The sequence below is a fragment of the Kitasatospora sp. NPDC088346 genome, assembly GCF_044740765.1.
Lineage (GTDB): Bacteria > Actinomycetota > Actinomycetes > Streptomycetales > Streptomycetaceae > Kitasatospora.
Genome location: NZ_JBIURH010000048.1, coordinates 1 through 54,141, shown reverse-complemented (window position 1 = coordinate 54,141; position 54,141 = coordinate 1). Strand labels below are relative to the sequence as shown.

Genomic DNA, 54,141 nt, shown 5'->3' with positions numbered 1-54,141 from the left:
ACCACTGGCGGGTGGTGACGATCTCCAGCGGTTTGTCGCCCTTCTCGTAGAACTTCACCGCGTGGTTGATCTGCCGTGGCTCGCCGACCAGTTCGCCGCTCTCGCGGAGCATCGCGACGATCCGCTCGCGGCCGGTGTGCACGGTGGCGCCGGCCAGCTGCCGGTACGCCGCGCCGGCCCGCTCCGACTCCAGCCCGGCGGGCGGCTCGGCGGCGAACCGGCCCTGCCGGCCGAGCACCGGGCGGGTGTCCAGGCGCAGTTCGCGCCACCAGACCACGTCGGTGGTGTCGCCGAAGGTGCAGACCATCGCCAGGCCGGTCCCCTTCGCCGGGTCGGCCATCCGGTGCGCGAGCACCGGGACCTCGACCCCGAAGACCGGGGTGCGCGCGGTCGAACCGAACAGCTCCCGGTAGCGCGGGTCGTCCGGGTGTGCGACCAGCGCGACGCAGGCCGGCAGCAGTTCGGGCCGGGTGGTGTCGATCTCCAGCGGCCGGCCGTCCGGGCCGGCGAACAGCAACCGGTGGAACGCGCCCGGCCGCTCCCGGTCCTCCAGCTCGGCCTGGGCGACGGCGGTGCGGAAGGTGACGTCCCACAGCGTCGGCGCCTCGGCCAGGTAGGCCTCGCCGCGCGCGAGGTTGCGCAGGAAGGCGCGCTGCGAGGCGGCCCGTGCGGCCGTGCCGATGGTCTGGTAGGTCATCGACCAGTCGACCGACAGCCCGAGGCGCTGCCACAGCTCCTCGAAGACCTTCTCGTCGGTGACGGTGAGCCGCTCGCACAGCTCGATGAAGTTCCGCCGGGAGACCGGGACCTGCTCCCTGCCGGGCCTGGCGGGCGGCTCGAACGAGGGGTCGTACGGCAGGGCGGGATCGCACCGGACGCCGAAGAAGTTCTGCACCCGGCGCTCGGTGGGCAGACCGTTGTCGTCCCACCCCATCGGGTAGAAGACCTCGCGCCCGCGCATCCGCTGGTAGCGGGCGACGGTGTCGGTGTGGGTGTAGGAGAAGACGTGGCCGACGTGCAGCGAGCCGCTGACCGTCGGCGGCGGGGTGTCGATGGAGAAGACCTGGTCCCTGGTCCGGGAGCGGTCGAAGCGGTATACGCCCGACTCGTCCCAGCGCCGCGACCACTTCTCTTCGAGCCCCGCGAGGGAGGGCTTCTCGGGCACGTCGGGAAGACGAGGCGTATGCGTCATGCCTCCGGATGCTAACCCGTCCGGCCCGGCCGTCACCTGGCATTTTCCCGCGGCACCCGGGGCCCGTACCGCCGGGCGACGGCCGGCTGGTAGGCATGACCCGTGCGTTTCGACAGCGTTCCGAAGCCGCCGGCCGTCGAGGCCAGGCCCCGCGACACCCGCGGCTACCCCGTTCCGGCCGTCACCCCGTGGGAGGGCGACCAGCCGCAGTTCGCGCTCACCGACCACGGGCGCAGCGCCGACTGCGCGCGCGGCCGGCTGTGCTCGGTCTGCGACACCCTGATGCCCAGGGGCCCGGTCTGGCGGGTGGTCGGCGCCGCCGAGAGCGCGGCGATCGCCGACGCCCTCGCGGCCGGCCGCCCGTACCGCAACCTCGCGCCGACCCTGGAGGGCCCGGGCCACCGCGCCTGCATGCTGTACGCCTCGATGGTGTGCCCGTACCTGGCCCGCCCGAACGCCCGGCGCGGCCTGTCGGCGGACGGGGCGGACGAGCTGACCTCGCACGTGCGGCGCGGGGTGAGCCGGGGCGGCACCGGCGCGGTGGTCGGGTTCGGCGACTACGAGTACGCGATCACCCCGGCGAAGGTGCTGTTCCGCTTCCTCGACGTGGTGGAGTTCCTGCCGCACGAGTCGGCGGACACCCATCTGGACGAGCTGCGCGCGGAGCTGGCCCGCCCCGGCCGGGAGTAGCCTCGGCGGGGGCGGCGCTCGGGCGGACCGTCCCGGTCCGGACGGACTCCGCTCAGCGGTGGCCGCCGCGGTAGGCCGGCAGGCCCGGGTAGCCGGAGACCTGGGCCGGGGCGGCGGAGGCGTCGGCCGGCAGGGTGGCCACGCCGTTCGGCGTCCGGACGGCCAGGGTGCGGCCGTCGGGGGACCAGGTGGGCTCGGTGTAGTCCGTGGTGGCGTGCGGGGTGAGGTCCTTGACGGCCTTGCTGCCCCGGTGCTGCTCGAAGACGTGGTCGTGCCCGTCGACCGACCGGACGAAGACGATGTCGTCGCCGTCGGGCGAGAGCGCGGGCTGGGACCCCTTGGTGACGGCGCCGCCCTGCTGGCGCAGGTAGTCGTCGCGGATGTAGACGTCGCCGGTGCGGGAGTTGGCGTACACCGCGGAGCCGTGCGCCCCGCCGCCGTTCGGCCAGACGTTGCCGGTCTCCGGCAGCGGAGCCGTGTCGGGGTCGGAGTAGTTCCCGAGCCCCAGGTTGGTCGGAGTGCCGTTGACGGCGGTGGCCGGCACGACCTTGAGCCGGGAGACCCCGCCGTCCGAGGCGGCGAAGAACAGGTTGCGCTTGGCCTCGACGTAGTTCTGCGGGTCGGCGGCCGCCACCTGCCAGGCCGGGTGCGACCAGGTCTGACCGCCGGGGTTCTTGGCGACCACGACCCGGCCGCTGCCGTCCGGGTTCGACACCACCAGGTCGCCCGAGCCGCTGATGAAGGCGGCCTTGGCCCCGTCCGGGGACCAGGCGAGGTCCCGCACGGCGGTGCCGAAGTCCACCGAGGTGCCGTTCATCAGCACGTACCGGGTGCCGTTGCTGATGGTGAGCGCGCTGTGGGCGGTGCCGTTGACCGGCGCCGCGGCGCCCGGAGCGGCCGGTGCGGCGCCCGACGGGGTCGCCGTGGCGGACGGCGTACGGGTGGTGGAGGCGGCCGCCGACGGGGTGGCCGAGGCCGGAGAGGAGGGGGCCGGGGAGGAGGCGGCCGCCGACGGGGTGGCGCCGGTGAGGCCGAGCGGGGCGGCCGGGGCGGCCGGGGCGGCCGGGGCGGCCGAGGCGGCGGCGGTGGAGGTCGTGTCCGTGGTCGGCCCGCAGCCCGTGAGCAGGGCGCCGCCGGTGGTGACGGCGAGGGCGACGGCGACGGCGGTGCGGCGCAGGCGGATGCGAGCGGACATGACTGGTTCCCCCCCAGTGGTGACGAATGGTCGGACGTTCGCGTTCGGTCGAGCCGCGCCGTCCCTCAGGGACCTGATGGTCCGTCTGTTCGACCTGCTGCCGCTCTGTGCGATGAGAGAAGTCTGTCCGTCGAACATCCGTGGAGTGTGTGCCAACCGTCACGGCTGTGCAACGCCCCGCCGGGACCGAAACGGCTCTCCCGCCTCCCCGCCCGCGGGCCCGCTCTGTGGTTCTGTGGAACGGGCAGGTCAGGGCTTCACGACACCGGAGGCAACGCCATCATGACCACTCGTCAGAACTCCGCCGGCACCGAACGCGCCGACCTGCTGGAGACCCTCGCGAAACACCGCGGCTTCCTGCGGCACACCGTCCGCGGACTCAGCGACGAGCAGGCGGCGCAGCGCACCACCGCCAGCGAACTCTGCCTGGGCGGCCTGATCAAGCACGTCGCCGGGGTCGAGGCGCGGTGGATGCGGTTCGCGGTCGGCGGCGCCGAGGCGATGCGCAGCGAACCCGTCGACTGGGAGGGCCAGTTCCGGATGCTCGACGGCGAGACCCTGGACGGCCTGCTGGACGCGTACGAGCGGGTGGCGCGGGACACCGACGGCCTGGTGGCGAACCTGCCCGACCTCGACCTCGCCCACCCGCTGCCGGAAGCACCCTGGTTCGAGCCGGGCGCCAGCTGGTCGGTGCGCCGGGTCCTGCTGCACGTCATCGCGGAGACCGCCCAGCACGCGGGCCACGCCGACATCATCCGGGAGTCCCTGGACGGTGCGAAGACCATGGGCTGACCGTCCGGCGCCGGCGCCGGCGCCGCCCGCGCGCGCGGCGCCGGACCAGTGGTTAGCGTGAGGAACCGGACCGTTCCCGGAGCAGGAGAGAGGTCAGCGCCATGGCCGTGCAGCCCGAAGGCACACCGTGCTGGGCCGACGCGACGTTCACCGACGTGGAGGCCGCGAAGGCCTTCTACGGCGACGTGCTGGGCTGGACCTTCGGCGAGGGCTCGTCGGAGTACGGGAACTACACCCAGGCCTACTCGGACGGGAAGGCCGTGGCCGCCGTCGTCCCGCCGATGCCCGGTCAGGAGGGCCCGCCGGCGTGGTGCCTGTACCTCGCCTCGCCGGACGTCGAGGCCGCCGCGCGGCGGATCCGGGAGGCCGGCGGCGAGGTGGTCATGGAACCGATGCGGGTCGGTGAGTTCGGCTCGATGCTGCTGGCCCGCGACCCGGGCGGGGTCCCGTTCGGGGTCTGGCAGGCCGGCACGCACGAGGGCTTCGAGAAGCGCGGCGAGAGCGGCGCGTACTGCTGGGCCGAGGTGTACACCCGCGACCCCGGGGCCTCGGACGCCTTCTTCCCCGCCGTCTTCCCCTACCGCACCCGGCGGATGGAGGACGGCGCCGTCGACTTCAAGGTCTTCGAGCTCGGCGACGAGCCGGTGCTCGGGCGGATGGCGATGACGCCGGACTTCCCGCACGGCCTGCCCCCGTACGTCGGCGTCTACTTCGCCGTCGAGGACTGCGACGCGGCGGTCGCCGGGACCACCGAGCGCGGCGGCAGCGTGGTCTTCGGCCCGATCGACAGCCCGTTCGGCCGCTTCGCCGCGCTGATCGACCCGCAGGGCGCGCCCTTCGCCGTGCTCGACCTCGCCCGGACGACCGGGGATATGCCCCGGATCTCCGACGTCTGAGGCGTCCGAATCCGGCTCGTCCCCGGCTCGTCCCCGGCTCGTCCTCGGCCTGTCCGTCCTCGGCGCGGCCTGCGCCGTCGTCCCCGCCGCCCGCGAGAGAGGGCCGATGACCACCTGGGAGACGGCGCACCGCGCTGCCGCCGAGCGCCCCCCGCGCGGCCTGCGGGATCCGCGCGGCCTGCGCGGTGTGCGCGCCCTGTGCCGACCGGTGGCCGCCGCGACGCTGCTCGCCGCCGCGCTGCACGCGGTGTGGGCGCTCCTCCTCGCGGCCGACGCCGGGGACCTGGCGGCCCAGTACGCCTGGACCGAGTTCATCCGGCAGCACCCGGAGTCGGCCTACAACCTCTCCTGGTACGGCGGGATGCACCCCGCCTCGTACAGCCTGCTGACGCCCTACCTGATGGGCGTGCTCGGCGTGCGGACCACCGGCGTGCTCGCCGGGACGGCCGCCGCGGCGCTCGCCGCCGGCCTGCTGGTCCGCACCCGGATCGCCCGCCCGCTGGCCCCCGCCCTGTGGACGGCCTTCGCGTTGTGGTGCAACGTCCTCTCCGGCCGGGTGACCTTCGCCGTCGGCATCGCGTTCGGGCTCGCGGCGGTGCTGGTGGCGGTTGCGCCGGACCGGCGGAAGGTCCCCTCGCTGGGCCGTCCGGTGCCGCGGGCCGGCCGCACCGCGGGCGCCTTGGCGCTCGCCGCCCTGGCCACGGCGGGCAGCCCGGTCGCCGGACTGTTCCTGGGCGTGGTCGCGGCCGGGCTCCGGCTGACCGGTGCCCGCCGGAGCGCCGCGGCGCTGGGCGCGGGGCCCGCCCTGGTGGTCGGCGGTACCGCCCTGGCCTTCCCGTTCGAGGGCGTCCAGCCCTTCGACTGGTGGGTGGCGGTGCCGGTCTCGGCCTCGGCCGCCGCGGTCGCCCTGCTGGTGCCGCGCGGCTGGCGCACGGTCCGCGCGGGAGCGGCGGTGTACGCACTCGGGGTGGTCGTCACCTGGGTGGTTCCCTCACCGGTCGGCAGCAACGTCGAGCGGCTGTCCCTGCTGTTCGCAGGGACGGTGCTGCTCGCCGCCGCCCTCCAGCACCGGCGGGCCGGCCGCCGGGCGCTCACCCTGGCGGTGGCGTTCCTCGCCGTCGCCGTCTGGCAGACCGGCAAACCGGTCGGCGACCTGCTCGCCGCGGACCTGCTCGCCGCCGACCCGTCCGTCCGAACGGCCCGCTCCACCCTGCCCCTGCTCGACGAACTGCGCCGGATCGGCGCGGACCGCGGCCGGATCGAGGTGGTGCCGCTGCGCTCGCACCGGGAGGCCTCCGGCCTCGCGCCGCACGTGAACCTGGCGCGCGGATGGAACCGGCAGGTCGACGTGGTGCGCAACCCGCTGTTCTACGACGACTCGCTGACCGCGGACTCGTACCACGCCTGGCTGCGGCACTGGAGCGTCGGCTACGTGGTCCTCCCCGTCGCCCAACTGGACGACGCCGCCGTGCGGGAGGCCGAGATCGTGGCACGGGGCCAGACCTGGCTGGACCCGATCTGGCGGGACGACGGCTGGCGGCTCTACCGGGTCGCCGATCCGCTGCCGCTGGTCGAACCGCCGGCGACCGTCCGCGAGGCCGGGCCGGCCGCCCTGACCCTGGACGTGCCGCGGGCGGGCCCGGTGCTGCTGCGCGTTCCGTGGTCGCCGTGGCTCGGCATCGAGGGCGTCGAGGGCGTCGAGGGGACCGGAGGTGTCGGTGGCCCGGACCGCCCGGACCGTCCGGACCGCTCGGGCCCCGGCGGACCCTCGCCGGGCTGTCTCGCCGAGGCGGGGGAGTGGACCGTGCTGTACGCCCCGGGGCCGGGCACCTACCGGATCGGCGGCCGCTACGGCCTGCCGCGGGGCAACCCGTGCGCGGACGGCGGGAGCACGGTGGACACCCGGGCCGCGGCAGGGCCGGGCCGGGCGCAGCCGGGTTGAGCGGCGCAGTGCGAGCGGAGCCGGGCGAGCGGATCGGGGGTCAGCGGGCGCGCAGGGCCCCGGCGGTGCTGCCGGTCCGCTCCCGCAGCAGGATCCGCAGCGTGTTGGCGTGCTCGTACCCGACCCTGCGGGCTATCGCCTCCAGTGAGAGGTCGGTGGTCCGCAGCAGGTGCGAGGCCTGCTCGACCCGCAGGTCCTGGACGAAGCGGACGGGCGAGGTCCCCAGGGTGCGGCGCACCGTCCGCTGGAGCGTGCGCTCGCTGACCCCCAGGGCGCGGGCGGCCGTGCCCACGCTCACCGGCCCCGCCAGGTGCTGGCGCGCCCACTGCTCGAAGGCCGCGACCAGCGGATCGGCCTGGGCCAGCGCACTCGGGATCGTGTAGGCGGACTGCGACGGCCGCTCGTCGACGACCAGGTATCGGGCGACCAGGTCCGCCAGCGCCGGGCTGCTCATCCGGACGACCGCCAGCGCGAGGTCCACATGGCCGAAGGCCGCGCCCGCGGTGGTCACCCCGTCGGACGTGGTCACCATCCTGGTCTCGTCGACGGTGACCGCCGGGTAGCGCAGCCGGAAGGTCGGGGCCAGCCACCAACTGGTGGTCGCCCGCCGCCCGTCCAGGATCCCGGACTCGGCGAGCAGGAACGTTCCGGTGCAGGCCGACGCGACGGGCGTCCCCCGGTCGCGGGCGGCGGCCACCAGCTCGCGCACGGCCGCCGACTCCGGTCCCGACACGTGCGCGATCAGGGCTTCGGGGCGCCGCTCCGCCAGGGCGGGGACGAGCAGCAGGTCCGCGGTGGCCGCGGCCCGGGCGGCCGGTGCGGTGCTGACCGTGTGCCCCGCGCCGGTGCGCACCGTGCGGCGGAAACCGACTGTGCTCAGCCGCCAGGCGGGCGGCGGCTGCTGCAGCTGATCGCGCATCGCGTTGGCGCCCTCGATGACGTCCAGGACCGCCGCGAGTCCCGAGTCGAAGACACCGTCGTAGGCCAGCACTGCTATCTCCATGGCGGAAACGGTATCCGACGAGTCGTTCGCGACACTGGGCGATCTCCGTCGGCGGGCCTAGGTTGAAGATGTTCCCGGACAACCGGGAACGATCACGACATACGGAGCGAAACGATGAAGATCGGACTTCTGGCCCGGATCGAGGCCAAGCCCGAGTACGCCGACACGGTCGAGGGCCTGCTGCGGGACGCACTGCAGCTCGCCCGGGACGAGGAGCACACCGTCACCTGGTTCGCGTTCCGGGAGAACGCCACCACCTTCGGGATCTTCGACACCTTCGAGGACGAGGCCGGCCGCACCGGACACCTTCAGGGCCGGATCGCCGCGGCCCTGATGGAGGCCGCCCCCACGATGCTGAGCACGCCGCCGGACATCCGTCCGGTCGACCTCCTGGCGGTCAAGCTCCCCTGAGGCCGTCGGGCCTTCGGGTTTCCGGGTCGTCGCGGCCCGGAGACCCGAGGGCCCGGTCGCCGGTGGGTCATTCGCAGTTGGTCCCGCCCGGCCCGCCGAAGAAGAAGTACTCGTTCCACGGGGCCGCCGCGTGGCCGACCGCGGTGGTGAAGCACTTCGGCGACGGCTGCGACGCGGTCAGCGATGCCGACTGGGCGCCCCCGCCCACGCCGAAGTAGTAGACGTCGCGCTGGTAGGCCGCGAACTGCCAGCCGCTGCTGGCGAACGCGCCGCTGCCCATCGGCGGCCATGCCGTGGTGTCCACGACCTCACCGCCGTAGTCGATGTCCGCGGCGTTCCTGGAGAGCTGTCCGCCGCCGAACAGCGAACCCCGGTAGTAACCCACCGCATTGCTCGCCGTGGTGCCACCGAGGTAGAGCCACCAATTCCCGCCGGAGAAGTACCAGGTCACCTCGACCTCGTACTGCGCGCCGCCCCAGACGCTCGACGGGCTCAGTGTCCCGCCGATGGCCCAGGCGGAATTCGTCTGGGTGAAAGCCGAACAGTCGAGGTTGTAACACCCGGTGTTCTGGTAGCCGTCCGCGGTCCAGTAGATGAACAGGACCGGCTGGGTGGTTCCGTATTTGCCCGGATAGATCTGGGAACCGCACTCGACGGTCTGGACCGGCGAACCGCCGGCGTACCACTGCTGGGAGAGCGAGAACACCTGCGACCCGATGTTGGGGTCCCAGATGTTGACGAAGCTGTGGCCGCCGAGATTGTCGATGACCTGGAACGCGTGCGCGTATTTGTGGACATTCGCCTCGATGGCGGCCGGGCTCAGTCGGGGGTGGCGTCCCATTCCCTCGGGGACTTTGTGAAAGAAGTCCCTGAGCGTGCGTCCGCGGGCCAGTTCCTCCAGGGTGACCCGGCGCATGGGGATCGTGCCCGGCGGACACGACATCGGGTTCCCGAACTTGTCCAGCCGGTCCGACCGCAGCTGCGGCTGCACCGGCAGGGCCGGGTCCTCACCGCTTGGGCCGGGTCGGGGTGGCGCGTCGGGTGGGACGGCCGGGCCCTCGTCGCCGTCCCTGAGCGAGGGCTGATCGTCGATGGGGACGCAGTCGAAGATCTGCCCGTTGTCGTCGACGAAGCTGTGCGGGACGTCGACACCTGAATAGAGGCCGAGAATGTGCTGCCGCATCGCGGCGAATTCGTCCGCCCCGGCCGTCGCCGAACGAGACCTGCGGGTGAATTCATCGTGCCTGGCCGATGCGACGTCGTCGATGAACTGGGCGAAGCTCGGGAAATTCGTGCCGTCCTGGGGTGCCATGACCGGATGCTCCTCCGCGGCCGTGCGCGGGTGCCGGTCGCGGCGCGTGGCGCACGGTCGCCACTGGACTCGGTGGTTTTTCGTGACGGTCGGTAGCGGCCGCCGGTGCCGGTGGAAATTCGTTCTTGAGATTCCACGACGGTGATCCCGAATGGTCGCCGGATCACACGTTGGAGGTGCCGGAAGGGACCGTCCCGGCTCCCGCGGCTCTCACCCTCGGCTATACCATAACTCCGGCCCGTACCGCTTTTCCTGTCGGGCCGTCGAATGGTGGAACGTGCAACCGTTTGTCGGGAGGTGGAATGTGGCGGCGGAGTCGATCCTGCCGTCGTTCCGTGGAATCCCGGGGGGCACACGCCGGCGGGCCGGCTCCGCTCCGGTGGGGAGGGAGGCCGGCCCGAGGGGGTCCGTTCAGGCGGTGGCGGTGGGGATCTTGGCGGTGAAGGCGGCCGGGACGCTGACCACGTCGTCGAAGCTGAGCTTGCCGGGGCCGAAGGCGTCGGCGGTCAGGGCCTTCTTGGTGCCGGTGGTGACCTGCCAGACGGTGGTGCTCCCGGGGGAGAGCAGCATGGTCCCGTCCGCGGGGGCGGTCCTGGCCGCGGACGACTTCAGCCACTCGCCGGGGGCGCCCTCCAGCGGGCGCTTGTCGTAGCCGAGGCCGGTGAAGTCGGCGTAGGTCAGCGGTACGGCGACACCGCCCGCCATGACGTACACGCTGGCGTCGGCGCCCGAGGCGTCCTTGACGACGGTGCCGTTCGCCGGCTGGCGAGCAGCGGCGCCGTGCAGCCAGTCGCCCGGGACGCCCATCAGCGAGCGGGTGTCGTAGCCGTTCGCCGCCCACTCGGAGGCCGAGATGTGCAGGGCCGCGCCGTTGAGCATCACGTACCGGGCCGGGTCGTTGCCCGACTGGTCCATCACCACGCGGCCGTTGCCCACGGTGCGCTGGGCGGCCGACTGCAGCCAGGCGGTCGGGACGCCCATGTCGGGGCGGGTGTTGTACCCGTCGGCGGTCCAGTCCGCGGCGGAGATCGACAGCGAGGCACCGTCGATGACGACGTAGCGGCCGGCGCCGCCCGCCTGGTCGTGGACCACGGTGCCGGCCGGGGGCGCGCTCGGCAGGCCGTTGAACGCCGCGTTGTCGACGAGCACGATCCTGCTCAGGTCGTAGTGGTCGGGGGTGACGTCCGAGCCCGCGACCGGGACGCCCGCCCCGGAGATCATCACCTTCACGTCGGGGCCGTTCGGCGACTTCACCAGCGTCCCGGACGACAGCGAGGCCGGGTCGGGGTAGGACGGGCTGACGGGGTACGGGTTGGCGTGGTCGGCGCCGAGGCCGGCGGCGGGTCCGCACGACGGCCAGGCACCCTGCCCCTGACCTGCCAGGATCTTCTCGCCCGTCAGGATCTGCTGCTGCTTGGTCGCCAGGTCGGGGCGGCCGGCGTACGACGTCCCGCCGAAGGCCCGCCAGGTCGACATCGATATCTGCAGGCCGCCGTAGTAGCCGTTGCCGGTGTTGATGCTCCAGTTGCCACTGGCCTCGCACTGGGCGACCTTGTCCCAGGTCGAGACGGAGGCGGCCGAGGCTTCGGTACCGGTGAGCAGCGGGGCGGCGAGCGCGAGCAGGGCGGTGGCGGTCACGGCGAGCGCGGACTTCTGGCGGGCGGAGGAGCGCATGAGGGGGTCCTGTTCGGGGCGCGGTGCGGGCGGAGGGCGGCGGCGGGGGCCAGGGGCGTGAGGGGTTCCGGGCCGCCCGGCCGTGTGGCGGCCGGGCGGCTCGGGAGTGGCAGTCGGTCAGCTGCTACTGAGGTGCGGTGCCGGGGCCGTTCAGGCGGTGGCGGTGGGGATCTTGGCGGTGAAGGCGGCCGGGACGCTGACCACATCGTCGAAGCTGAGCTTGCCGGGGCCGAAGGCGTCGGCGGTCAGGGCCTTCTTGGTGCCGGCGGTGACCTGCCAGACGGTGGTGCTCCCGGGGGAGAGCAGCATGGTCCCGTCCGCGGGGGCGGTCCTGGCCACGGACGACTTCAGCCACTCGCCGGGGGCGCCCTCAAGCGGGCGCTTGTCGTAGCCGAGGCCGGTGAAGTCGGCGTAGGTCAGCGGTACGGCGACGCCGCCCGCCATGACGTACACGCTGGCGTCGGCGCCCGAGGCGTCCTTGACGACGGTGCCGTTGGCGACCTGGTGGACCGTTGCGGTGCCCAGCCACTCACCCGGGACACCCATCAGCGAGCGGGTGTCGTAGCCGTTCGCCGTCCACTCCGAGGCCGAGATGTGCACGGCCGCGCCGTTGAGCATCACGTACCGGGCCGGGTCGTTGCCCGACTGGTCCATCACCACGGTGCCCGTCGGCAGGGCCCGGGCGACGGCGCCCTTCAGCCACTGCCCCGGGACGCCCATCAGCGTCTGGGTGTTGTACTCGTCGGCCGTCCACTCGGAGCCCGAGATGTGCAGCGCCGAGCCGTTCACCATCACATAGCGCGCCGGGTCGGTGCCGGTCTGGTCCATCACGACGGTGCCGGTGGGAACCGTGCGCTGCGCGGCGGCCTTCAGCCAGGCGGACGGAACGCCCATGTCGGCACGGGTGTTGTAGCCCGCCGGGATCCAGTCCTCGCCGCCGATCAGGAGGGCGGCGTTGTCGATGATCACGTAGCGCTCGATGCCGCCGGCCTGGTCGTGGACGACCGTGCCGGCCGCGGGGGCGCTCGGCAGGGAACGGAACGCGGAGTCGTCGATCAGCACGATCCTGCTCAGGTCGTACTTGTCGGGCGTGACGTCCGAGCCCGCGACCGGAACGCCGGAGCCACCGATCATAACCTTCACGTCGGGGCCGTTCGGCGACTTCACCAGCGTCCCGGACGGCAGCGAGGCCGGGTTCGGGAACTGCGGGCTGGTGGTGCCGGCCGGCGAGATGTAACCGCTGATCGTCTGACGCCACGGCGCCTGGCCCACCCGCCACTTGTCGGTGGTGTTGGTGGTCACGTGGCCCGGGGCGCCACCCTGGTTGCCGCCGGTGATGGTGACCGAGTTGCCGTTGACGGCGGTGACGAGGGCGACGTGGTCCGCGTAGTCGCTGCCGTTGTAGTTGTAGACGACCGCGTCACCGACGTGCGGCGTCTGCGACAGCGTGCCGAACTTCTTGCCGTAGTCCATGAAACTGGCCGCCCGGTCGTCCAGCGTGGCGAGCCCCGTGACCCCGTTGCGGGCCCACACCCAGCCGGCGAAGTCGGCACACCAGGCGTGGGTCCGGCTCGTGCCGCCGCTGCAGCTGCTGCTCTGGTTGGGCCCGCCGACGTAACCACCGTGGGCGCAGTAGGAGTTGCCGTCCTCCGCCCGGGCCGTGCCGGCGATCCCGTCGGTGAGCGGCGAGGCGCCGGCCGGAGTGGCGACGACCGCGGTGAGCACGGACACGGCCAGGGCGGACGCGGAGGTGAGGCGGATCGCGGCGGTCTTGAGGGTCTTGGACATGGCGAAGCTCCTGAAGGCGAGGAAGGGGGGCCGGCGTGCTGCCGCCGCGGAGATCACAGGCAGGCAGGCACGGCGAGGCCGAAGAAGGTGGACGCCGCACCGTGACGCGGGATCGGCTGCCCTGCAGGAGCAGTCGGACCGGTGGACACGGGGACTGGTGGTGGTGCTGGAGGTACTGGAGTTGTTCGGGGCCGCCCGGACCGGGACGGCTGGAAAGCTGGACTGGTGATGCCCGGATGCACGTCCCGCGGTGACGTCTCCCCGGTGTCGCCCGCCGGGTCCGTGTGCTGTTCCCTGCTGGCGATCACTAGCTTCGCCGCAGCTCAAGGCCTATGGAAGGCCTTCCGGCTGGACGGAAACGGCCCCGGACCGTTCCGTCCAGTGAGGGCCCGCGGACGGCACGTCCCGCCGCGCGCGGAGCCGCCGAGGCCCACCGCGCGGACGGACCTCATGATCGGGTCGTGACCGGACAGGACCTCGCCGTCCCAGCGGTGCCGGGAGCGGTGAAGCGCGGGGCGAAGCCCCTGAGAGGACCGCAGCGAGCAGCCGGACCACCTCGCCCCGGCAGGGGCCGACTGCGAGGTGAGGCCGGGCTACGCCAAGTGGAGTTCATGACTGGTGGACGTATCCCCACGAATGCAGCCTGGCTTACGCAGCACCCGCACCGACCGTGCAGCGGCGGGCGGAGCCACCCGGCGTCGTACCCCACTGGGCAGCCGGGGACGACGGCGAAAGGGATCACATGGCAGAACAGGGCATCAGTCAGGGTTGCCTGCCCACCGTTCGCGGGATCGGCAGGTCCCTGCGATGGCGGGTGCGGCACAGGTGCGCACGCGGACGTTCCCGGAGCTCGCCCGCCGGGGTGGCGCTCGTCGCGGCCGGGCTGGCCTTCCTGGGGGCGGTCGGCCCGACACCGAGCAACGCCCTGTCAGGACCGGTCCGTGAGCCCCTGTCAGGAGCTCCGGCGCGATTCCTGCCCGGGCCCTGCCCGGAGACGCCCGAGCCGGTCCCCGGGCGGTGCGGGGTGCTGGAAGTACCTGAGAACCGCGCCGCCCACCGGCACGGACGGACCATCCGACTGGCCGTCGCGATCATTCCGGCGGTGTCCGCGACGCCGGCCGGGGACCCGGTGGTGTTCATGGAGGGCGGCCCCGGCGGCGACGCGTTCGGCAGCATCCCCTTCCTGACCGGCGCCGGCGTGAACCAGGACCGCGACCTGATCGTCATGGCCCAGCGCGGCACCCTCCACTCGGAGCCGAACCTCGCCTGCCCGGAGATCGACCGGTTCTACGCGGGCGCCGTGGGACTGCCCTTCAACGCCCCCTCCACCGGGGAACTCCTGGTCCGGGCGACGAAGGAGTGCCGGGACCGCCTGACCGCCGGCGGAGCCGAACTCGCCGCCTACAACACCACCGAGAACGCCGCGGACTTCGCCGACCTCCGTACAGCGCTGGGCATCGACCGGTGGAACGTCTACGGGTACTCCTACGGCACCGGCCTCGCCCTCACCTACCTGCGCCTGCACCCCGAGGGGATCCGTTCGGTGGCCATCGACTCGGTCGCACCCCCGGCGGTCGTGAACCTCCCCTGGACCTGGGACAGCTTCCGGGAAGGGCTCGACGAGGTCTTCGCGGCCTGCGAGGCCCAGCCCGCCTGCAGGAACCGCTACCCCGACCTCTCCCGGACCGTCACCGAGCAGGTCCGGCGGCTGGAGGAACACCCCCTGACACTGACGGCGCAGCCCCCCGGGGGCGGAAACCCGGTGACGGTCGTCCTCGACGGGGGCACGCTGGTGGACCTGCTGGTCGCCAAGGCCGTCCCGTTCGCCGACCTGCCCGCCGCCCTCGACGAACTCGCCCACGGCAATCCCGAGCGCTTCGCGCGCGCCCGCGCCGCGGGCGCGACCCCCGTCGTCGGCGAATTCGCCTACGGGCTCAAGGAGTCGGTGGCCTGCAGCGAGTGGGTGCCGGGCTACTCGCAGGCCGAGGTGCTGGAGGCCGGGCGCCGCAACTTCCCCGGGTGGCCGGAGGCAGTCCTGGCCCAGGCGCCGCAGCTTCCCTTCCAGTACGACGTGTGCCGGGTCTGGAACGTCCCGGACCGCACGGCCGTCCAGCGGGTGGCCACCGTCAGCGACGTGCCCGCGCTCGTCATCTCCGGCACCTTCGACTCCAAGACCGGGGCGAGCTGGGGCCGGTACGCGGCCCGCACGCTGTCCCGCTCGACCGTCGTGCGGATCCCGGGCATCGGCCACTGGGTGGTCCCCCAGTCGTGCTGCGCGCAGAGCGTCCTGACCTCCTTCCTGGTGCATCCGACGGCGCCGGACACCGACTGCGTGGCGGACCTCGCACCCGCACCGTTCACCATCACCCCTGAATCGGAAAGCGCATGATGTCGATTCCCGTACCCCACCGCCGTCGCACCGCGCGACGGCTCCGGTCCACGCTGGCGGTCGCCGCGGCCGGTGTCCTCGCCGTCGGTCTTGCCGCGCTGCCCGCCCGGGCCGAGCCCGCGGCCGGCCCGCCGCTCGGCACGGTCCCCCGGACGGCCGGGCACGCCCACTACGAGCCGGGCCCCTGCCCCAGAACCGCGGACCCGATCCCCGAACTGGAGAAGGCCCGCTGCGGAACCCTCACGGTGCCGGAGAACCGCTCCCGGCACAACGGGCGAACGATCACCCTCGGCGTCGCGATCATCCCGGCGGCCACGAGCCGACCGGCACCCGACCCGATCGTGTGGTTCGCCGGAGGGCCCGGCGACGACGCGGTCTCCGAGATCCCGCTGGCGCTCAAGGGCAGCCTGAACCGCGACCGGGACGTCATCTTCATGTCCCAGCGGGGCACCTACTCGGCTGACCCTGCGCTCACCTGCCCGAACATCGACGAGTTCAACGCGAACTCCCTCGGACTCGTCTACGGCGCGCCGTCCACCGGACGCCTGCACGTCGAGGCGACCCGAGCCTGCCGCGACGAGCTCGCGGGCCGCGGGGCCGACCTCAGCGCGTACGACGGTACCGAGAGCGCCGCCGACTACGCCGATCTGCGCGAAGCACTGTGCATCAAGCAGTGGAACGTGTTCGGCATCTCGTACGGCACCGATCTGGCCCTGCTCTACATGCGCCAGCACCCGCAGGGCATCCGGTCGGTCGGCATCGACGGCATCCTGCCGCCGTCCCTGGCCGGTGGGGCTGTGACCTGGAAGGCGGCACGAGAAGGCTTCGACGGCCTGTTCGACGCCTGCGCGCAGCAGAGCGCCTGCAACGACCGCTACCCCGACCTGAAGGCCACCTTCGAGCGCCTCGTCGGTGAACTCGAAGCCCGACCGGTCACCACCACCGTCAACGTCCCGGGCCGTCCGGAGCCGGTGGACGTCGTGCTGGACGGCGGCGTCCTGGTGAGCTGGCTGGTCTCCGCCACCCACCTGGCGGCCGGAGTGCCCCGCTCCATCGACGAGCTGGCGCACGGCAACCCGCAGCGGATCGCCGAGCAGTGGGCGGGAGGCAGACTCAGCCCACAGGCCATCGGCAGGCTCTCCCACGGGCTCGCCTACGGCGTCTTCTGCCGCGAGTGGACTCCGTTCGAGAGCGAGGCGGACGTGATCGAGGCCGGGCGGCGCGCGTTCCCGTCGTTCCCCGAGTCGGTGCTCGGCAACGCCCCGATGCTCGCCTGGCTCCACGCGGACTGCCGTGCCTGGGACGTCCCCGCTGCACCACGCTCGATCCGAGACGTGACGCGGAGCGACATCCCGACGCTCGTCCTGTCCGGCGGGTTCGACGCCCAGACCGCGCCGAGCAGCGGGCCGTACGCCGCCCGCACACTGAGCCGGGCCACCGAGGTCACGGTCCCCTACGTCGCCCACGTGGTCTTCGCCGACTCGGTGTGTGCGCAGGAGATCACCCGCTCGTTCTTCGACACTCCGACCGCGCCGAACACGGAATGCCTCGCATGTCTCCAGCCGCCTGACTTCGAGATCGGGTAAGGCCGACCGACCCACCGACCGCCGGGCGCTCACGGTGCCGAGCGCCCCGGGTGGCACGGCGTTTCGGCGCACGTTCCGGTCCTGTGACGTGGGCGAAGGCCCGGTACCTTCGTCCCGTGCTGCCGTGGTGCCGTGCGGCGCGACTGCACCGCTCGTCCCGGGTGGGCGACCTCAACGGCAACCAAGACTGCGACCACGGAACGACGAAGGCCCGGACCGCTGAGCGGTCCGGGCCTTCGAGCTGCCATGGCTGGCAGAGGCGGAGGATACGAGATTCGAACTCGACTTTTGCCGAGATTTGACCTGCGGCGATGCGGCAGATTTGGACAAAGGTGGATGATCTGCATGCCGGTCGATGCCCGTTCGTGCTCCTGCATGCGCCGCTGTGCTGACACGTCAGCACAGATGATCATGCTTGCCACGGGTCAGTCTGAACGCTTCTCGCTGCCGATGGCCGTTACAGCTGGTAGCGGTCGGGGGCTTCTCCACGGGGTGCGGGCTCAGAGTCCTTCGGCCTGGATGGCGCGCGTCAGGCTGAGCAGCCACGCGGCGAGCAGGTGCATGGATCGGATTCCATGTGCGGCGGAGTCATGGAACAACGTCCCTAAAGCACTCGGCGCCCCGGCATAGGTTGACCTGCAGGTTTCGGGCAATCGGAATGCCTTGCAGAACGAAACCGCCCACCCTGGCGGCCGACGGTGTCGGTTCAGCAGGCTGGGCGGTCGGCGTTGCGCTGACAGCAAGCTGAGACGGACCCCCGACCGGGTGCGGCAAGCTGCCATGAACCGAGTGGGGCCCAGCTACGACGAGGCCCCGTCACCGCAAGTGCAGGGTGGCGGGGCCTCGGGGCGAGGCGATCACACGTTGCCGAACTCGCCGGACTTAACGGCGGCAAGGAACGCGGCAAAGGAGGAGGCGGGGAAGATCAACGCGGGCCCCTCGGGGTCCTTGCTGTCCCGTACTGGGACAACGCTGGGGAAGTCGGGTGCGATCTCGACGCAGTTCCCGCCGTTCCCGCTGTGCTTTGACTTCACCCACCGGGCGCCGGTCAGGTTGATGTGCGTCATTCAAGGTCCTTCCGAACAGCGCGGATCATGGCGAGCGAAGCCACTGTGGAGAGTGACTCCACCTGGAGCTGATCGTAGTCCTTCTCCCAAGCCGCGACGGTGGCTCGCCCTCGCTCCAGGTATCCCCGAATCTGGGACTCGGAGTATCCGACCACAGTCCGATCCGGCTGTGTCAGCAGGACCACAGGAAGCATGAACGGACGTTGCTCAGCAAGTTCAAAGGGGGCGACCTGCAGGGTGACGTGGGGTTGGCGCGCCAGGGTCTCTAGATGGTCGAGCTGGGCGCGCATCACCTCCCGCCCGCCGATCGGACGCATGAGACAACTTTGATCCATCACCGCATGGATGACAGGTGGCGACTTCTGCTCAAGAAGCCTTTGTCGTTGAGCGAGGAACGTAGCTCGCTCGTCGGCCTGATCCTGGGTGATGCTTCCGCGGCGAACGCTGGCAGCTTCGAGAGCAGCAGCGTACGCCGCAGTCTGAAACAGCCCTGGGATCACCCCTAGCTCGAAGGTTCGCAGCCGGCGGCACCGTGCTTCCGCCTCGGCGAACTCGGGGAAGCCCTCCAACAAGCTCGCGCGCGCGTATCGCCGCCACAGCTCGTAGAACGTACCCCCGGTCTCGAAGGTCTCGTCAGCTTTAACAGCGAAGTTGCTTGTTGGAGGACGCTTCCCCCGTTCGAGGTAGGACACGAGGGTGTTCGAGAATCCCATTCGCCGCCCTAACTCGACCTGTGACCATCCTCTCCCCTTGCGTGACCTGGCAAGTTCTGCGCCGAAGCGCGCTTGTGGAGATGACGCAGGATCAACAGCGTTCGCAAGCACGCCGGTTCGCACCTTTCACATGAGCTTTTAGTCAAAGTTCAAACCCTTCCGATCGTAGCCCTAGCAACCGATCCTTGTAACTAGCCGACTACGGAAGGGAGCGGCGCACCATGGGCGCAGACGCAACCCGCAAGCCCCGCTCGCTGCTCGCCGACATCGTGAGGGAGCAGCGAAGACAGGCGCACAAGGCATGTGCCGAGATCCGCGAGGCGGCCGACAGCGCCGGCTGCCCTCTTCCCTCACTGGCTGTCGAGTCGACGTCAGCCATCACGGGTTCTGTGTTGGTGCAGTTGGGTGGGGCTCCCCCGGACGTGATCACGAAGCTTGCGAAGGTCATCCGGGCCGGCACGATCGCACTCGCGGCCGAGGTGCGCCCTGGCGAACACGCTGACCTCATCAGTGAACCAACTGCAGTTAATGGAACAGGAGTCAGCTAGGTGAGTGTGGGAACGCTGCCAACGCGCGTAGTCGGGCAGCGCCGGATCTTCCGGTTCCTGCGGTGGACCATTGGGCGGGACACGGACCGCGATCCGGTCCACCTGTTCTTCTGCGAGGGTGAGGAAGAGGACGGCACCCGGTGCGGAGCCGATTCGGGAGAGCGCGCCGATGTCGACACCGCTCGCGAGTGGACGTTCACTCATCTTCGGGAGCGCCAAGACCACCGCAGCTTCGGGCAGCTCACGTACGTGCCGCTGGTGATGGTCCCCGAGGAGGAGCCGTCATGACGCCGAAGTGGCCCAGCGTCCTCGCGGCCGTACTGGTACCCCTGGTGGCGTCCGGTGCGGCAACGGGCATGGTTCTCGTGGTTCATCCCGTGGCCGCGGGAGTCCGACAGGCGCTCTGGTGGGCGGTTGCCCTCCCGCTGCTGCTGCTCGGGGTCCCGTATGGCGGCGCCCTGGCGGAGCGATGGCGACACAGCCGCCGGCTACGCATCACGGTGCGACACGTACCTGCCCCGAGCAAGGACCTGCGGTGAGCCCGGGCGGGCTCACCGTCGTTCCGGTGGTCTCGGGTCTCGCGTCCGGTGACCTGCCGCAGCCGGCGCAAGAGATGGACGGGAACCCTTGGTTCCTCGATGACTGCTGGCTCTGGTGTGAGCGCAGGTCCGTACCGGTGCTGTGGCTGGGCCCTGTCACGGCCGTTGGCGGGGTGCACGCCCCCCTGCACGCCTGTGCCCGCTGTATCGAGCGGCTGCACCGCCGTGCCTGGCACTGGGCGCGCCAACGGGATGCCCCCGCGCAGTTCGTACCGGGTGCGGCCCGACACGCGCGCCGACGCGCCCCCTGGGTCCGCTGGTCCCGACTGCCAGCAACGCGGTAGCAATCCGTCCGACTCCCGTCCCGGGCATTGGCTGAGGTCCATTCCCCCGGGACGGGGCACAACCCTGCCTCCCACGGCAGGTACTCGCGGCGCCCCGGGGCGCCGCGGGAGGCAACACGCTGTCCCCCGGCGGGGAGCACGCCACCGGCGCACGGCCGTCCACCAGACGTGAGCGGACGCACCGGCGACGGTCCCGCCCCGCCCGTCCGACGGGATGCCCCTGCCGGGGTGAGGGACAGCACCGGCCGGCCCCGAGCGGCCATGGTCAAGCACCGCTCGGGGCCGGCACCACCACGACCAGACGAAACGAGGGACGAATGAGCGTCACCACGCACAGCCCCCGTACCGCCGGAGCACACAGCCCGCTCCGCAGCCGGCCCGCCGTACGCGCACTCTTGGAGGGCCCGGCCCTGACCCCGGCCGACCTGTCCATGGTGCTGCTGGTCACCGAGGACCAGGTCGCCCGGCCCATGCCGACGGTCACGGTCAACGACATCCCGGCCGTGGTCCGTGAGTGCGCCGCGCTCGGCATCCGGTCCGTGAAGGTGTTCGCCGAGTCGAGCAAGCGGGACGCCACCGGGGAACTCTCGGTCGACCCGGGCTCGCTGATGGCCCGAGCCATCCGAGCTGTGAAGGACACCGAGCCGGCCATCGCGGTCATGACGGAGACGTGCCTGTGCAGCTACACCGACAACGGGCACTGCTACATCACCGACCACCACGCACGGCCGAACCTGGCCGCGACAATCGACGTCACCAGCCGCCAGGCCGTCGCCCACGCCGAAGCCGGCGCGGACATCGTCGGGCCCGCAAGCATGGTCCTCGGAACCACCCGGGGCGCACGTGACGCGCTGGACCAGAGCGGGCACGGCGCGGTGTCCGTCATGCCGCACGTGATCTTCTGGTCGAGCCTCTACGACGGCTTCCGGCGCACCATGGGCGCGAGCCCGAAAGCCGGAGTCAACCGGGAATTCCAGATCAACCCGACCAGGCCCGACCAATTCATAGACACCGCCATGCGGATGGTCGCCGACGGCGCCGACATGCTGCTGCTGGAACCCGGCCTGTTCACCGGGGACATGCTCCGGGACCTCAAGGACCGCACCCTCGCGCCCCTGTTCCCGTTCTCCGTATCCGGGGAGTACACCACCCTGGCGCCCCTCGACCCGGGCACCGGCGAGCGGGACGTGCGCACCCTGGTCGAGTACTGCACCACGCTGCGCCGGGCGGGCGCTGCCGCGACCGTCACGTACGGCGCGGTGGAGATCGCCCGGCAGCTCAGCTAGACCGAAGCGGCGGGCCGAATCCCATCGAGAATGACGCGCGCGCCCTGGTCGACCAGTTCCTCGGCCAGGGCAGCGCCGAGCCTTTCCGGCTCGCCCGCCGGGCCGGCGAGCGTCCCGGATACGCGGCGCCGGCCGTCGAGGGACGTTACCTGAGCAAACAGGGAGAGAGCCCCGTTCGGCAGGGTCTCGGCATAGGCACCCACAGGCACACTGCACCCGCCGTGGAGCTCGGCGAGCAGGGCACGTTCGGCGCGCACCTGAGCGCCCGCGGCCGGATCTCCGACTGTCCCGAGCACGTTCCGCACGGCCGTGTTGTCCTCGCGGACCTGAATCCCGAGAGCACCCTGTCCGGGGCTCGGCGGAAAGAGGTCGAGCGGCAGCAACTCGCCGATGGCGTCATCAAGGCCGAGCCGGCGAAGACCCGCCGCAGCGAGGACCACGGCGTCAAGCCCCATTGTCTTGATCTTCTGCAGGCGAGGCGGAACGTTCCCGCGAATCGGGATCACCTGCAGGTCGGGGCGGACCGCCAGAAGCTGAGCGATCCGGCGAGGGGCGCCCGTCCCGACCTTGGCGCCGCGCCGGAGGCCGGCGAGCGTCGACCCACACAGCGCGTCGCGCACATCCTCGCGGCCCGGCGGCGGAAGCAGCATCAAGCCCTCGGGGTTGGCCGTGGGCAAGTCCTTGAGGGAGTGGATCACCACGTCAACGTCACCGCGGACTAGGGCGGCTTCCTGCTCAGTGCTGAATGCGGACCCACCGCTCACGGCGCTGACGCTCGACAGCAGAGAGCGACGATCCTTGTCCCCACCTTCAAGGATCACCCGGTGCGTGAACGTGTGCTCCGCGAACCGAGTCCGGAGCGGATCAAGATACTCACGCACCTGAGTCCGAGCGAGGGCGCTTGCACGTGAGCCGACCAGAAACGTGGTCATCGGTGACCCCTCTAGAGCTGACTGCTACTCAGATCAGGGTATGGCGGTGGGTCCGGTGCTCTTACAGACAGCTGGTCGGGAAGCAGGAGTGTGCCGCTTGCCCGTCCGGGTTACTCGCCGTCTGGCGTTGGGGCGCCCTGGGGGACGACGAACGACCCTCGGCCGCGCACGGTCTCGACGAGCCCCTGCTCGCGAAGTGTGGCGACGGCGCGCCGTGCGGTCTCCCGGGCGACGCCGAACCGTGTGCACAGTTCGCTCTCGGACGGGATCGGCCCGTCCGCGCCGTACTGTCCGGCGCCGATCTCGCGTCTGATCGCGTCCGCCACCTGCAGGTACGGCGCGACCCGTCCGCGGGGATCAATCGGGGTCTCTGCCATGCGCCGAAGCGTAGACGCCGGCGCCCACCGGCGCCCACTTAGACGTACTTGGGTAGACCTAGACAGGGTTAGACAAGTGGCGCTAGCGTCGTGCCACAACACAAGAGGCCCCGAGACCGTGCGACCGGTCCCGAGGCCAACGCCGACCAGCTAAATCGGAGCTGATCAACATGCGGCACTCTATCGCCCTGGCACTCCTCCGGCTCTTCCGTCTGCTGCTGCCCGCCAATGGGAGGCACCGCAGGCGCCGGCCTGTGGTCGTGATTTGCGGTCCGGTCGAGCCTTTGCAGCTCATCGTGCCAAAGCGCATCATCTGTGCTTCGGTCCGACCGATCTCAGCGCGAGAACTCGCGGCCACTCTTCTCGATCTCCCGTCGCGTCTCGTGCCTCGCTACCTCGTGGCGTTCGAGCGCATGACCCCAGCAGAGCAGGCAGCGGTGCGTCGCCGGCAGGAGGTCGAGTCGGCGAAGCGGTGGGCTCGGGTCGAGCAGTGGGCGCAGGTCTTGCAGGACGAGAAGCGAGAGCAGCAGCGCCGCCGCGCCGCAGCGTTCGCCGCCGCGCTTGACCTGCCCGACCCGCTGCACTGGCTTGACGAGCTGACGAGCAACGCTGTGCCCTCGCTTGCCGTAGCAGTCTGACGCGCGCCACAACGACAAAGGCGCCCCCGTACCGGCCATGTGGCCGGTACGGGGGCGTAGTGCTGTCTACGGGGGGTCGAGGTGGCGGGCGGTGCGCTGGTCGACGCGGTCGACCGCATCGCGCAGTGAGCCGCCGCTGTTGGGGTGCAGCTCGTGCTCGACGGTGCCGAGCTTGTGCTCGATCCGGTCGAGCCGGGCCATGACGCCGGGGTGCTCGTCGGTGCCGGCCCAGCCGTCGATGAAGTCCTCGACGCGGCGGGCGAGCCGGTGCGCGCCGCGGGTGGCGCGCCAGAGCAGGCCGGCCGCGCCAGCGATCGCGACGACCGCGCCGCACCACAGCAGGACGGCGTCGAGGCTGGCGGCGCCGGTCGTCGGGTCGCTCACTCGATGGTGTCCTCGTCGGTCGGGACCGGGGTGCGCAGCCACGCGGGCAGCAGCTGCTCGACGACGGGCAGAGCCATCAGTCGAGTGATCGCGCCGGCGACGGTGAGCGCGACGGCGACGCCGGGCAGGGTCTCGGGGATGCCGGCGGTGGAGATGAGCAGGGGGAGGGCGGCGAGCAGGCCGAGCAGGGTCTGCAGGCCGGTGCGGATGGTGCGCCGGGTGGCGTCGGTCATGGTGAATCGGTCCTCTCGGTTGGTGGTGATCAGGTGCGGGGCGCGGTCCATGCCGCGGCCCAGGAGGCGGGCCCGAGGACCGAGTCGGCGTCGAGCCCCTTCTCGGCCTGGAAGGCGTGCAGGACGCCGGCGGACTGCGGGCCGAACACGCCGTCGACGTCGATCGACCAGCCGCGGTCACGCATGCGCTGCTGCCACTGGCGGACATCCGAGCCGGACATGCGCGGGGAGCGCAGGGAGATGTACCGGCCGGGCCACGACGGGTAGTCCGCGGCCGGCGGGGTCGGCTGCGCGGGGGTGGGCTTGCCGAGCAGCTCGGCGGCGCGGGCAAGGATCGCGCCGCGCTGGGCCTTGCGGATCGGGCCCGGACAGTCCGGGTGCCCGCCCCACGCGGCGCCGCCGGCCCCGTGCCAGGTGAACCCCCGCTCGGTGGTGGAGTCGATGACCTGCAGGGGCCACGCCCACAGGCGGGCGCCCCAGGCGTAGATCTGGGCGACGCCCTCGATCTGCGCGGCGGTGAGCGGCTCGGACGGGTATCCCTCCGTCTCGACGGAGGCGTACGCGCGGTTGCCGGCGCCCTGCGCCCACGCGCGGTCGGACCCGGTGTCGACGTACTGCTCGATGCGGCCGGAGGTGCTCACCCAGAAGTCGGACGAGGCTTCCGAGTCCTCGTCGTCGAACCAGCCGAACGGCGAGTTGCGGCCGTCCTGCACGTGCAGGACGAGGCCGCGCTGCTCGGTGCGGCCGGCGGCGGTGCGGTTGCGGACGGGGCGCCAGACGGCGCCGGGCATGCGTGCCACGGTGGTTGTCTCCAGACATGCGAAAGCCCCCGGGCCGGTCGGCACGGGGGCTGCGGATTTGGTGGTCGGACGGGTGCGGTGGTGCGGGGTGGGTTAGGACTGGGCGCCGTACATGCCGGTGGGGCAGACCCGGACGCGGCCGGTGCCGGAGACGCGCCAGACCTTGATTTCGACCTCGACGCCGGCGAAGAAGTCGCCGGGGACGGGCAGGGCGCCGTCCCCCCACTGGATCCACCCGCCGTTGGTCTCGTGCACGGCGCCCCACGGTTGGCCGTTCATGTAGACCTGGCAGCGGCCGACGGTCCCGGCATCGGCCTGCAGGTAACCGCCGATGCTGGCCTTGGGCTGCTGGCGCAGGTGCGCGCCGGACCACAGCGCATTGGGGTTGCTATCGGTGGTCCAGGCGTAGGCGTCGAGGTCGTTCGTGGGGTAGAGCGGGGTGTGCAGGTAGGGGCGGGCGAGACCGCCGGCGACCCGGTCCTCGGAGATGATCACGTTGCCGCGGGCGTCCCACAGGTCGATGCCCTGCGGCTCGGGCCCGCCGGACCACATCGACAGGGCGAGCGACCCGTCTTCCCGGTTGAGCAGTAGGCCGTACTGCGGGCTGCCGTCCGGGTGGGGGTCGAGCTTGCCCAGGAACAGGAGCTCGGTGCCGTCGGCGTCCTTGACGGTCAGGGTGCCGCCTTCGGCGATGACGACCTGGCCGTGCTGGATCTGGTCGAGGGCTGGCCGGGTCTGCGCGCGGCCGGTGAGCTCGCGCACCTGGCGTTCGAGCGCGCGGATTCGGTCGAGCAAGTCCTGCGGAATCGCAGCCATTCAGGCAGCCTCCAAGGTGAGTTTCGCGGTCTCGGGCCGGCCGCGTTCGGGGGGTGAGGTGGCGAGGCCGACGACGCGGTATCGGGCGGTCATGCCTTCGGGCCACCACAGGTCGGTGATCCGCAGGCGGACCGCGGCGCCGAGCAGGGCCGGGGTGATCTGTCCGTCGAGCCGCACCGTGATCTCTGGGATGGTGAGTGGGCGCAGCCGGGATGCGGCGTCGGCTCGGGCGTGCGCGTCGAGGGTGTCCTGCTGCTCGACGGTCTGATAGTCGGAGCTGCCGTCGAGGCGCGGCCAACCCGCGGCAATGTCCTCGGTGTTGGTGAGGTGCGCGGACATCAGCGGGGTGGTGTCGGCGGTTTGGTTGCGGTTGGTCGAGGACCCGCGCGACTGCCAGGAGTTGGCTTGCCCGGTGGCGTCGACGGGCCATGTGTAGGAGATGACCGGGCCGGGGCGGGTGAGGACGATCTCGCGGGCGCCGGTGGTGATGCGGGGGTGGCCGAGCTGCAGCCGTTTGATCCGCCGGCCGCTGTCGGGGTCGCGGTACGAGCCGATGCGCCACTCGAACCCGTCCTCGACCTTGGCGAGGGCGTCGATGATGTCCCGGACGTACGGCAGGTCGAACCGGGAGTAGAACCGATCGCGGGTGATGCCGGACAGTTCGGTGCCGGCCTCGATCCCGATGTCGCCGCCGGGCTGCGCGGCCAGGTAGGCGAGCAGCCCGCGCACGATGTCGAACTGATCAACGCCGCTCGACTCCGGGCTGTCGTAGAGCATGCGGCGGTTGAGATAGCTGTCCCAGGTCGCGGCCTGCAGGGTGAGCGCGAGGTAGCCGCGGTCATCGCTCGCGAGGCTGGTCGTCCACAGGATCCCGCCCCACCAGATGTCGCCGCCGCGCTCCAACCACAGCGCGGTGCGCCCCGGGATCAGGGACGCGCGGGCCCGGGCGGCGAGATCGGCCGTGACGATCCGCACCGTGCCCTGCAAGCTGCCGGTCTTGCCGATGAAGTCGTCGAGCGAGACGCCCCACAGCGGCAGGACGTCGAGCAGCTGATCGGACCTCAGGTCGCAGACCAGCACGCGGTAGGGCGTCGGGGTGAGCATGCCTGTGCCCACCCCCTCAGATGCACTCGTAGGTGATCGACCAGGTGAGCTGAATCTGCGCGTTGGTGCCCACGGGCACGACGTTCGAGACGTTGTCGAAGCCGCCCGCGCTGGTGGCCGTTTTGACGGTGAAACCCACCGTGGTGCCGCCCGGCGGGATCGCAGCGTTGCCGATCCAGTTGTTGTTGCCGAACTGCGTGTAGCTGCAGGGTCCTTGGACGGTGACACCGTTGTTGGCGGCCTGCACCGGGAGCGTGATGTTCCAGATCCCGGTGCCACCGTTGGTGGTGGAGCCGGCGCGCAGCTGCCCCATGTACGTGATCGTCTTGCCGATCCGGGTGTACCTCGTGACGAGGGTGCCGTTCCCGATGGCGGGGTTGGTGGTGGTGGCGGTCCACGTCGGGGCGTAGGTGGTCCAGCTGCCGAGCGGCACCCACGCGGATCCGGACCAGCGGTCGAGGCCGGCCGCGCCGTCGCGCCACTGCCCGCCGTAGCTGCCGGCCGACAGGCTGCCCGGTGCGATGCCGCCGAGCGCGGCGGGCCACGGCACCCAGGCGGACCCGGACCAGCGTTCGATCCGGCTGCCGGTGTCGCGGTACTGCCCGACGTAGGCGCCCGGGCCGGTGCCGGCGTCCGGCCGGATGCCGCCGGCCGCAACGGTGTAGGTCCGCAGATCGGTCGCCGCCGTGGCCCAGGTGATCCCGCCCGTTCCGGCGGACGCACCGACCGGCACCCGCACCTGCCACAGCGGCAGCGAGCAGGCCGGCGCCGCGGGCGCCACCGGCACCGATGCGGGCGTGCCCGGGACGACCTCGACCGTCGCCAGACTCTGGCCGGACGCATCGAACAACTGGTCATAGACGCGGAGCACGACCAGGTCGAGCCGGTCGTACTGCACATGTCCCGGGGCGACGGTGAGCAGTTCGGGGGCGGTCACCGCGACCGGGTAGGCGCCCTGCAGGGTGCTGCCCTGCACCACCGCCCGGCCGATGCCGAGCTGCGCCTGCATGGCGGCGGTGCCGGTGAGGGTGAGCGGGTCGCCACCGGGGATGACGCCGGGGGCGGTGGTGGTCGGGCCGGCGGGGGTCATGGTGCCGATGGGGGCGGCGCGGGTGTCCGCCCTGGTCTGTCCGGCCGGCGGGAGCCAGGCGGCGCGCACGGTCATGCGGGTGTCTCCTCCTACCAGTAGGCGTGGCGCCAGCGCAGGACGGCGCGGGCGGCGGGGTCGGGCACGGACTCGGCGGCACCGCGGAACACGAACGCGTTCTCGCCGGGCGGGATGACGAGCAGCTGCTCGGGCGCCGAAAGTGGGGTCGCGGTGTAGAGCCGGGAGGCGCCGGCCAGGGTGACCGTGCCGGCCGCGGCGTCGACGAGCAGCTCGTCGCCCGGACCGAGGGTGATGTCGTAGGCCCAGCGCAGCCCAGTTCGGGCGCAGGTAAAGGAGGGGCTCACTACGGGCCCACTGATGGCCAGGACGGCGGGCGCGGGCGCGTCGCCGGCGTTGATGGCGCTCAGGGTGCCGGTTGAGCCGGCCGCGCCGAAGTCGAGTGCGAGCAGGCTCTCGCCAGAGGGCACGTGCCAGTCGAGGCCCACCTCGTCGCGGGGCAGTCCGACCTCGACGGCCTGCTCGGTGAGGGAGTACCGGCGCGGGTCGCTCGCCTCGAACAGCAGGGCGGCGCCCGGCACGGTGCCGGTGCGGTAGCCCTTGCCGACCGGGACCGAGCGGCGCAGGCACCGCGCCCACACCACCAGCGGCCCGCGGTCGTCGAGGTGGACGACGAGCGGCTGCTCGCCATCCATCGACGACGCACCCGCCCCGAACCGCCGTACCGCCTCGCCGAGCTGAGCGACCGGCGCCCGAATGGTGATCCCCTCGACGGTGATCGTCCGAGGCTGCGCCCAGAGCTCACCGGGATAGGCGCCGTGCCCGGCCGGCCGGCTGACCGTGCCGGAGTCGAGCGCAGGCGAGTCCTCCCACCCGGTGAGCGTGCGCCACCGATACGCGGTGCCCGGGCCGATCAGCAGCTGCTCGCCAAACTGGATGTGCCCAGGGAGGGTGACGCGGTCACCGGCAGCCATGGTCACCCCCTGCGCTTGAGCTCCCAGCCGAGTGCCGCGGCCGTCTGGTCCGGCGACATGCCGCCGGCGTGGAAGTTCTCGATCTGCAGCAGCGGCCCGCCGGCGCCGAACTGCCCTGCACCGCCGGGCCCGTAGGCGCCGGCCGCGGCCGGTACGGGCACGGGGGCGACGCGCACCGCGGCAGTCAGGGCGGGGGTGTCGGGGACGTCGACCAGGTCCCGCATGGTGCGGGCGAGCGCGGGCTGCCCACCCTCGATCCCGCTGACGATGCCAGCAGGAATCCAGCGGCCGATATCACGCGCCATGACCCGCGACGGAGAATGAATTCCGAGCGCCTTAGCAATCGGCCCGGGAATCAAATTCTTGGCCCAACCCATCAGGGTGTCACGCAGCCATGACCCCATCGACTGGATGCCTTCCCACAGGCCGCGCACCACGTCGCGTCCCTTGTCGAGCAGCAACGAGCCAAGATCTCCAATTCCGTCCGCGATCCGACCCGGAAGCCCGCGCACAAATTCGATCAAGCCCGCGGCTTTCTCGACGACTCCGGACTTGATCGAATCCCAATGCTTGATGATCAAGCCGACCAGAGTCCAGTTGAGAAAGAAATTGACGAGCTGCTGCGGGATCGCCTTCACGAAATCGACGACCGCATTCCAGGCGGCCACGGCTCCCGATTGGATGGAATCCCAGTGTTTCATCAGGATTCCGGGGAGCGAGAAATTCATAAAGATGTCGACGAGGAATCCGGCCACCGCTTTGATCTTGGACCAGATCCATTCCCAGGCTGCGGCCGTCGCGTCTCGGACGGTGTCCCAGTTGGCCACGACGAGCGCGACCAGGGCGACCACAGCGGCGATGATCCAGCCGACCGGGCCCATCGCGAGCACCCACGCGGCAGCCATGCGGGCGGCCTGCAGCAGGCTCTGTGTGCCCATGAGCACCCACGACGCGACCACCCGCACCGCGGCGGCGCCGGCCGCGACTCCCTGTGACACCCAACCGGCGAGAATGCCCGTGTTGGTGGCAAGGAACGTCACGCCGGAGCGGACTGCAGCAGCAGACTGCGCGGCCCAACCTGCCACCGTTGCAGCGGTGGTGGTGGCGGCCTGCACGGCGAGCGCGACCAGCGTCGGCAGCATGATCGCGGCAATGACCCCGGCCGCGATCGAGAAGGCGATGCCGTGGTCGCGCACGAATCCGGTCGCGGTGCCGACCTCGCCGGCCAGCATGACGACCCAATCCGCCGTGGTGGTGATCGCCGGCACGACCTTCGAGCCGAGCACCTCGACGAGCCCCTGCTGCAGCCCGCGCGTGAACTCCGTGAACCGCGTACTCGCGTTGTCCCGCATCGTGTCGCCAGCCCGGGCGGCGGCGCCATCGACCGCGCCCAGACCGGCAACGGCGGCGGACGGGTCGAGCGAGAAAAGCGCCCCGGACAGGTCCTCGGCCTGCGATCCGAGAAGCGCAAAGGCGAGCCGCGAGCGTTCGCTCGGATCCTCGACCTGCCGCAGCCGATCCATGATCTGATCGAGAGCAGCATTCGCCGCCGGCCCGCCCCTGTTGAAAGCTGCGGCCATCTGGTCGGCATTGAGACCAATGGACTTGAGCCCATCGGCCGCGCTGCCGTCCTTGACGCGAATATTGAGTTCCTTGAAAGCGTCGGCGACGATATCGCTGTCGCGCGCACCGGCCTGCAATCCCTGCTGGATCAGACCGAGTGCCTGTTTGGCGTCGACCCCGAGATCCCGAAATTGCGTGGGATATTCATTGAGCGTGTCGAGCAGGTCCTCGGCAGAATTCGCGCCGACCTGCGAGCCACGCACAAGCACGTCGAACGCCTCGTCGGCATTCGCTGCCATGCCGGTTTTCAGCATCTTGCCGACCGCGATCGAGGTCGGCCCGACATCCTCGCCGAGAATGTCGGCAACCTGCTGCAGCCGGCCACCCACCCTGGCGAGCTGCTCCGACGTGGCGTCCGCCGGCACGAGACCCTGCTGCCACAGCGACTTCAACGTCTCGTTGGCAGCCTCGACGCTCTCCGTGTAGCCCTTCGAGTACAGGGCGCCGGCCGCCTTGCCGAGCTCGGCCGACTGCGCGGGGGACGCGCCCAGCTTGGCGGCGAGCAGGTCGGTTCCCTTGTCCTGGTCGACCGCCTCGTGCAGACCGGCCATGACGGCGGCGCCGATCGCGCCGCCGATCAGCACGCCCTTGACCTTGCCGAGTGCGTCGGTGATCCCCGCGCCGGCCCGCTCGCCGCCGCGCTCGGCCTCGTCGGCGAGCTGCTCGCCGAGCTCGCGCCCGGCACGCTCGCCACCCCGGCCGGCCTCGTTCTCGAACACCTGCGCGGTACGGCGGATGCCCGCCTCGACGCGCCGCAGGCCCTGCTCGGCCCCGGAGTCGTCGACATCGATAACGGCGAGCAGCTCGCCCACGGTGAGCGCCAAGAGAGCTCACCCCCAACACCGGCCGCAACCTGCGCCGGATGACTCGCATCCCGGAAACGGTGGTCTTCGGTCTGATGCAGCCGGCGATCTACGCCTCTGGGGGTAGCCCGGTGATCGCTGCGATGTCCGCGGGGTCCTCGATCCGGCGCGGGGTCCGCGCCCAGAGCTCACGGAACCGCGATCCCTCGCCGAGCCCGCCCAGCAGCACGATGAACCGCCGCTCGCTGAGGGCGGCGACCTGCTCGGCGGTCAGGTGGTAGGTACGGGCGAGATCGGACTCGACCGCGGCCCAGTGCGTCAGGACGGCCGACCAGAGCCCGCCGGCCGCTTCTTGCGCTTGGGCTTCTGGCGCCGCGCTGCCCGGTTCGGGGCCGGCGCCCCCGGGGCTTTTCCCTCGGCCTTGGCCGCGGACTGCTCGTCGTGGAGCTCGGCCGCGCGCCGCATGCTCACGCTGCCGGGCCGGCGGACGTTCGCCGCGGCGTAGATCAGCACGATGCCGAGCTGCCGGTCGGTCATGCCCTGCTCGGCCCAGAAGTCGAGGGCATCCTCGCCGACCAGGGTCCGCAGGATCGTCCGCACGTCGCCCGGGTCGGTCGAGTGCTGCAGCCGCTCCATCTGCAGAGTGAAGATCAGCGGCAGTGCATCGGGCAGGGTGTACCGGCGCCCGTAGAGCAGGAATGTTTCTGCTCGGGGTCGGGTGTTCTGCTCGGCGAAAAAGGCGTCGAAGTCGTCGAGGCCGGCGACCTGGTCGTGCTGGTCGAGGTCGAGCTGCTCGTCGTAGTCGCTCACGAGCCACCCCCGGCCGGCGGAGTCACCGGCGCCGTGGTCGGCTTCCCGCACCGGGTCACGGTGGCGGACCAAGACGTCTTCTCGTTGGTTCCGCCTCCCTGCTCCCCGGGGGTGCAGGTGGCATCCCAGACAACCCACTTGGTCTGACTGCGATGCCGCCAGCGCACCGGGTTGTGCGAGTCGACACCGAGCCGGTACGCCCACACGTTGTCGACGTACGCCTGCCCGGCGTCCTGTACGCCGGTCTTGTCCACGGCGTACTTGGACTCAAGCTCGATGGTCGCGCCGCGCTGCATGACGTCCTGCGAGAAGTGCCCTTCGTCGTCGAAGCTGGTCGTCTCCTCGGTCTCCTCGTTCTCACCGGGGTTGTGCGAGAAGCTCGTCAGCATGCCGATTCGCAGCCACGTCTCGGTGCTGGCAGAGATGTCCTGCACCTCGAACAGCCAGCCCCGGGCGTCGATCGGTCGGGTAGTGGTGGCCACAAGTCACCTCCTAGGTAGGGCGGTTGGTGGTTGCCTCGACATCGAGGCGAAAGTTCACGGTGTGTTCGTGCCGGCCGGTCGCGTCGATGCCGATCGGACTCGGGGTCTGCTGCGCCACGCACAGCACGAGCCATGTCCCGCCCGGTAGTTCGATGCCGGCGAGCCCGTGCAGGGCCTCGTAGATCGCCTCTGCGCGGGCGCGGGAGATCCGGGGGTCGGCGGTGCCGCGTACGCGGACCTGCAGCGCGCGCTCGTCCCACCCGTTGAGGGCGTCGGGTTCGCCGGCGCCGTAGAGGGAGAGCTGCACCGCGCGGTCGGGCGACTGCGGCATCGTCTCGATGAACGTGTCGCCGCGGGTGCCGGTGGGGTCGTAGGTGAGCAGACCAGCGGACTGCAGGTAGCGGGCGAGCTGGTCGAGTAGGTCGAGCAAGTGCATCGTCCCCGGAGGATTCGTCGGGCGCTTCGCCGTCGAGGTAGCGTCGACGTGCGGGGCTCGAACGGAAGGAAAGTGACTGATGGGTAAGGAAGTTGAAGACTTGAAGCGGGCGTACGACGCGGCGCTCGCCGATCTCACGGCGGCGCAGGACGAAGCCAACAAGCTGACCAGCGGTGGTGCTCTCATCGCGGGGAAGGACGTTCCGGGCGTACCCAGCGGGGTGGCGAAGAAGGTGTACGAGACCCTCGACAAGGCGCAGGAGGCATACGGCAAGGCGAGCCGGGCCTACGACGCTGCTCGGTGATCTCGGATTCGGCGCGGTCTAGCGGAGCGCCCGCCGCACTGCTGCGGCGATGATCTGCTCGACCGTGCCGGCCTCGGTGACGAGGGGCTGTTCGAGGTATTTCGCGCTCCGGCCGGCGTCGTGTCGGGCGGTCATGTCCTCGTGCACCTTGGCTGCATAGGGGGTGTCGTAGGACACTGCGGCGGTCAGCTGCTCCTCGTCGACGGACGCCACGCCGGAGCGTTCGAGGGTGCCCTCTTCGATGGGCACGAGTTCGCGGGATCGCTGCAGGACGTACTCGGCGGCGGCGAGCAGGCCGCGGGCGGCGCCGGCCCGTTCGGCGCGCAGGACAGCGTCGCCGGTCCACGTGATCCGGCCGCGACGGGGGGTCATTCGCACATCACCTCCGTGTGGGCGGGCACGGGCAGGCCCGGGGCGTCGATGGGTGAGACAGAGATCGGGGTCGTGGCGCGGCCGGATGGCAGGGTGATCCGGGAGCCGGCCGGCACGGCGGTGTCGGGGTCGAGCAGGAGCTGCGCTGAGCTGACGACCTGCCGGCCGTCCGGGGCGCGCACGAGCCGCACAGTGTCGGCGACCAGGGCGGGCACGTCGGTCACGGGCGGGCCGTAGAGGGGCCCGTACGCCGAATCCCCCTGGTACGGCTCGATGGTGATCCGGTGGTGCAGCAGCCACCCCGGTACGCGGGTCACCATGGGTGCACCCCGTGCCCGGTGAGCCCGGCCCGCTGCAGTGCGCGACGGGCCCGCGGGGCAAGGTCGACGGCGCTGCCGGCCGGGCCGGGGCTGCTCGACGACAGGCTGATCGAGCCGGCCGATACGGACGACCAGCGGGCCGACGCTCCGGTGCCGTCCTCGCCCGCGGCGAGCTGGTACTCGACCTGAGCACAGGTGGCGTCGGCGAGTGCAGCCGCGTGCGCGGGGTCGGTGGGCGCGCCGGTGGAGTCGACCGGGTAGCAGGCGGTGAGCAGCGCGGCGTCGATGTCTTCGGCTGCGCGGGTGAGCAGCCGCTCGGCGTCCGCGGGTGCGGGGCGGCCGGTCCATGCGGTGAGCTGCTCGGGGGTGGCGTAGCGGGCCACGTCATCCCCTTACTTGGCGCGGGCGGTGGTCTTGCCCTTGGACGTGGAAGGGGCCGGCGAGCTGCTGCTCGCCGGCCCCGTGCCGGTGTCCTCGGTGCCCGGGTTGCCGGGGTCGTTGTCGAGGTGCTCGACGGTGTATCCGTGGCGCCGGAAGTACAGCCGGGCACCGACGTTGAGCTCGTCGACGGTGGCCCGGCCGGCGGCGAAGAATACGCCGGCGATCGTCTCGTCGTGGTCCCCGTCGGGGGACGTGATCGCGTACATCACTGCACCTTGACGTTCCGCAGCACCGCCGCGGCCCGGGTCGCCTTGAGCGCGACGGCCACCGGCCCGAGCTCGACCTCACCCGTCTTGACGGCGCCGCTCGTTGAGAAATCGGGCAGCCACTGCCGCACGAGCTGCCCGCCGGTGGTCGACACACCGTGGAATCCGTCGGTACCGAGCCGCACGGCGTACAGGTCGGAAAGGCCGGTGATCTGCCCGCCGGGGCCGGCGCCGTCGACGTCGCGGGACTCGACCGGGATCACGGGTGAGGTGCTGCCGGCCTTGTCGCCCAGGTCGACGAACGGCACGCCGTTGTACGTCTCGACGTGCTGCCCGAAGCTGTTGGGGCTGCGGTCGTAGTAGCCGGCCCGTCGGGCGAGCGAGCGAATCCTCGCGATCAGCTTGCGGTTGCCGAACAGCGCGGACGGGGTGCCGTCGAGCAGGGACAGGAACTCGTCGAGGATGTCGAGCGCGTCGTTGGCCTTACCGGCGTCGCTGCCGAGCGTGGCGCCGGTCCAGTCCAGCGACGTGCCGGCGCCCATCTCGGTCGTGGAACCCGCGAGCCCCTTGTCGAGGCCGTCGAATCCAGCCTCGGCGCCCGGGGTCGTGATCCGCTTGCCGTTGATGACCTGGTCGGAGAAGAACGCGTTCGCCGACTTGATCGTCTGGCCCATCTGGAACGCGGTCTCGTTCGAGGCCGCGGCGCCCAGGTTGGCGAGCACGCGGTCGACCTCGAAAGCTCCGCCGAGCGGCGCCAGGTCGACCGTGAAGCGGGCACGCTTGGCCTGAGCCTTGGCGTACTCGGTGCCCAGCACACGGAACGCGGCGGGCCGCTCGGTGACGAGCCGGGTGTAGCCATAGGTGAGGGTCGCACCGCCACCGGCGGGCGACACAGCGTCCTCGAACGGAAGGTTGTCGAGCAGCCACGAGGACTTGCGGAACTCGTCGATCACCATCAGATCGACGTCGTCCTGCGTGTTGAGCTTGGCATCAGCCAGGGTGATAGCCATAAGGGCGGGCCCTCCTTACTTGTTGAGCCGGGCCGAGATCGCGTCGAGCAGCGACGCCGGCTGAGTGCGGGTGGTGGGGGCACCGCGGAACTCGCCGCCGGACCGGGCCGGCGGGGCGCCGGCGGCGCGGTAGAGCTCGGGGTCGGCCTCGACGGCAGCCGTGATGGCGGCCTGCAGGGCGGTGTCGAACTGCGCGTCGGCGGGGTCGAGGGCGGCGACCGCGGAAGCGAACGCGCGGGAGTTGAGCAGCCGGTCGGGGCGCGCGCCGGCGGTCTCGGCCGCCTTGTGCGCGGCGAGCTCGACACGAGCCGTGCGCAGCTGCTCGCTCAGGTCGGCGAGCTGCCGGTCGCGGTCGGCGATCTGCCCGGCGAGCTGCGCGGGATCGGACTCGGCGCCGGCCGCGTCGGGGTTGATCGCCTTGTTGATCGCGTCGAGGGCGGCCTGCAGCTGGTCGCGCTGCTCGGCCGCCTCGGTGGCCTGGCGCTGCGCGTTGGCGAGCTGCTCAGCGGTCGGGCCCGGGGGCGCCGGCGGGGCAGTCGGGGGCTGCGCCGGCTGCGCGGCGGGGTCACCGGCAGCCGGGGCGGACGGGTGCGGGCCACCCTCACCGGAGCCGCCCAGGACGGGCCAGATAGGGCGGCCGTCGCGACGCAGGCCGATCGCCTGCAGGCCGGTGTTCGGGTGTGCTGGAAGTGCCGTTGCGGGCATGGCGGTTGATTCCTCCGGGCGTGCGGGCATGCGAAAGGGCCCGCACCCGGAGTCTGGGATGCGGGCCTGCATGTAGCTGATGCGGCAAGTGGGTTGGATAGTCGTATGACGTACCGATGTGCGATCAGCTACTCAAGGGCGGAAGCTGGAATAGAAGAGCCCTTGTGGCTGTATCGGCGTGGGAGGTGTCTTGGTATGCAAGTGCCCATCGAAAGGGTAAGGCCCGGGATGCGCATCGGCCTTACGCAAGTGGTCACGCGAGTCGAGCAGGTCGGCCCCGATGAATACGAACTGGAGACGCACATAGGTGACCTTCAGAGTAGCTTCGGAATGCCGCCAGCGACGCGGATCTACCTCCGAGGCAAGCTGATCTCAATCGAGGATGAGAGGGATTGAGTCCAAGTAGGAGCCTCTCACCCATCTCCACCGGTAGGGAGAAGGGAAATGTCTTATCCCCCATGGGGCGAATTCGATTTCATCGGGTCCGAGCGCACCATAGTGGATCTCGATAACGAGGAACGCTGCCCTCATCATCCGAAGATCAGGTTAGTTGATGCCAGGCCGTTTGATGACGCTATTGAGTCGACCTGGAATCAATATCACTTGAATGAGTGGAAGGGTATCGAAGATCGCACCAGTGGCAATGCTTTCAATATCCAGCGCCTTCTTTGTCAGACGCTCCCCTCGGCGCGACTCTGCGCCTACCATCTGGGACGAGGAATGGCTGCGGTGCCCCTTGAGGTTATTGGATTTCCGTGTGACCAATATGCGCCCTGGGTGCCTCCGATGAATAGATTGATGGAGAAGGTCACCATTGGGGCGTCGTCATCCTATATTTCGGAAGCTCAAGGGATATTCGAGAAATTCATGGCGGCGGAACAAAGTGGTGGAACCCGGGGGTTCGTTGCTCTCGGGGGTGCAACCGAACCCGTCCGCAGGAAGAAGGTCCGCTGGTGGCAGAGGTAGAACCCACTCGCCGGACGCGGCCACCAGCACTGAGCTGTCTCATCGCGTCAGCTGCTCTAACTCGGTTGCAGGAGTCGCAAGTTACTCGGGTCGGTGGGTGATGGGACGGGCGGTTGCGTAGCCGCGGACCCATGCGAGCCGCAGTAGGGACTCACAGGAGTGCGGGCATACGGTCACCGGCAGCCTGGCCCGGGCAGCGTCGCGGCCTGCTGCCGCGGCTCGCACGGCGTCGGCTCGAAATCCCATGGCACACCCCCTGTCAGAAGCGATTGCGGACGTCGGCCGCGCTCTTGCGGGCGGTGTCGGCGGCGGCCGATCGCACGCCGGTCAGCTGCTCCGTGTACTCGGTGAGCGTGGTCCGCGGACCTACCTCGGCCCAATACCGTTTGAGCTCCTCGGACGCCCGGGCGTAGGCGACGTGCGACGGCCCGCTGAACAGCGAGAGCGGGTCGACGCCGTCGCGCTCCGCCTTCTTGGTGAGCAGGTAGCCGCGGCAATGTTCCTCAGCGTCGAGCCACTGCTGATACACGAACTCGTCGTACATCTGCCGCACCTGCTCGCGGCTGAACGCCTGCCGGTTGCCGGTCTCCCTCCACTCCCGTTCGGCGAGCCACCGCTCGGCCGCCGGGAGGCGGTCCCACGGGTGTTCGTCGGGCGCCTGGTCAATCCACGACCAGTCGTCCATCCGCGTGCCCGGGCGCAGCGCGTCGTCGAGCGCGGCCCGATTGGCGAGCTGCGCCTCGACGTCAGTGCCGGCGGCCGGGGTGGGCGGCGTGGTGGGGTATCGGCGGTCGAGCTCGTCGGCAATGCGCGCGGCCCCGTCGGGGTCGGGGTAGCGCATCGCCCACCCGAGCACGTCGTCGGCCACGGGAGACAGGTCGTCGCGCAGCCGGCCGCCGGGGAACGTCTCGGCGAGCAACTGCCGGCGGTCGGCTTCCGCGGCGAGCTCGGCGAGCTCGTCCCCGGTGGCGTGCCGGGCCCGTTCGGCGAGCTGCCGCTCGGACATGGCGATCAGGTCCTGGCGGGCGCCGGGCAGCGCGGCGTCGATGTCGCGCCGGTCCAACTCGGCCGCGATCCGCAGCACGCCGCGGTCGTCGAGCAGCGGCAGTGCGCGGGCGAGCTCGTCATCGCCGAACTCGACGAGGTTCTCGGCGAGCCGGCCGCCGGGCCGGATGCGGTCGAGCAGGGCCTGCTCGTCGCGCCGGCCTGCTTCGGCCTCGATGCGGGCGCGGTCGCGCTCGTCGAGGCTGCCGTGCCGGATCGCCGCGCCGAGCTGCTCGTCGCTCATCTCGGCCGGCGTCCGGTGGTCGCCGGCCCGCACCCGGGCGGCCTCGACCGCATCCGGGTCGAGCGGCCGACGGGGCTCGGGCAGGTTGCCGGCCCCGGGCTGCTCCCGGTACCGGAGCCGTTTCAGGTCGGGGTGCGCGGCGAGATGCTCGCGCATCCGTCCCTGCCAGTCGCGCACGCGCTGCTCGGCTACCTGCTTCGCCTCGGGCGTGAGGGCACCGGCGGCGCGGTTCTTGTACTTGCGGATCTGCCGTTCGATGGCGCGCTGCCGCTGGCCGGCCTCGTAGCCGGTGCCGTCCGAGCGCATCGGCGGAACGATGGACGTCACGCCCAGTGTGTAGGCGGAAAGGCTGTGCCGGCAGTTGGGGTGCTGGAATCCCGCCTTGCGGGCTTCCTCGACGCTTCCGGCGACCCACACGCGCAGCATGCGGCCGTCGTCGGTGGCGTGCTCGACCTCGACCTCGTGCCGACCGTCCGGGCCGCCCAGGGTCAGCAACTTGCCCTCCCACCGCTTGCAGAGGGGGCACTCGCGGGGGGCGTTGGAGACGATGACCAGGTCGACGCCGGCGGCCTGTAGCCGGTCGGTTTGGCCGGCGACCGCGGCGCGGCCGACGGCGGTCCGCACGGCCATCTCGACATAGCTCGTCATCTGCCACGCCCGGCCGGACCGGTCCACGAAGGATTTCAGGCCGCGGTCGGCGAATCGCTCCATGGCCCGGGCGGCGGCCAGCCGGCGGGTGTCGATGCCGAGCAGGGGAGTAGCGGCGACCTCGGAGACGACCTGCCGGTATCCGTCCTCGACGCCGCGCAGGATGCCGCGATGGGTGGCGGTGACGAGCTCGATCGTCTCGGCGGCGAGCCGGTCGACGGCGCGGCCAGCCGGCGTCGACTCCGCGATGCGAGCGGCGTCGACGTCGGCCAGGGCGCCGAGCTCGGCCAGGCCCGTACGCGCACCCCGGTTGAAAGCCTCCGCGACCAGGTCGTGCACCTCTGTGGTCATGGCGGTGCCGAGCGCGTCGACAACCCCCTGCGCCGCCCGGCGCAGGGGCTGCACGTCCGCCAACTTGGCGACCGCCCACCCGGGCGCCTCAAAACCGTCGGCGAGCTGCCGCGCCACGATGCCGAGCAGACGCTGCTCGGCATCGGCGTACAGATCCCGCACTCGGTCGGCCAAGTCCTCAGCCATCCACGGGGATACCGGCATGTGCACCTCCCCGAGGAGTAGCGGCGTTGTCAGTGCCCCCCGATACCGTCGCGCCATGACGAATGCGGCCGCCGAGTTCAAGCTCGGACAGATCGGCACCCGCCCGGAGATCTGCGCTGTCTACGGGGGTAGCCGCAACAGCGGCGGGATCGTGCCCTCACGCGAGCCGAAGAACATCACTCTGTTCTCCGATCACGAGGTCGGGGTCACCTTCGGATACCACGACGGATGGCTAGCCGAGCACGACGAGCTCGGCCCGGTCTTCGAGTACACCGCGGCCGGTAAGAAGGGCGATCAGACGTTCACCGGCAAGTTCGGCGGGAACAATGCCGCTGTCCTCCACCACGCCCGGGACGGCCGCCCGCTGCGCCTGTTCGTTGCGGTTGGCACCGTGCTAGGCACCGACACGAAGCGGCACCGCTACGTCGGAGAGTTCAAGCTCGACGCGCACCACCCCTACGTCGTTCGGCAGGGACTCGACGAGGACAAGCAGTGGCGGCGGGTCATCGTCTTTCGGCTGCGCCCCGTGGGCACGGTGCAACACGAGGTCGAGGATGAGATCCCGCCGGCGCTCACCACCCTTGCTCGTCTGGTGCCCTCCAACACGACTGAGGGCAAGCTCGTCGCACCGGAGAACAACACGAAGAAGGAGAGCCCGCGCGCTGCTGTGCCGGCGACAGTTGCCAAGCGGCGCGAGGGGGTGCTCAGCGACGCGTTCGAGGCTTACCTCAAGGCGCAGGGACATATCGTGATGCGCTTTCAGATAAGGATCAAGGGCAAGACTGGAACGCTGCTCTCCGATCTGTACGACGTGACGGATCATGTCCTGTACGAGTTGAAGGGCACCTACCGGCGGGAGGCGGTCCGTATGGCTCTCGGGCAGTTGCTCGACTACAGCCGGTACACCCGCACCGACGAGCACCCCGAACCCCCGCGGCGCGCCGTTGTCCTTCCTGCCCTGCCTGATGAAGACCTGCGGGACCTGCTCGTCGAGCACGAGATCGGCATCGTGCATCCCTCGGGCGACACCTTTCTCGGCGTCCCTCCCTCGCTCAACTGACGAAGTCGGGCGCCGGGTCAGGCACGGCCTGCCCGGTCTCGGCGTGAATGCGCTGCACCTCGGCCGCGACGTCGTCGGCGTCCCAATCCGGGTGCACAGTGCGCACTTTGGTCTCGGTGCTGATCGCCTGTGCCTGTGCCAACAGGGACAGGGTCTGCGCGGTCGACGTCGGGTCCTCGGCCACGGCCGGCCCGAATGCGACCGCAGGCCGCTCCGGAGTCAGGGTGGAGAAGCCGAGCGCGTGGTCGAGCTGCAGCAGAGCCTCGGTGATGTCCGCCAACGCGGGTGAGGCGTAACGGACTTTGGCTTTGCGGGTCACCATGCTGTCGTGCGCGCGGGCCTCGACCTCGGTCGCGGTTGCGGCCGGCCCGCCGTCGAGCCCGAACGTGGACGGGCTGTAGCCGGCGGCCTCGACGATCTGCCGCACCAGCGCGTCAGAGGTGGCCTTGTGTTCCTCGACCCTGATCGCGAACTGGTTCATGGTGATGCCGGCGCCGGCCTCGGTCGGCGGGATGTCCAGCGTTGCCCAGACCTCCCGATCCTCGTCGAACGCTGCGCCCTGGCCGGGGCCACGGTCGCGCAGGTATCCGGCGGGGACGATGAGTCGGGCGCGGGCGAGCCGGATGTCGCGCATCCAGCTCGACCATGTCTCGTCGAGGGCGTCGCACAGATCGCGGGCCGGGCCCTGCAGATCGGAGCGGCCGAGCGGCGAGCCGCGGTGAACGCGGTTCGGGCCGATGTTCGGCCAGTACGCCGCGGTCAACTGGCCGATGCCGGTCTCGACGGTGCCGGACGGGCCGAGCGAGTCGACCACAGCGGCCGTGGTCGGATGCTCGGTGAGCGGCACGGTCCGGCCGAGATTGTCGGGGGTGCCCAGGTACAGGCCGTGCTCGATCCGGCCCCGCTCGTGCCGCTCCAGCCGGCGCAGCACGGTCGCGCCGGTGCGCTCCAGCTCCTCCCAGAACGTCACGGCGACCATGCGGCCGTATCGGAACTCGGGCAGCGCGGCATCGGCGTGCACAGAGGTGAGTAGCGGGCGGGGGCCGATCTCGGCATCCCACGCTGCGACCAGGTACACCCCGCCGAGCGCGGCGGAGACCTCCGCGGCCTCCAACAGCACGCGGTCGGCGTGCTCGTCGAGCAGTTCGTCGAGGCGGCCCTGCAGGGTGGTATCGGACACGGTCAGCCGCGGCGACTCCCCGAACAGCAGCGAAGCACTCTTGCGGGCGACGTCGGCCGGCATGGGGATGTGCAGGCGGTTCTCGCGCCGGCCCGGGACCGGCGTCCGGTCGCGCCCCCACAGCCGGCGCCGCCCGTCGCTGCGCTGCGCCTGGCCGCGGTAGACGGTGGCGAGCCGCTTCGGGTCGCCGGAGTACCACGCATCATCGACGGCCATCTCGGCGAGCGCGGGCGCCCACTGCCGGGGCGGCCACGGTGCCCCGTTGTCAGGCAGCGGCATCGGTCGTCACCTCCGGTCGCGGTAGTAGGTGGCGCCACTCGTGCGCGGTGGAGTGGACGGCGTACCGCAGTGCGTCGCAGCTGTGATCGCCACGCTTGAGCGGGCGGTCTTCGCCGGCCGCCGCGGCGGCGGCATCCCACACGTAGTCGGGCAGTTCGCCGAGCAGGCCGGCACATGAGCGGTGGACGCGCAGCAGGTCGGCGCCGAACGCGGTCGCAACTGACCTGATGCCGTCGAGCACCTCGTTCCGGGCGCGGGTCACCCCGGGGTGCCCGTCCTCCCACAGTTGCGCCATCATCGACGCCGCGCTCGGGTCGAGGAACGTCCACTCGGGTTCGATGCCGAGCCCGCCGAGCCACCCCTGTAGGGCGGCCGAGTACTGCGCATCGGTCATCTGCCGGCGCCGGGCCCGGGAGTCGTAGCGCCACTCTGCGCAGGCGTAGAGCAGGCCGTCGTCGCCGAGCCCCAATAGGACGGCGGAAAACGGGTTCGTGGTGCCGTAGTCGATGCCAAGCCAGTACCGGACGATCGTGGGCAGCTCGTCGACGACGTGCTGCTGCTCGTCCCACATGTCGTAGATCGAGCCCTCGGCGACGACCCACGCGCCGTCGAGCATCCTGCGTTTCCACAAACCGACGTACTCGGCCGAGAGGGACGCGACGTAGTCCGGCGACAGCGAAGGATTGTCAGCGAGCTTGAAGTGCCAGGCACGCAAGTTCAGTTCGGCGGATCGGTCGAGGTAGCCGACCTTGAGCCAGTGCGCCGGCGAGTCCGGGTTGGTGGTCGCCAGCAGCTTTGCGCCTTCGACGGACAGGCGGGCGAGCAGCTGAGTCCAGAAAGCCTCCGGGAGCAGCGTCGCCTCGTCCACGTACGCCAACGCGGCCGTCAACCCTCGCAGCCGGCCCTCGGCCCGGGCATCCGCCGCGCCGATCAGATGAACGGTGCGGCCGAGCACGGTCGCCGTGGTGGCGCCGCGCGTGTGCCGAATCCGCGCCGAGACTGGACCGAACAGGGCGGCGTCGGTGAGGGGTTCGAGCACGTTGCGCTCGATCGTGGCCAGGTTGCGCCCGACGATGACGATCAGACCGGACGGCGGTGCCTCAGCAACGGCCAGCAGGAACGCCAGCAACGAGGCGACCGTCTTGCCGGACCGCACGGCGCCGTGCCAGATGTTGATGCGGGCCTGCGCGCGGGCGATGCTGCGGAGCTGCTTGCGGGACAGGGGGAGGGCGGAGAGCACGGCTCACCCCCCGTCCGCGGCCCCCTCGTCCTCGTCGGCGGCGAACGCATCGCGCAGGCCGCGGGCAAGGTCTGTGAGCATCGACCGCACCTCGTGCCCGGACGTGCCGGCGTCGATCTCGGCGAGCCGTGCAGCGCTGGTCAGATATCCGCCGATGGCCTGTGAGTGGTGGCGTTCGTCCGCGGCCGGCGGGTCGTCCGAGACGACATCGATTGTGTCGCCCGTCGGCAGCAGCTCGACTCGCACGTAAGCGTCTGCCTCGATCCGGTCCAAGTTGGCTGCAGCCCGCCGGTACAGGCGGGCCGTCAGGTCACGGCGCAGCGCGGCGAGATCCTCCTGCCGCGCCGCGGTCGCCGGCGCCACCCGGCTGCCGCCGGTGAACGCAAGCCCCTCATCACTGGCGATCTTGGACACGGTCGAGCTGCTGCGCCCGATGGCGCGGGCGATCGCGTTGCGGGACTTCCCGTCCGCATGCAGGCGGCGGACCTGCTCGCGATCCTTGTCGTTGATCGGCTCGCGCATGGGTCACCTCCGTTGTCCGACGTCGGTCTACTCCGCATGGGAGAGCTTGAAGGTGCGCGCGCAGTTTCGCACGCAGATAAATAAGTAATGCATCGTAATGCTTATCAGCAACGAAGGACTTTCGGGGTATTTGCCATTGAATCGAAGGTCTGTGGGCTACCCGTGCGGTGAGGGCTATGCAGAGCGAGGGCTTGGCCCGCCTGGCAATCGCAGGATCGCCCGCTGAGTCGATTCTGATCATGAATTTCCGGGTGTCAGACTTGTTCGCGGAGCGGCGCCGCCCCATCGTCCGGCCGATCAACGGCCTTGAGAGGGGAGCTCTTTGCATGGAAGACGAAACCGGACAGGCCGCGGGTTGGTCCGCTAGCGACCAGACGTCAAGCCCGGTATCCGAGATCGTGCGAACGGTGGCGGCAGCTGCCGTGATGATTGCCATTGCGGTCACGCATCGGGAGCTCGATGCGGCATCCGGGGCATTGCTCGGCTCGGGCTTCGCTGTCATCGCGGCTCAGCGGCGCGGGCGCAACGAGTAGCAGGTATGACAATGGCCCGTCGCTCGGGGGAGGGTGACGGGCCGTAGCTCTGGGGCGTTCCGGGCACGCCGGAAGCGCCTCCAACTCTAGATCACGGAAAGGTAACGGCGCAAGCCTGTTCGGCCGCCCGGGCTCAGCCCTGATCGAGCGTGGCCAGCACACCTCTCCGTGCGGCAGCTGCGCCGTAGGGCGGAAGGGCGCAAGCGTGATGCGAGCCCTTGGTCGAACTGATGGCAACCCTGGTGGCGCAGGCGGGTGTATGCCACGACGCTGTGATACGGCGGTTCTGTACATGGGTAAAGACTATGAATGATCTTCAAACATGTGCGCAAAGGCTGGGCTGACGCGCGTGACAGGGCGCGGGCGCCCCGGGCTGCGACGAAGGCCTCGCCGGAGATGGAGGCGCCCGCGCAGGTCGCACCACCGAATGTGGCGGATCAGCTAACCGAGGCTGGTCTTAAAATTTATGAGACGGAGAGGCGTGATGAGCAAAATACCGCGGCCCTGATCGTTGCTGTAACAACGGGCACCCTTGCTTACTTCGCTGCGGCTTCGGCATACCTTGCCGACGAAAAGAGGCTAACCAAGATCTCTCCCGATATCCTGATCGTTGCGCCTTTCCCGCTCCTCATTTTGACCGGGTACGTCACGTTTCAGTATGCTGCCTCTAGAGTCAGGCAGTCCTATCTCATGAAACTTGAGGCGACGCTATCCAAAAAGCCCTGGGATGAAGATGTTAACTTCCCTGGATATGTGACACTCCATCAAGGGATTTTCGCCCCGAAGGGCGTTCTGTGGCCGTTTGCCGCCCTAACGGTTCTCACGCTCATTTCGCATGTGATTATTGTCGTGGGGTTTACCGGATATGCGGCATATGTTGCACATAGGGAGGGGGCAAGCGCGGGATGGTTTTGGTTTCTTGTGGGGTTCTATACCCTGATGATCATCGTTAATACCGCGGCCGCATTTATGGTGCTTGCCTTCACCTTCTTCCCATCAGGTAGGGAGCTGAAGACGCTTAGGCGAATTGCTGTAGGCACGGTGAGTCGCGAGCTCTCGCGGTGGGCCCAGCTTCCCCAGGCGCCTGTCAGGAGCAATTTCATCGGGAGCGCATGGGTGCTGAGGAAGTTGCCTCCATGGGCTACAGGTCTGATCGCTCTCTCCTTTGTCCTGATTGTGGGAATTCTGCGGCTAGCTATCGAGGGGCGTTATTATGACTATGCACTTTCTAGCTTGCCCGGCGACTTCTTGATCGCAATTGAATTGGCGCTTATTGGCCGAATGCTCCGCGATGCAGGGGGGTCACTGCCATTGGCGGGGAGTGTTGCCTGGCATTCTATAGTCGGCGCCACCAGCCTTGCCGTAGGTATTGTGCTTTATGTCCGCTCGGGTTTGACGGAAGAGACGGTCGCCAATAGTTATCACAATCTAGTCGTGGTGCCTATTTTGAGCTATTCGGTCATTTCTACTATTCCGGTGCTGCTTCAGGGGAAGCGTTTGAGGGCGCTGACTGCACTTGTATGCCTACTGGCATGGCTGGGGTTCTTTATCTACGACGTCTCGAATGGGAATCTTCAAAAAAATAGTCCAACCAAGGGCAGCAGGTCAGTGCCATATCAGGTGGACCCATCTGGAAGAGGAGCCATCGAGGGTGGGCCGGCAATCTCTTCTCTGCCTCGGTTCATGCGCGGTGATGTCCAGCGCGCTGACCTAGAGCCCAGCTAGGGATGCCGTACCGTTCCCGTAAAGCGATGGCAGGCGCGCCGCAGGAAAGACTGCTGGAGCAGTCGTAGGGTCGGTGATGATCCGGGTGAGCTGCTCGGCGAGCTTCTTCTCGGCTGACATGATTACAGCTTGTACGGGCAAGGGTTCGCCAAAACGGGCCCGGGCAAGGCGCCCGGGCCCGCTGGTTGGGGGTGCGCCTCTCGCGCTGCGGAGGGGGCGGCGGTCGGCTCGTCGAGGGCGGCGAGCAGGTCGAGCAGCTCGACCGCCTGCCAGAGGCGTCGCTCGCGGTCGTCGGTGACCACGGGCGCCGAGCGGGCTGCAGGTGGCCCGCGAGCTCTGCGCGGGGAGGTACGAAAAGTGAGCTCGCCGGCGACCTATGTGATGTTCGGCGACTCGAACTAGTCTTGCCAATGGGCAGTGTTGGGGTGCTAGGGAGACGCGTGGAGCTAGAGAACAAGATCGCGCTTGGCTCTGCAGGGGTCGCGGTTGCGGCGGCTGCGGTGGCAGGTTGGCAGGCGTGGCTCGCTCGGCGCTCTGCAGAGGCTGCCGAGCGACAGGCAGCGGCGGCTGAAGCGCAGATAGTGCTCATGAGCAAGGAGCGCGACGAGCGTGACAGTCCGCGGTTCGCGGTCATCTCGGCAGTCATCGACGACGACGACAATGGCCAGCCGATCGCCCGGCTGGAGATCCAGCAGACATCGGGGGTGGAGCTGAGGCGTGTACAACTCACTGCATCCGGTGAGTATGTGAGGGGTGATGCAAGCCCCCGTCAGTGGAATGGCTCAGTCCAGGGTGGCACTGTTCATGTTGAGTTGGACATCGAGTGGCGACACGTTGAACCCGTTGAGTTCGAGTTGAGGTTCAACTGCGTGGGTGCTCGGGATCAGCGTGAATGGACCACCCACGCGCGGGGTAGGGCTAGCCGGGTGCAGCCGTCGCCCACTGGGCAAGGTGCGAGCTATCGCGCGTATCGCCAGCAGCATCATCGCCCGTAGGCCATCGTTTGCGCTCTCGGCTGGCCCGGTTGCCAGTCAGGCCCGCCGACGTGCTCTTCAGGTGGCAGTGCTGCGCCCGAGCGCCTCGACGAGGTTGAGCAGGTCGGCGACGCCCCACACGCGTTGCCTGTGATCGCCGAGCGGCACGGGTGCCGAGCAGGCCGGCCCGGTGCTGCAGGTGACCCGTGGGGTGCCGTGCGGGTGGGTGTGCAGGGTGAGCTCGCCGGCGCACCAAGGGCACGGCCGTCCCTCGATCACCTGCTCGCGCGGGTCGATCCGCAGGGCCCGCAGCACGAGCCGCTCGGCCTGTCCGGCGACGCGCACGGCCTCGCGCTGCAGGTGTTCGGGCAGCAGGCCGAACAACGCCGGCTCGCGGGTGCGGTCGCCGCGCGGCTCGGGGGCGGTGTCCTCGTCGAGCAGCCGGCCCTCGACGAACAGCGCGGCCCAGTGCAGGCCGTGCCGGCGGCTGCCGGGGTCGGTGGGGCTGCGGTAAGTCCAGCGGCGAGGGTCGCCGGCGTCTACCTTGTCGACCCCCCACCGCGGCGGGCGCCCGGGGGCGGACACGAGGCGCCGGCCGATCGGGCGCTGCACCGCGGCGGCGAGCGTGTCGGCGAGATCGAACAGCAGACCCTCGATGCGCACCGCGGCGTCGAGCGCGTCGAGGTTGGCCGGCGCCGGGTGCTGGCGCAGGGTCAGCGGCACGCGGTCGACGACGTCGAGCAGCTGCTCGTCGCCGGCCTGCTGGCGGGCGAGGTGGGCCGAGAGCTGGACCGGCGGCCACGCGTCGGCCGGCGGTTGCTCGATCGCGACCAGCAGCGCGCCCCACTCCTCACGGACGGTGCGCAGCTGCTCGGCCGCTCGGCGAATGTTGGCGGTGTGGTACACGGTGTGATCTCCCAATTGTGTTGAAGGGTAGGTCAGTTGGTTGGTCCGGGCGCCCCTCTGTGGTGGTACGGGGCACCCGGGCCGGTCTAGGGGCCGGCTGTAGGTGGGCGGCGGCGCGGGCCAGTGCCCATCCGTCGAGCAGCTGCTCGTACGCCGGCCCGGGGGTTGCGGGCCGCGTGCCGGCGGCGAGGGTGGCCTGCAGGCGGGCGAGCTCGACCTCGGCGAGCCGGCCGCGCTGCGCCCGGGCGAGGGATCGCTGCAGGGCGCGCAGCCGCTGCTGCGCGATGCGCCGCAGCCGCATGTGCCGGCGGGACCACTCGCCACACCACTCCCGGTACTGCGACAGGTCGGCGATGCCCGTGCGCAGCAGCTCGGCCTCGGCCGGCAGCAGCGCGGCGCGCTCGGCGCGGGCGACCAGGTGTAGCAGCTGCTCGATGTCCGGCCGGGCGCCGGCGGTCGGGGCGCTCACTGCTCACCCCGGGGGGCAACCAGGTAGGAGACGACGAGCAGCCCGTGCTCGTCGAGCCGCAGCTCGGCGTCGGCCGCGGCACGGCCCGCGGTACGCAGCTCGGAGCGGACCACGTCGAGCAGCTCGGCAGTGTCGGGCAGGGATACGGGGACGTCGAGCACACGCTCGGCACGGGTCACGGTGACCAACGAACGAGGGGGAACAGATACGGGCTGTGACCTTTCGGAAGGGGCGGCGCGGACACCCGCGCGCATGGGAGACGCATCGACCGGTCGCGGCGGGAAGATCAACGAATTCCCCTACCCTGTGCGACAGTTCGGGCCCTCGGGTTGCCTCCGTCGCGGGGCACGGGAGGCTGCACCATGAGGCGCTCGACGGCGGCGAGCTCCCGCTGCCGGTCGACGAGCAGCTGCTGCTCGGCCTGCTCGGTGGCGAGCCGCTCGGCTGCGCGCCGCGCCCGCACGATCGCCGGCCCGTCGAGCCGCTGCAGCAGGCGCCACGCACCATGGCCGAGGTGCTCCTCGACCAGGACCAGCGCGCCGGCCGCGGCGAGCTGCCGCGCGACCCGCGCACACCGGCGCCGGTCGGGGGAGTCGAACAGCGTCGGCCGCTCGGTGGTCAGCCACCGGGCGGTGAGCCGGCAGTTCGACTGGTTGCCGATGTTGCGGGGGCTGTTGCGGCGGTGGCGGGACGTCATGCGGCACTCTCCTGTCGGGCAGCCTGCTCGGCGGCCTGGTCGAGGCGGGACGGGTGGACGGTCGCGCGGCGATGCCACGTGCTGGCCCGATCCCCCTTGGCGGCCGTGCGGCGCCTGCAGGGCTCACCGGCCGGCGCCCGGCACCACGAGCAGGCGACGGCCAGCGCATCCGGCCGGCCGGCCGCCGCGGCGGCCTCCCGCGCGGCCCGCACCGGACGGTGCGGCGCCAGCGCGGCGGCGGCCCCGGCCGGCAGCGCCCGCCCGATCAGACCAGCGACCGACGGGTGCGGCCCGCCGGTCAACTCCCGCGAACTGGTCGGCTCGGCCCGCCCGGTGGCCACCGCCTGCCGCTGCGCCCGGATCGCGGCCTGGTAGGCGGTGACGTCGTCGGGGTCGACGGCGGGGCGCGGGTCGGTGTGTCGGCCGAGCAGGGCCCGCCGGTGGGCGGCCCACGGCCGGGTGACGTCGACGGCCAGAATCGGCCACGGCGACTCGGCCACATGCCGGCGCACGACGGCGGCGGCGTCCCACCCGTCCGGAGCGGTGGCCGGCACGTCCTGCAGCAGCTCGCACCAGCGGCGAAGCTGTGCGACCGCCTCATCGGCCGTGTTGTTCGCGGTCCGCGGGTCGAGCTCGGCCACGTAGGCGAGCAGCGCGGCGACCTCGTCCGGGGTCATCGGGTACCCCCTCGGGCGTTCATCTCGGCGAGCGCGGCCTGCAGCAGCTCGGCATTCCGGTTAGCCGGTGGTGAGGGACGGGAGGCGCCCCCGGGGATCGACCGCAACGGACCGCGGGCCGGCCGCTCCCGGGCGATCCACTGCTGCCAGTCCGCGCGCCACTGACCGGCCGTGCGCTCCGGCGCAGTCGCGCGGTGAGCAAGCCACTTCGCGGTGGCTGCGTCGAGGCCGTCGAGGCCGAGCCGCTGCAGGTGGCCGGAGACCGCGGCCCACCCGATCAGTTCGTCGTCGGGCTGCCAGTTGGGAGTCAGAGCGCAGGTGACGGAGGACCCGACGGCGGCAGAGCCCGTGCGCGCCCGCGCCCGCCTCTTCTGGTTCCCTCCCGTTACTCCCTGTTCCCTCTGGTTCTGGGGTGCAGAATCCGCACCCCCACCGGTGCAGGAACTGCACCCCTGCCCTGCAGAATCCGCACCCCCACCGGTGCAGATTTCGCACCCCCCGCTCGACGGGGGTGCAGTTTCTGCACCGTCGTTCGAGTCGGCACCGGGCACCCACCCGACGGCGAGCGGCAGCCGGTAGACGCGCTCACCGCGTGGCCCGCGCCGGCCCTCGACGAGCTGCAGCTCGCCGGACTCGATCGCCGTGTCGACGGCGGCGACGATGGCCCGCTGTGAGGCCCGGGTTCGGGTGGATAGAGAGCGGGTCGAGCCGTAGGCCGTGCAGTTTGGGCCGGCGTGCTCGGCGAGCGAGAGCAGCACCAGGCGGGCGGTGCCACGGGCGGTGGACTTCTCCCACACCCAATCGCGGGCGGCGTGACTCAACGTGCTTTCTCCCTTGGAGCGTTGGGGATGGTTGGGGGATCGATCCGGCCGGCGGCCGCGGCCGGCGAGTGCGAGCTGCAGCGCGGCCCGCACGAGTACGGGCGGGCCGGCCGCCCGCACGGGGTGCGGCCGGCCGCGCACCTCGGGCTCACGAGGCGACATCGACCGCGACGAGCTGCCCGGGCACCGGGCCGAGATCGGCAGCGACGACCGGCTGCGCGGCGGTTCGGCGCCGGCGCGGTCGAGCAGGCTCGACGGTGGTCGGGTAGGGGTGGGCGGTGCCGTCGACGGCGAGCTGCAGCGGCGCCTCGACGACGTCCTCGACGCCCGGCCGGCCGCTCACGCGGCGGCCCTCGCCACGGCGCCGGCCTTGGCCTGCCCGATGCGGGCGATCAGACCGAGATACCACCGCGGTTCGCCGGCGGCCTGCGCCGCCCGCCACACCTGCCGGACCTGCTCGGCATCCTCAGCAGCGCGAGCCGCCGCCAGGTAGAGCGCGGAGGACCGCGGCAGCGCGTGCACAGTCATAGCTCGCACTCCAGTTCGATTGAGCGGCGGCCGGCAACCGTGCGCGCGGCGAGCTGCTGCAGCTGCTCGCCGAGCTCGACCGCGGTCCGGTAGGACAGATCGGCACCGAGCAGGCCGTCGGCGGCCGGCAGGACGTCGAGCAGCTCGGCCCGCAGGCGCCGCACCACGGCGGCCCGTCGCCGGCGGTAGGACCAACGCAACAGCGCGGCCCGCATCCCGCGGCGGGCCCGGTCGCGGGCGGCGTCGAGAGCGGCGCCCGACCAATCGCGGCCGTAGTCAGTGGCAGTGGGGTCAAGGGTGCGCGACCGGTGGTGGTCGGCCGCCACAGCGAGACTCCGCAGAAGCTCGCCGACGAGCTGCCCGTCTGTGGCGTAGGCCCGGGCGACCTGATCGAGCAGCAGCTCCGCGGCATCGGTGACGTCAAGGCGAACGGTGTACCCGTCTGCGTGTAGCGACGCCCGGATCACCGGAGCCTCACATACACGCGCAGGCGGCCGTCGGTCTCCGGGTGGGCCTTGGAGACTCGCGCGATCGAAAGGGACGGGTTCGCCCGGAGGGCGGCGAGCACTGCGTCGATGAGCGAGGGATCGGCAGTGATCCGGAGGTGCCCGGTGCAAGGCTCGTTCATCGGGCACCCCGCGGAATGAGGTCGGCCGGGCCGCAGGCCGGTCGGGACGCCGGCAAGACCTGATGCATGGCCCGGATTGCTTCGAGGTGCTCAGGGCCGAATCGGACGTACTTTCCGTACTTCTCGTGGGGAATCCGGTTGATGTTCCGGCGCAACCACGTCTCGGGCAGGGATAGAGCCGCTGCGGCGCCGGCGTAGTCGTGTAGGAGAGCCATCCACGCTCCTTCGCGTCGGTTCATGTCGCTTCCGTTCCGCTTCGCGACGCTACACCTTCGCATTCGCGAACGCGAATGACTTTTGTGCGCATTGATGACGGGCGTCCGGCGCCCATTGGGCCTTAGGGAGCGTATTTGGTCGTGATCAAGGATTGGTCTTGGTGAGGTCCTTGATCCAGATCATCGAGGCGCGGAGGTGGAGGCCGGCGAGGTAGCTCTCGGGTGTCTTGTCGAACCGGGTGGCGATGCCCCGCCAGGCCTTCAGCCTGTTGATCAGGCGCTCGACGGTGTTGCGGTCCTTGTAGAGCTCGGTGTCGTGGCCGACGGGCCGGCCGCCCTTGCTGCCCTTCTTCTTCCGGTTGGCGGCCTGGTCCCGCTTCTCCGGGATGACGGCTTTGATGCCGCGTCTGCGCAGGTGGGCGCGGTTACCGCGGGAGGAGTAGGCCTTGTCGCCGGCGACCGCGTCGGGCCGGGTGCGGGGCCGGCCGACGGGCCCGCGAACGCGGACCTTCGCCAGCACGGGGATGAACTGCGGGCTGTCGGCGGCCTGCCCCTCGGTCAGGACGATCGCCAGGGGGCGGCACTTGCGCTCGCCGGCGATGTGGACCTTGCTGGTCTGCCCGCCTCTGGACCGGCCGAGCAGTGCCTCCTTCAGGCGGAGCTTGCGTCTGCGCCGGACACGTCGCCGCTCGTCCCGTTCCGGGTCGTCTGCGGTGTCCTGCCCGTCTTGTTCCTTCGGGCCTCCCCCTTTTGCCGGGCCTTCTCCGCCTCCTCGGCGGCCTTCTCCAGGTCGGCCAGGGTGTCCGGGTCGAGGTGCATCCCGGCGGCGTCGTGATGGGCCCGGACAGTAGTGGAATCCACGCTGACCAGGGACAAATCCACCTCACACCGCTTCGCGGCCTCCGCGATCGCGCCCTCCAGCAGGGCCTCGAAGACCCCGGCGTTACGCCACTGCCGGAAGCGGTTGTGGACCGTCGACCAGGCGCCGAACTCGCTCGGCATCTCCCTCCACTGGCCGCCGGTCCGAAACCGCCAGATCACACCCTCGAACTGCCGACGCAACCGCTCGGGGTACGGGCCGTACTCGCCGATCGGCAGGTACGGCCCGATGAACTCCCACTCTGTGTCAGTCAGTTGCACTCGCGTCACACCACACGGTCTAGCGGATCAGGCGCAACCACGAGGGCAAAACCCGCAGATTGATCACAACCAGATACGCGCCCTAGTTGGCGTGTTCGCCGCAATGTCGGCCCGCGCTGATATGGGATTACGGGGTGCTGACTGTTAGCCTCGTTCGCGAACGCGGCAGGGCGTTGTCGAGGCCCCACCGTCAGTACTTCGGTGTCGTCGCATGACACCGGAGGAAGCGTGCGAAGGGAACCGGGGATGTCCAAGGGTGCAGCGGGCCGCGATGCCCTTACTCAGATGGTGCGCGCCGCACTAGACCGGCCTGGCATGTCCTATCAAGCACTTGCAGCTGTCGCGATTGACCCGCAGACCAGCGAGGGCGTCGGCGCCACATGGCTGCACAAGCTGGTGAAGGGAAATGTGGCCCGCGCGCCGGAAGCGCGCGTCCTTCGAGCCCTGGCCGCCGGGCTCAAGCTGCCGCTGCCAGAGGTCCAGAGAGCGGCAGCTGAGCAGTGGCTGCAGTACACCAGCACCGAGCTGTCGGGACTTCCGGAAGACGTGCGGGTCATCCTCGGCCACCTGGAGGGCATGGCGCCGGACGATCTGTCCCGAGCGCGGGCCGTGATCGAGGCGCTCAGCGAAGGGGCGGACGGCTCTTCGCCGGATGCGTCCTAGTTAGTACCGATACACACCTCTCACAAGATCAGATCATCCTCGCCTCAACCGGTACTCGGGCGTAAGGTCGAACAAGCTTTTGGGCGGGTGTGAAGTTCCCCCTTGGAACTGGACAGCGGGTGCTTACGCTGCGGGGGTGAAGTCGTGCTGCAGTCTGGCTCGGGTTTCGAGTGGGGTGAGGTACC

General features: G+C 70.7%; 59 protein-coding genes and 1 pseudogene (1 of these 60 only partly in view). 18 read left to right on the top strand and 42 right to left on the bottom strand.

Annotated elements, in window-relative coordinates:
• Positions 1-1,192 carry the 5' end (the start) of a valine--tRNA ligase gene (gene valS / locus ACIOFR_RS35075; RefSeq protein WP_401003708.1) on the bottom strand. 1,364 nt of this gene lie to the left of the window's left edge, so only the first 1,192 of its 2,556 coding nucleotides appear in the window; its start codon is at positions 1,190-1,192; its stop codon lies beyond the left edge, outside the window.
• Positions 1,193-1,294: 102 nt separating this feature from the next.
• Between valS and ACIOFR_RS35070 the strand changes: the two genes are divergently transcribed.
• Entirely contained in the window at positions 1,295-1,882 is a 588-nt protein-coding gene (locus tag ACIOFR_RS35070) for a hypothetical protein (RefSeq protein ID WP_401003706.1), read from the top strand.
• Between the two features lie 52 nt (positions 1,883-1,934).
• Here ACIOFR_RS35070 and ACIOFR_RS35065 read toward each other — a convergent pair whose 3' ends face one another.
• Entirely contained in the window at positions 1,935-3,077 is a 1,143-nt protein-coding gene (locus ACIOFR_RS35065; protein WP_401003704.1) for a hypothetical protein, read from the bottom strand.
• Positions 3,078-3,359: 282 nt separating this feature from the next.
• Between ACIOFR_RS35065 and ACIOFR_RS35060 the strand changes: the two genes are divergently transcribed.
• The 3 genes from ACIOFR_RS35060 (at position 3,360) to ACIOFR_RS35050 (ending at position 6,707) form a co-directional block, all read left to right on the top strand.
• Positions 3,360-3,869 (top strand): DinB family protein, encoded by a 510-nt coding sequence (locus ACIOFR_RS35060; protein WP_401003702.1) that lies wholly within the window; start codon positions 3,360-3,362, stop codon positions 3,867-3,869.
• 101 nt (positions 3,870-3,970) lie between these two features.
• Positions 3,971-4,765 (top strand): VOC family protein, encoded by a 795-nt coding sequence (locus ACIOFR_RS35055; RefSeq protein WP_401003700.1) that lies wholly within the window; start codon positions 3,971-3,973, stop codon positions 4,763-4,765.
• Between the two features lie 106 nt (positions 4,766-4,871).
• On the top strand, positions 4,872-6,707 hold the full coding sequence (locus ACIOFR_RS35050) for an MFS transporter (protein WP_401003698.1): 1,836 nt from the start codon (positions 4,872-4,874) through the stop codon (positions 6,705-6,707).
• Between the two features lie 40 nt (positions 6,708-6,747).
• Here the strand turns inward: ACIOFR_RS35050 and ACIOFR_RS35045 are convergent, their stop codons facing one another.
• Positions 6,748-7,710: a GlxA family transcriptional regulator gene (locus tag ACIOFR_RS35045; protein ID WP_401003696.1), complete on the bottom strand. Its 963-nt coding sequence runs from the start codon at positions 7,708-7,710 to the stop codon at positions 6,748-6,750.
• Positions 7,711-7,824: 114 nt separating this feature from the next.
• Between ACIOFR_RS35045 and ACIOFR_RS35040 the strand changes: the two genes are divergently transcribed.
• Positions 7,825-8,121, top strand: coding sequence for a putative quinol monooxygenase (locus ACIOFR_RS35040; protein WP_401003694.1), 297 nt, complete (start codon positions 7,825-7,827; stop codon positions 8,119-8,121).
• Positions 8,122-8,188: 67 nt separating this feature from the next.
• Here the strand turns inward: ACIOFR_RS35040 and ACIOFR_RS35035 are convergent, their stop codons facing one another.
• The 3 genes from ACIOFR_RS35035 to ACIOFR_RS35025 all read right to left on the bottom strand — a co-directional run bounded on the left by ACIOFR_RS35035 (position 8,189) and on the right by ACIOFR_RS35025 (position 12,895).
• A complete protein-coding gene (locus ACIOFR_RS35035) occupies positions 8,189-9,433 on the bottom strand; it encodes a neprosin family prolyl endopeptidase (RefSeq protein ID WP_401003692.1) in 1,245 nt (414 codons plus the stop codon).
• Between the two features lie 411 nt (positions 9,434-9,844).
• Complete coding sequence (locus ACIOFR_RS35030; protein WP_401003690.1) at positions 9,845-11,107, bottom strand: transglycosylase family protein; 1,263 nt, start codon at positions 11,105-11,107, stop codon at positions 9,845-9,847.
• A gap of 150 nt (positions 11,108-11,257) precedes the next feature.
• On the bottom strand, positions 11,258-12,895 hold the full coding sequence (locus tag ACIOFR_RS35025; protein WP_401003688.1) for a CHAP domain-containing protein: 1,638 nt from the start codon (positions 12,893-12,895) through the stop codon (positions 11,258-11,260).
• Between the two features lie 1,138 nt (positions 12,896-14,033).
• Here ACIOFR_RS35025 and ACIOFR_RS35020 point away from each other — a divergent pair.
• Together ACIOFR_RS35020 and ACIOFR_RS35015 are read left to right on the top strand one after the other, a co-directional pair.
• Positions 14,034-15,284 (top strand): alpha/beta fold hydrolase, encoded by a 1,251-nt coding sequence (locus ACIOFR_RS35020; protein ID WP_401003712.1) that lies wholly within the window; start codon positions 14,034-14,036, stop codon positions 15,282-15,284.
• Positions 15,281-16,870, top strand: coding sequence for an alpha/beta fold hydrolase (locus tag ACIOFR_RS35015; RefSeq protein WP_401003686.1), 1,590 nt, complete (start codon positions 15,281-15,283; stop codon positions 16,868-16,870). The genes ACIOFR_RS35020 and ACIOFR_RS35015 overlap by 4 nt, the downstream gene beginning before the upstream one ends.
• 857 nt (positions 16,871-17,727) lie before the next feature.
• On the opposite strand, the gene ACIOFR_RS35010 is transcribed toward ACIOFR_RS35015, so the two are convergent.
• Complete coding sequence (locus ACIOFR_RS35010) at positions 17,728-17,937, bottom strand: DUF397 domain-containing protein (protein WP_401003684.1); 210 nt, start codon at positions 17,935-17,937, stop codon at positions 17,728-17,730.
• Positions 17,934-18,761, bottom strand: coding sequence for a helix-turn-helix domain-containing protein (locus ACIOFR_RS35005; protein ID WP_401003683.1), 828 nt, complete (start codon positions 18,759-18,761; stop codon positions 17,934-17,936). Before ACIOFR_RS35005 ends, ACIOFR_RS35010 begins: the two co-directional genes overlap by 4 nt.
• Before the next feature lie 110 nt (positions 18,762-18,871).
• Here ACIOFR_RS35005 and ACIOFR_RS35000 point away from each other — a divergent pair, with 110 nt between their 5' ends.
• The 3 genes from ACIOFR_RS35000 (at position 18,872) to ACIOFR_RS34990 (ending at position 21,367) form a co-directional block, all read left to right on the top strand.
• Complete coding sequence (locus ACIOFR_RS35000; protein ID WP_401003681.1) at positions 18,872-19,198, top strand: hypothetical protein; 327 nt, start codon at positions 18,872-18,874, stop codon at positions 19,196-19,198.
• Positions 19,199-19,486, top strand: coding sequence for a hypothetical protein (locus tag ACIOFR_RS34995; RefSeq protein ID WP_401003679.1), 288 nt, complete (start codon positions 19,199-19,201; stop codon positions 19,484-19,486).
• Between the two features lie 912 nt (positions 19,487-20,398).
• A complete protein-coding gene (locus ACIOFR_RS34990) occupies positions 20,399-21,367 on the top strand; it encodes a hypothetical protein (protein WP_401003677.1) in 969 nt (322 codons plus the stop codon).
• Here the strand turns inward: ACIOFR_RS34990 and hemC are convergent.
• On the bottom strand, positions 21,364-22,299 hold the full coding sequence (gene hemC, locus ACIOFR_RS34985; RefSeq protein WP_401003676.1) for a hydroxymethylbilane synthase: 936 nt from the start codon (positions 22,297-22,299) through the stop codon (positions 21,364-21,366). The genes ACIOFR_RS34990 and hemC overlap by 4 nt on opposite strands.
• A gap of 110 nt (positions 22,300-22,409) precedes the next feature.
• Positions 22,410-22,676, bottom strand: coding sequence for a GntR family transcriptional regulator (locus tag ACIOFR_RS34980; protein WP_401003674.1), 267 nt, complete (start codon positions 22,674-22,676; stop codon positions 22,410-22,412).
• A gap of 284 nt (positions 22,677-22,960) precedes the next feature.
• On the opposite strand from ACIOFR_RS34980, the gene ACIOFR_RS34975 reads away from it, so the two are divergent.
• Positions 22,961-23,314: a hypothetical protein gene (locus tag ACIOFR_RS34975; protein ID WP_401003672.1), complete on the top strand. Its 354-nt coding sequence runs from the start codon at positions 22,961-22,963 to the stop codon at positions 23,312-23,314.
• 66 nt (positions 23,315-23,380) lie between these two features.
• On the opposite strand, the gene ACIOFR_RS34970 is transcribed toward ACIOFR_RS34975, so the two are convergent.
• The 11 genes from ACIOFR_RS34970 to ACIOFR_RS34920 all read right to left on the bottom strand — a co-directional run bounded on the left by ACIOFR_RS34970 (position 23,381) and on the right by ACIOFR_RS34920 (position 32,884).
• The gene (locus tag ACIOFR_RS34970; protein WP_401003670.1) at positions 23,381-23,698 is read right to left on the bottom strand and encodes a hypothetical protein; all 318 of its coding nucleotides are present in this window, start codon (positions 23,696-23,698) and stop codon (positions 23,381-23,383) included.
• Positions 23,695-23,931, bottom strand: coding sequence for a hypothetical protein (locus tag ACIOFR_RS34965; protein WP_401003668.1), 237 nt, complete (start codon positions 23,929-23,931; stop codon positions 23,695-23,697). The genes ACIOFR_RS34970 and ACIOFR_RS34965 overlap by 4 nt, the downstream gene beginning before the upstream one ends.
• A gap of 29 nt (positions 23,932-23,960) precedes the next feature.
• Positions 23,961-24,722 (bottom strand): N-acetylmuramoyl-L-alanine amidase, encoded by a 762-nt coding sequence (locus tag ACIOFR_RS34960; protein ID WP_401003710.1) that lies wholly within the window; start codon positions 24,720-24,722, stop codon positions 23,961-23,963.
• Between the two features lie 102 nt (positions 24,723-24,824).
• Entirely contained in the window at positions 24,825-25,547 is a 723-nt protein-coding gene (locus ACIOFR_RS34955) for a hypothetical protein (RefSeq protein WP_401003666.1), read from the bottom strand.
• A complete protein-coding gene (locus tag ACIOFR_RS34950; RefSeq protein ID WP_401003664.1) occupies positions 25,548-26,651 on the bottom strand; it encodes a hypothetical protein in 1,104 nt (367 codons plus the stop codon).
• Positions 26,652-26,667: 16 nt separating this feature from the next.
• A complete protein-coding gene (locus ACIOFR_RS34945) occupies positions 26,668-27,816 on the bottom strand; it encodes a hypothetical protein (protein ID WP_401003662.1) in 1,149 nt (382 codons plus the stop codon).
• Between the two features lie 14 nt (positions 27,817-27,830).
• Complete coding sequence (locus ACIOFR_RS34940) at positions 27,831-28,730, bottom strand: hypothetical protein (protein WP_401003660.1); 900 nt, start codon at positions 28,728-28,730, stop codon at positions 27,831-27,833.
• A gap of 2 nt (positions 28,731-28,732) precedes the next feature.
• The gene (locus ACIOFR_RS34935) at positions 28,733-31,177 is read right to left on the bottom strand and encodes a phage tail tape measure protein (protein WP_401003658.1); all 2,445 of its coding nucleotides are present in this window, start codon (positions 31,175-31,177) and stop codon (positions 28,733-28,735) included.
• A gap of 297 nt (positions 31,178-31,474) precedes the next feature.
• Entirely contained in the window at positions 31,475-31,966 is a 492-nt protein-coding gene (locus ACIOFR_RS34930; RefSeq protein WP_401003656.1) for a hypothetical protein, read from the bottom strand.
• Positions 31,963-32,448, bottom strand: coding sequence for a phage tail tube protein (locus ACIOFR_RS34925; RefSeq protein WP_401003654.1), 486 nt, complete (start codon positions 32,446-32,448; stop codon positions 31,963-31,965). The genes ACIOFR_RS34930 and ACIOFR_RS34925 overlap by 4 nt, the downstream gene beginning before the upstream one ends.
• A gap of 10 nt (positions 32,449-32,458) precedes the next feature.
• A complete protein-coding gene (locus tag ACIOFR_RS34920; RefSeq protein ID WP_401003652.1) occupies positions 32,459-32,884 on the bottom strand; it encodes a minor capsid protein in 426 nt (141 codons plus the stop codon).
• Positions 32,885-32,963: 79 nt separating this feature from the next.
• Here ACIOFR_RS34920 and ACIOFR_RS34915 point away from each other — a divergent pair, with 79 nt between their 5' ends.
• Positions 32,964-33,188 (top strand): hypothetical protein, encoded by a 225-nt coding sequence (locus tag ACIOFR_RS34915; RefSeq protein WP_401003650.1) that lies wholly within the window; start codon positions 32,964-32,966, stop codon positions 33,186-33,188.
• A gap of 18 nt (positions 33,189-33,206) precedes the next feature.
• On the opposite strand, the gene ACIOFR_RS34910 is transcribed toward ACIOFR_RS34915, so the two are convergent.
• The 6 genes from ACIOFR_RS34910 to ACIOFR_RS34885 are packed head-to-tail and all read right to left on the bottom strand — an operon-like array spanning position 33,207 to position 36,242.
• Positions 33,207-33,560 (bottom strand): hypothetical protein, encoded by a 354-nt coding sequence (locus ACIOFR_RS34910; RefSeq protein ID WP_401003648.1) that lies wholly within the window; start codon positions 33,558-33,560, stop codon positions 33,207-33,209.
• Positions 33,557-33,880: a hypothetical protein gene (locus tag ACIOFR_RS34905; RefSeq protein WP_401003646.1), complete on the bottom strand. Its 324-nt coding sequence runs from the start codon at positions 33,878-33,880 to the stop codon at positions 33,557-33,559. The genes ACIOFR_RS34910 and ACIOFR_RS34905 overlap by 4 nt, the downstream gene beginning before the upstream one ends.
• Positions 33,874-34,263: a hypothetical protein gene (locus tag ACIOFR_RS34900; RefSeq protein ID WP_401003644.1), complete on the bottom strand. Its 390-nt coding sequence runs from the start codon at positions 34,261-34,263 to the stop codon at positions 33,874-33,876. Before ACIOFR_RS34900 ends, ACIOFR_RS34905 begins: the two co-directional genes overlap by 7 nt.
• Before the next feature lie 9 nt (positions 34,264-34,272).
• Entirely contained in the window at positions 34,273-34,527 is a 255-nt protein-coding gene (locus ACIOFR_RS34895; protein WP_401003642.1) for a hypothetical protein, read from the bottom strand.
• Entirely contained in the window at positions 34,527-35,537 is a 1,011-nt protein-coding gene (locus tag ACIOFR_RS34890; RefSeq protein ID WP_401003641.1) for a major capsid protein, read from the bottom strand. The genes ACIOFR_RS34895 and ACIOFR_RS34890 overlap by 1 nt, the downstream gene beginning before the upstream one ends.
• Before the next feature lie 15 nt (positions 35,538-35,552).
• On the bottom strand, positions 35,553-36,242 hold the full coding sequence (locus tag ACIOFR_RS34885; protein ID WP_401003640.1) for a hypothetical protein: 690 nt from the start codon (positions 36,240-36,242) through the stop codon (positions 35,553-35,555).
• Positions 36,243-36,686: 444 nt separating this feature from the next.
• Between ACIOFR_RS34885 and ACIOFR_RS34880 the strand changes: the two genes are divergently transcribed.
• Positions 36,687-37,208, top strand: a complete 522-nt coding sequence (locus ACIOFR_RS34880) for a hypothetical protein (RefSeq protein WP_401003638.1) — start codon at positions 36,687-36,689, stop codon at positions 37,206-37,208.
• A gap of 81 nt (positions 37,209-37,289) precedes the next feature.
• Here ACIOFR_RS34880 and ACIOFR_RS34875 read toward each other — a convergent pair whose 3' ends face one another.
• Positions 37,290-37,454 (bottom strand): Rmf/CrpP fold protein, encoded by a 165-nt coding sequence (locus ACIOFR_RS34875; protein WP_401003636.1) that lies wholly within the window; start codon positions 37,452-37,454, stop codon positions 37,290-37,292.
• A gap of 13 nt (positions 37,455-37,467) precedes the next feature.
• Positions 37,468-39,681 carry a phage minor capsid protein gene (locus ACIOFR_RS34870; RefSeq protein WP_401003634.1) on the bottom strand — a complete coding sequence of 738 codons (2,214 nt, stop codon included), beginning with the start codon at positions 39,679-39,681 and terminating at the stop codon, positions 37,468-37,470.
• Positions 39,682-39,754: 73 nt separating this feature from the next.
• On the opposite strand from ACIOFR_RS34870, the gene ACIOFR_RS34865 reads away from it, so the two are divergent.
• Complete coding sequence (locus ACIOFR_RS34865) at positions 39,755-40,759, top strand: hypothetical protein (RefSeq protein ID WP_401003632.1); 1,005 nt, start codon at positions 39,755-39,757, stop codon at positions 40,757-40,759.
• Here ACIOFR_RS34865 and ACIOFR_RS34860 read toward each other — a convergent pair.
• Genes ACIOFR_RS34860 through ACIOFR_RS34850 form a run of 3 tightly spaced genes read right to left on the bottom strand, consistent with a single transcriptional unit; the run spans position 40,752 to position 43,980 of the window.
• Entirely contained in the window at positions 40,752-42,218 is a 1,467-nt protein-coding gene (locus ACIOFR_RS34860) for a phage capsid protein (protein ID WP_401003631.1), read from the bottom strand. The genes ACIOFR_RS34865 and ACIOFR_RS34860 overlap by 8 nt on opposite strands.
• Positions 42,205-43,458, bottom strand: coding sequence for a PBSX family phage terminase large subunit (locus ACIOFR_RS34855; protein ID WP_401003629.1), 1,254 nt, complete (start codon positions 43,456-43,458; stop codon positions 42,205-42,207). Before ACIOFR_RS34855 ends, ACIOFR_RS34860 begins: the two co-directional genes overlap by 14 nt.
• Before the next feature lie 3 nt (positions 43,459-43,461).
• Positions 43,462-43,980, bottom strand: coding sequence for a helix-turn-helix domain-containing protein (locus tag ACIOFR_RS34850; RefSeq protein WP_401003627.1), 519 nt, complete (start codon positions 43,978-43,980; stop codon positions 43,462-43,464).
• 176 nt (positions 43,981-44,156) lie between these two features.
• Here ACIOFR_RS34850 and ACIOFR_RS34845 point away from each other — a divergent pair, with 176 nt between their 5' ends.
• From ACIOFR_RS34845 to ACIOFR_RS34835, 3 genes are all read left to right on the top strand, one after another.
• On the top strand, positions 44,157-44,513 hold the full coding sequence (locus ACIOFR_RS34845) for a hypothetical protein (protein WP_401003625.1): 357 nt from the start codon (positions 44,157-44,159) through the stop codon (positions 44,511-44,513).
• Between the two features lie 309 nt (positions 44,514-44,822).
• A complete protein-coding gene (locus ACIOFR_RS34840; protein ID WP_401003624.1) occupies positions 44,823-46,238 on the top strand; it encodes a hypothetical protein in 1,416 nt (471 codons plus the stop codon).
• Between the two features lie 440 nt (positions 46,239-46,678).
• The gene (locus ACIOFR_RS34835) at positions 46,679-47,233 is read left to right on the top strand and encodes a hypothetical protein (RefSeq protein ID WP_401003622.1); all 555 of its coding nucleotides are present in this window, start codon (positions 46,679-46,681) and stop codon (positions 47,231-47,233) included.
• A 57-nt stretch (positions 47,234-47,290) separates the two neighbouring features.
• Here ACIOFR_RS34835 and ACIOFR_RS34830 read toward each other — a convergent pair whose 3' ends face one another.
• The 10 genes and pseudogenes from ACIOFR_RS34830 to ACIOFR_RS34785 form a co-directional block, all read right to left on the bottom strand.
• Positions 47,291-48,118 (bottom strand): hypothetical protein, encoded by an 828-nt coding sequence (locus ACIOFR_RS34830; protein WP_401003620.1) that lies wholly within the window; start codon positions 48,116-48,118, stop codon positions 47,291-47,293.
• Entirely contained in the window at positions 48,063-48,587 is a 525-nt protein-coding gene (locus ACIOFR_RS34825; RefSeq protein ID WP_401003619.1) for a hypothetical protein, read from the bottom strand. The genes ACIOFR_RS34830 and ACIOFR_RS34825 overlap by 56 nt, the downstream gene beginning before the upstream one ends.
• Positions 48,584-48,766: a hypothetical protein gene (locus tag ACIOFR_RS34820; protein WP_401003617.1), complete on the bottom strand. Its 183-nt coding sequence runs from the start codon at positions 48,764-48,766 to the stop codon at positions 48,584-48,586. The genes ACIOFR_RS34825 and ACIOFR_RS34820 overlap by 4 nt, the downstream gene beginning before the upstream one ends.
• A 107-nt stretch (positions 48,767-48,873) precedes the next feature.
• Positions 48,874-49,284 carry a hypothetical protein gene (locus tag ACIOFR_RS34815; RefSeq protein ID WP_401003615.1) on the bottom strand — a complete coding sequence of 137 codons (411 nt, stop codon included), beginning with the start codon at positions 49,282-49,284 and terminating at the stop codon, positions 48,874-48,876.
• Positions 49,281-49,961 carry a hypothetical protein gene (locus ACIOFR_RS34810; RefSeq protein WP_401003613.1) on the bottom strand — a complete coding sequence of 227 codons (681 nt, stop codon included), beginning with the start codon at positions 49,959-49,961 and terminating at the stop codon, positions 49,281-49,283. Before ACIOFR_RS34810 ends, ACIOFR_RS34815 begins: the two co-directional genes overlap by 4 nt.
• Positions 49,958-50,782 (bottom strand): helix-turn-helix domain-containing protein, encoded by an 825-nt coding sequence (locus ACIOFR_RS34805; protein WP_401003611.1) that lies wholly within the window; start codon positions 50,780-50,782, stop codon positions 49,958-49,960. The genes ACIOFR_RS34810 and ACIOFR_RS34805 overlap by 4 nt, the downstream gene beginning before the upstream one ends.
• Positions 50,783-50,930: 148 nt before the next feature.
• Positions 50,931-51,125 (bottom strand): hypothetical protein, encoded by a 195-nt coding sequence (locus ACIOFR_RS34800; RefSeq protein ID WP_401003609.1) that lies wholly within the window; start codon positions 51,123-51,125, stop codon positions 50,931-50,933.
• Complete coding sequence (locus ACIOFR_RS34795; protein WP_401003608.1) at positions 51,122-51,310, bottom strand: hypothetical protein; 189 nt, start codon at positions 51,308-51,310, stop codon at positions 51,122-51,124. The genes ACIOFR_RS34800 and ACIOFR_RS34795 overlap by 4 nt, the downstream gene beginning before the upstream one ends.
• Positions 51,307-51,777 carry a hypothetical protein gene (locus ACIOFR_RS34790; protein WP_401003606.1) on the bottom strand — a complete coding sequence of 157 codons (471 nt, stop codon included), beginning with the start codon at positions 51,775-51,777 and terminating at the stop codon, positions 51,307-51,309. Before ACIOFR_RS34790 ends, ACIOFR_RS34795 begins: the two co-directional genes overlap by 4 nt.
• A gap of 521 nt (positions 51,778-52,298) precedes the next feature.
• A pseudogene (locus tag ACIOFR_RS34785) lies at positions 52,299-53,302 on the bottom strand (IS5 family transposase).
• A gap of 237 nt (positions 53,303-53,539) precedes the next feature.
• Between ACIOFR_RS34785 and ACIOFR_RS34780 the strand changes: the two are divergent.
• Entirely contained in the window at positions 53,540-53,956 is a 417-nt protein-coding gene (locus ACIOFR_RS34780; protein ID WP_401003604.1) for a hypothetical protein, read from the top strand.
• The last annotated feature ends 185 nt before the right edge of the window (positions 53,957-54,141 follow it).

Excerpts from the sequence above, each read along its gene's own strand:
- ACIOFR_RS35065 (WP_401003704.1), bottom strand. The coding sequence starts at position 3,077 with ATGTCCGCTCGCATCCGCCTGCGCCGCACCGCCGTCGCCGTCGCCCTC.
- ACIOFR_RS35060 (WP_401003702.1), top strand. The coding sequence starts at position 3,360 with ATGACCACTCGTCAGAACTCCGCCGGCACCGAACGCGCCGACCTGCTG.
- ACIOFR_RS35055 (WP_401003700.1), top strand. The coding sequence starts at position 3,971 with ATGGCCGTGCAGCCCGAAGGCACACCGTGCTGGGCCGACGCGACGTTC.
- ACIOFR_RS35050 (WP_401003698.1), top strand. The coding sequence starts at position 4,872 with ATGACCACCTGGGAGACGGCGCACCGCGCTGCCGCCGAGCGCCCCCCG.
- ACIOFR_RS35045 (WP_401003696.1), bottom strand. The coding sequence starts at position 7,710 with ATGGAGATAGCAGTGCTGGCCTACGACGGTGTCTTCGACTCGGGACTC.
- ACIOFR_RS35040 (WP_401003694.1), top strand. The coding sequence starts at position 7,825 with ATGAAGATCGGACTTCTGGCCCGGATCGAGGCCAAGCCCGAGTACGCC.
- ACIOFR_RS35035 (WP_401003692.1), bottom strand. The coding sequence starts at position 9,433 with ATGGCACCCCAGGACGGCACGAATTTCCCGAGCTTCGCCCAGTTCATC.
- ACIOFR_RS35030 (WP_401003690.1), bottom strand. The coding sequence starts at position 11,107 with ATGCGCTCCTCCGCCCGCCAGAAGTCCGCGCTCGCCGTGACCGCCACC.
- ACIOFR_RS35025 (WP_401003688.1), bottom strand. The coding sequence starts at position 12,895 with ATGTCCAAGACCCTCAAGACCGCCGCGATCCGCCTCACCTCCGCGTCC.
- ACIOFR_RS35020 (WP_401003712.1), top strand. The coding sequence starts at position 14,034 with ATGGAGGGCGGCCCCGGCGGCGACGCGTTCGGCAGCATCCCCTTCCTG.
- ACIOFR_RS35015 (WP_401003686.1), top strand. The coding sequence starts at position 15,281 with ATGATGTCGATTCCCGTACCCCACCGCCGTCGCACCGCGCGACGGCTC.
- ACIOFR_RS35010 (WP_401003684.1), bottom strand. The coding sequence starts at position 17,937 with ATGACGCACATCAACCTGACCGGCGCCCGGTGGGTGAAGTCAAAGCAC.
- ACIOFR_RS35000 (WP_401003681.1), top strand. The coding sequence starts at position 18,872 with ATGGGCGCAGACGCAACCCGCAAGCCCCGCTCGCTGCTCGCCGACATC.
- ACIOFR_RS34990 (WP_401003677.1), top strand. The coding sequence starts at position 20,399 with ATGAGCGTCACCACGCACAGCCCCCGTACCGCCGGAGCACACAGCCCG.
- hemC (WP_401003676.1), bottom strand. The coding sequence starts at position 22,299 with ATGACCACGTTTCTGGTCGGCTCACGTGCAAGCGCCCTCGCTCGGACT.
- ACIOFR_RS34980 (WP_401003674.1), bottom strand. The coding sequence starts at position 22,676 with ATGGCAGAGACCCCGATTGATCCCCGCGGACGGGTCGCGCCGTACCTG.
- ACIOFR_RS34965 (WP_401003668.1), bottom strand. The coding sequence starts at position 23,931 with ATGACCGACGCCACCCGGCGCACCATCCGCACCGGCCTGCAGACCCTG.
- ACIOFR_RS34960 (WP_401003710.1), bottom strand. The coding sequence starts at position 24,722 with ATGCCCGGCGCCGTCTGGCGCCCCGTCCGCAACCGCACCGCCGCCGGC.
- ACIOFR_RS34955 (WP_401003666.1), bottom strand. The coding sequence starts at position 25,547 with ATGGCTGCGATTCCGCAGGACTTGCTCGACCGAATCCGCGCGCTCGAA.
- ACIOFR_RS34950 (WP_401003664.1), bottom strand. The coding sequence starts at position 26,651 with ATGCTCACCCCGACGCCCTACCGCGTGCTGGTCTGCGACCTGAGGTCC.
- ACIOFR_RS34945 (WP_401003662.1), bottom strand. The coding sequence starts at position 27,816 with ATGACCGTGCGCGCCGCCTGGCTCCCGCCGGCCGGACAGACCAGGGCG.
- ACIOFR_RS34940 (WP_401003660.1), bottom strand. The coding sequence starts at position 28,730 with ATGGCTGCCGGTGACCGCGTCACCCTCCCTGGGCACATCCAGTTTGGC.
- ACIOFR_RS34920 (WP_401003652.1), bottom strand. The coding sequence starts at position 32,884 with ATGCACTTGCTCGACCTACTCGACCAGCTCGCCCGCTACCTGCAGTCC.
- ACIOFR_RS34915 (WP_401003650.1), top strand. The coding sequence starts at position 32,964 with ATGGGTAAGGAAGTTGAAGACTTGAAGCGGGCGTACGACGCGGCGCTC.
- ACIOFR_RS34910 (WP_401003648.1), bottom strand. The coding sequence starts at position 33,560 with ATGACCCCCCGTCGCGGCCGGATCACGTGGACCGGCGACGCTGTCCTG.
- ACIOFR_RS34905 (WP_401003646.1), bottom strand. The coding sequence starts at position 33,880 with ATGGTGACCCGCGTACCGGGGTGGCTGCTGCACCACCGGATCACCATC.
- ACIOFR_RS34895 (WP_401003642.1), bottom strand. The coding sequence starts at position 34,527 with ATGTACGCGATCACGTCCCCCGACGGGGACCACGACGAGACGATCGCC.
- ACIOFR_RS34890 (WP_401003641.1), bottom strand. The coding sequence starts at position 35,537 with ATGGCTATCACCCTGGCTGATGCCAAGCTCAACACGCAGGACGACGTC.
- ACIOFR_RS34885 (WP_401003640.1), bottom strand. The coding sequence starts at position 36,242 with ATGCCCGCAACGGCACTTCCAGCACACCCGAACACCGGCCTGCAGGCG.
- ACIOFR_RS34880 (WP_401003638.1), top strand. The coding sequence starts at position 36,687 with ATGTCTTATCCCCCATGGGGCGAATTCGATTTCATCGGGTCCGAGCGC.
- ACIOFR_RS34875 (WP_401003636.1), bottom strand. The coding sequence starts at position 37,454 with ATGGGATTTCGAGCCGACGCCGTGCGAGCCGCGGCAGCAGGCCGCGAC.
- ACIOFR_RS34870 (WP_401003634.1), bottom strand. The coding sequence starts at position 39,681 with ATGGCTGAGGACTTGGCCGACCGAGTGCGGGATCTGTACGCCGATGCC.
- ACIOFR_RS34865 (WP_401003632.1), top strand. The coding sequence starts at position 39,755 with ATGACGAATGCGGCCGCCGAGTTCAAGCTCGGACAGATCGGCACCCGC.
- ACIOFR_RS34860 (WP_401003631.1), bottom strand. The coding sequence starts at position 42,218 with ATGCCGCTGCCTGACAACGGGGCACCGTGGCCGCCCCGGCAGTGGGCG.
- ACIOFR_RS34850 (WP_401003627.1), bottom strand. The coding sequence starts at position 43,980 with ATGCGCGAGCCGATCAACGACAAGGATCGCGAGCAGGTCCGCCGCCTG.
- ACIOFR_RS34845 (WP_401003625.1), top strand. The coding sequence starts at position 44,157 with ATGCAGAGCGAGGGCTTGGCCCGCCTGGCAATCGCAGGATCGCCCGCT.
- ACIOFR_RS34840 (WP_401003624.1), top strand. The coding sequence starts at position 44,823 with ATGATCTTCAAACATGTGCGCAAAGGCTGGGCTGACGCGCGTGACAGG.
- ACIOFR_RS34815 (WP_401003615.1), bottom strand. The coding sequence starts at position 49,284 with ATGACGTCCCGCCACCGCCGCAACAGCCCCCGCAACATCGGCAACCAG.
- ACIOFR_RS34810 (WP_401003613.1), bottom strand. The coding sequence starts at position 49,961 with ATGACCCCGGACGAGGTCGCCGCGCTGCTCGCCTACGTGGCCGAGCTC.
- ACIOFR_RS34795 (WP_401003608.1), bottom strand. The coding sequence starts at position 51,310 with ATGACTGTGCACGCGCTGCCGCGGTCCTCCGCGCTCTACCTGGCGGCG.
- ACIOFR_RS34780 (WP_401003604.1), top strand. The coding sequence starts at position 53,540 with ATGTCCAAGGGTGCAGCGGGCCGCGATGCCCTTACTCAGATGGTGCGC.